A 54439-nucleotide genomic window follows, 5' to 3' on the forward strand; every position below is an offset into this window, starting at 1 on the left:
CGCCGGGACGGTCAGGGAGAGCGGGCCGAGGGCGAACCCGCCGCCGTAGGCGAACCTGAGGTCACGCAGCTCGACGTCCACCCCGGTGCCGCTGGGGAACGGGGCGCCGCCGACCGGCTCCTGCGGCCTGGCCAGCAGGTCGCGCACCCGCTGGAACGTGCCGATCGCCTCCTCGACCCGGGGCAGCAGGCGGCCCAGGACGTCCACCCGCCCGACGAACCCCGTGACGAGCAGCCACAGCGTGACCAGCCGGGCGACATCGAGCGTCCCACCCGTGACCGCCCACACCCCGCCGACGAGGACGGCGCCGACCAGGGCGTCCAGCGGCAGCTCCGTACGCAGCCGCACCCGGGAGAACGCGACCGACCACTCCTCGCGGAGCCGGATCTGGCGGGCGGCCAGCTCGGCGTACCGCCGCAGCACGTACCCCTGCCCGTGGGCGGTGCGCAGGTCGTCCCGAGCAGCTACCGCCTCCTCGAGCTGGGCCATGTGGTCGGAGGCCGCCTCGGAGCTGCGCCGGCTCAGGTCCCGCAGAGGCCGTGCCGAGCGGCGGGCGAAGACCAGCACGAGTGTCGCCACGAGGGGGAACGCCACCCAGGCCGGCCACCACACCAGCCCGGCGGCCACCCACCCGACCACCAGGCTGATCGCTGCCTGCCCCAGCGTGATGCCGATACCGCTGATCGCGCGGGTGAGGCGCTCCGGGTCGCCGTTGACCCGGTCCAGAAGCTCGCCGACCGCCTGCTCCTCCAGCGCGGGCAGCGGCTGGCCGAGGGCGGCCGCGGCGAGGTCGACGCGGAGCGTCGCCTCCGCGCGGGCCACGGCGCGCTGGACGACCAGCCAGGTCACCGCGTCCAGCACGACGACGGCCGCGCTCACCGCCGCGAGCACGATCAGCGTGTCCCGGGCGGGGTCGGCGGCCATCCGTCCGGTCACCACCGCCGCGTACGACGACGCCCCGGCGGCCAGCAGCGCCGCCGGGACCGCGACGGCGGCGACCCGCAGGGCGCGGCGGCGCCACGAGGTGCGGCGCGAGTCGCGGGGCAGGTCGGTTCTGAGGCTCGGACGAGCCGGGACGTGGGGCACGCCTCGACTCTGCCACCGGACACTGACATACGGGCTGACCTGCGAGCCGGCCCGGGCCGCGGGCAGCACGGGACGCGTGCCGGGCGGCGTGGACGGACCTCTCCCGGCGGGTGTCGGTGGGTCCGCGTAGCGTTGTTCGGGTGACCTACCGTGAGTTCGCCCCACCCACCGGCCTGCTACCTGTCGTGGCCTGCCTGTGGGAGCACGAGGTGCCGGCGGGGCACGAGCAGCGGATCATCCCCGACGGGTGCGTGGACCTGGTCCGGCTCGACGGCGAGCTGGTGGTGGTCGGCGCCGACACCGGCCCGGTCGTGTCAGCGCCCCGCGGGGCAGCGGCGTCGCGCACGAGCGGCATCCGGCTCCGGCCCGGGGCGGCGGGCGCCGTCCTCGGCCTCCCCGCGTCGGAGGTGCGCGACCGGCGCGTGCCGCTGGCCGACCTGTGGCCCGACGTCGGTCCGGCGCTCGCCGAGGCGCTCGACGGGGCGGACCCGGCGGGCCGGCTGAACCTGCTCGCGCGCACCGTGCTGCACCGCAGGGCGGAGCGGGACGAGCTCGTCGCGGCAGCCGCGCGGATGCTCGGGGTGCCCGGGGCACGCATCGCCGGCGTCGCCCGGGACCTGGGGGTGAGCGAGCGCCACCTGCACCGCCGCACCGTCACGGCCGTGGGCTACGGGCCCAAGATGCTCGGGCGGGTGGCCCGCCTGCGCCGGCTGATCGGGCTGACCGCCGACCGCGCCCCGCTCGCCGACCGCACCCCGCTCGCCGAGCGTGCCCTGCTCGCCGGGTACGCGAGCCAGGCCCACATGTCGGACGAGGTGCGCCGGCTGACCGGCCGCACACCCGTCCGATTCCTGGAAGACGCCGCACTGACCGCCGCATAACGTCGAGACCATGAGCATCGACCTCGAAGCCGCGAAGCGGTTCCTCTACGACGACGCCCGCCTGCTGGAGCGGCACCGCCTCGCGGTGCTGTTCGACGGCGCGCCGGGCGGACGTGTCCTGGACGCGCTGCGTCCCTACCGGAACGAGGACGGCGGGTGGGGCCACGCCCTGGAACCCGACCTGCGTGGGCCTGACAGCCAGGTCTCGGGTGCCCTCTCGGCGCTCGAGGTGCTGGCCGAGCTCGGCACCGCCGACCCGGCGGTCCTGCCGCTGGCGACCGGGACCGCCGACTGGCTGGCCGGTGTCACCCTGTCCGACGGACGCGTGCCGCACGTGCTACCGACCGCGGCCCGCTACCCCGCGGCGCCGTGGATGCGGCCGAACGACGGCGGCATGCTCACGTTCGCGATCGCCGGGCACCTCTGGGAGCTCGGCGTGGAGCACCCCTGGCTGGAGGAAGCCACCACGTGGTGCTGGGCGCAGCTCGACGGCGAGAACCTGGTGGGCGGCTACACGGTCACGTTCGCCGTCCAGTTCCTCGACGCCGTGCCGGAGCCTGACCGTGCGGCGTCCGCCGTCGAACGGCTGCGACCCGCCCTCGCGGCCGACGGCACGATCGCCGTCGAGGGCGGGCAGGAGGACGAGCGGCTCACGCCCCTGACGATCTCCCCGACGCCGGGGGCGCCCAGCCGGGCCCTGTTCACCGAGGCCCAGATCTCGGCGGAGCTCGACCGGCTGGAGCACGAACAGCTGGACGACGGCGGCTGGGACTTCGACTTCCTGCACTGGTCGCCGGGCCAGACCGTGGACTGGCGCGGCATCGTCACCCTCGGGGCTCTGCGCACGCTCCGCCTGCACGGCCGGCTCTGACCGGCCCGCGTCGCCGTCTACGCTGGTCCCGTGGTCACGATCGGCTATGCCGCGATGCTCGAGCAGTTCGCGCCCCGGACGGCGGTGGAGCTGGCGGCGCACGCGGAGACGCACGGCTTCTCCGGCATCATGGCCGCCGACCACTTCCAGCCATGGACCCCGCACCAGGGCCAGGCGGGCTTCGTCTGGAACGTGCTCGCGGCGGCGGCGGAGCACACGACGGGCGACCTCGGCCCGGTGACGGCGCCGACGTTCCGGTGGCACCCCGCCGTGGTCGCCCAGGCGTCGGCGACGCTCGCGGCGATGAACCCGGGCCGCCACTGGCTCGGCGTCGGCTCGGGGGAAGCGCTCAACGAGCACGTGGTGGGCGGGTACTGGCCCGAGGCCGCCGAGCGGATCAACCGCATGTTCGAGGCCGTCGAGATCATCAGGAAGCTGTTCGCCGGGTCGCTGGCCGGGCGGGACGTCAAGCACTCCGGCACGTACTTCAAGCTGGAGTCGACGCGGCTGTGGACCATGCCCGAGGCGGCACCCGAGATCCTGGTCGCGACGGCGGGTCCCGTCACCGCCCGCCGCGCCGGGCGGACGGCGGACGGGCTCATCACCCAGGCCGCGCCCCTCGAGCGGATGTCATCGCTGCTGACCCGGTTCGCCGACGGTGCTCGCGAGTCGGGCCGCGACCCGGGGCGGATGCCGAAGGCGCTGCAGCTGCACCTCTCCTGGGCGCCCAGCCACGACGAGGCGGTCACCAACGCCCTGACCGAGTGGCCGGTGGGCGGCATGCGGTTCCCCCGGTCGGACATCCGCTCGCCGCACGACTTCGCGCAGCTGGCCCGGATGGTGCGGCCCGAGGACTTCGAGGGCCGGGTGCTGATCTCCGCGGACCCGGACGAGCACCGGGCCTCGATCCAGCGGTACGTGGACCTCGGCTTCGACCGCATCTACCTGCACAACGTGGGGCGCAACCAGCGCGAGTGGATCGAGACCTTCGGCCGAGAGGTGCTGCCCAAGCTGGTGCGGTGACGGTCGGTCAGCGACCGGCCGCCCAGTACCAGCCGGTGCTGTCCTTGTTCTGCACGGCGACCGTGTCCAGCGGCCCGACGTCCGGCAGGGTCACGGTGGCGGTCACGGGCGCCCGGTCGGGCAGGTTGCCGAGGGCCCAGAACGTGTCCTGCGGGCCGGCGTCCTCCGGCGCGCTGCGCTCGACGGTCCCGTCCTGCGCCACCGCGTAGACCCGGAGCCACGCGCTCGGCGTCGGGTGTCCGTACGTGCTCGTGCCGACCTGGTCGCACGACAGCGTCAGCGTGACCTGCCGCCCCTGCACCTGGTCGACACTGACGTGCCAGCACGAGCCGCCGGCCAGCCGCCGTTCCGTGCCCTGCGCCCACGGGCTGCTCTCGCTCCCGTCCGCTGCCGGTCCGGGCTGGTCCGTCACAGGCCCGGCGCTCGGCGCAGCGGGGGCGTTCGAGGCCTCGGCGTCGTACGGCTCCTGCGCCGAGGGCGGGATCGGGGTCTGGTCACGTACCCCGCTGTCCTCCGTGAGCACCGTCCAGGCGCCGAACGCCACGGCGGCCAGCACCGCGGTTCCCGCGGCCACGGACCCGAGCACGACGAAGGGCCTGCCCCGCACCTTCCGGCGGGCGGTGCGCGTGACCTCTCGCACCCGGCCCGGCGGGCCGACCACGAGGGTGGCGCCTGCGGGGTCCTGCACCCCCAGCGAGCGCAGGATCTCCCCGAGGGGCGGCCGTCCGTCCGGATCCCGGACGAGACAGGCGTCGAGGAGCGGCCGCAGGTATTCCGGTGCGTCGCCGTAGGACGGTTCCGCGGAGGAGACGCGGTACAGCACCACCGCCGGGTGGTCGCCCTCGAAGAGGTGGTGGCCTGTGGCGGCGTAGTAGGCCAGCGCCCCCAGCGCCCAGACGTCGGCCGCTGCCGCGGCGCGGCTGCCCGTCGCCTGTTCCGGCGCCATGTACATCGGGGTGCCGACAGGCTGCCCGGTCAGGGTCAGCCGGGTCGCGTCGAGCGAGGCCACCACGCCGAGGTCGATCAGGCGCGGGCCGTCGGGACCGAGGATCACGTTGGCCGGCTTGACGTCGCGGTGCACCAGCCCGGCGCGATGGATCTCGTGCAACGCCTCGGCGACACCGGCCACCAGGTTCAGCACGGCGTCCCGCGACAGCGGTCCCTGTGCGGCCAACGCCTGCGAGAGGGTCGGCCCCTGCACGTACTCGGTGGCGAGCCACGGAATCTCCGCGTCGGGGTCGGCGTCGACGAGGTTCGCGATGAACCGGTTGCGCACCTTGGCCGCCGCACGCACCTCCCGCCGGAACCGTGCGCGGAACTCGTCGTCGTCGAGCTGGGCACCACGGATCAGCTTGATGGCGACCTGCTGGCCACGGCGCCCCGTCCCGAGGTAGACGTCACCCATGCCGCCGCTGCCGAGCCGGCTCCGGATCCGGAACGGTCCGATGGCGCGTGGCTCGCCCGGCCGCAGTGGCGCCGGCTCCGGTACGGGAACCGTCCTCGGAGCGAGCGGATCGTGCAACACCGGATGCTTCCCCCTGTCGATGCCCTGCCGCTTCCATCACGAACCGGACAAACTGCGCGTGGACGCGTGGCACAGTACCGCACCGAGATGGACCGCCGCGGTGTGAGGATGGTCCAGTGGAACACTTGCGCATCTGGGCCCCTGACGGGCTGCCCGAGATCACCTCCGGCGACGACCTCGGCCGGCTGATCGCAGACCTCCTGGCCGCCTCGGACGAGCAGGACCGGCCGCGCGACGGCGACGTCGTCGTCGTGACCTCGAAGATCGTGTCCAAGGCGGAGGGGCGGGTCGTGGCCGCCGACGACCGCGAACAGGCCATCACGGACGAGACCGTCCGCGTGGTCGCCCAGCGCGAGCGTCCCGGCCTGCCGCCGCTGCGGATCGTCGAGAACAAGCTCGGCCTCGTGATGGCCGCCGCGGGGGTGGACGCGAGCAACACGCCGGAGGGCACGGTACTGCTGCTGCCCGTCGACCCCGACGTCTCGGCCCGCACGATCCGCGCCGGCCTTACTCAGCGGCTCGGCCTGCGGCGGATCGGCGTGGTCGTCACCGACACGGTGGGCCGCCCCTGGCGCGACGCCCTCGTCGACATCGCGATCGGCTGTGCGGGGATCAGCCCGACCGACGACCTGCGGGGCAGTACCGACGCACATGGCCGGCCGCTCAACGTGACGGTCACCGCCGTCGTCGACGAGATCGCCTCGGCCTCCGAGCTGGTCCGGGGCAAGTCGACCGGGCGTGCCGTCGCCGTCGTGCGTGGCCTGGGCCACCACGTCACCGACGACGACGGCCCGGGCGCCCGGGTGCTCGTGCGCGCCAGCGCCGACGACCTGTTCCGCGAGGGCTCGGCAGAGGCCTACGCCCGCGGCCTGGCGGACGGCGCACGCTGAGCCGCCAGCCGCCTCGTACGCCCGGTGCTCCGTAGGCCACCGCTCAGAGAGACGGGCGGCGGGACGTCATCCGGGCCACCGGCGGCACATCGTCCCGTTCCTCCGGGGCTACGGTGACCGACCAGTCCGGCTCCGGTGCGGTGTCCGAGGCCGTGTCCGAGGCCGTGTCGGATGCCGCTGTTGAATCCGGTTCCGGAGCGGCCGGAGCGGCCGGAGTGGCCGGAGTGGCCGGAGCAGCCGGAGCGGCCGGAGGCGGCGGCGGCACCGTGGGGAGCCCGCGCGGCGGCGTAGCCGTGCCCGCGTCGGCGGTCGGAGCGGCGGGGGCAAGTGCCGGGGCAGATGTCGCGGGCGCCGGCGTCGCGGGCGCCGCGCCGGTGCCCGCAGCACCGCCCGTCCCACCCCGAGTGGACGAGGGGACCGGGGGGACGTCGGGCAGCGGGGACTCCAGCAGCACCACGTCCACGCGGGACTCCCGCATCTCCCGGCAGGTCGCCAGGCCGATGCCGCCCACGTAGTCCTCGAGCGTCTGCAGCAGCTTGAGCGGCGTGGCGAGGATCATGTGGAACCCGAACGCCGCGAACGTGTCCATCGCGGTGCGGGTGAACGCGGTGTCGGCCTTGTCGAAGGCCTCGTCCAGGAGGATCGAGCCGTAGGCGGGCGTGCCGGAGTCGGACGCCCCGGCGAGCTGGTAACGCAGTGCCGCCGCCAGGCAGAACACGACGAGCTTCTGGCGCTGGCCGCCGGAGAGACCTGCGGACGAGTCGTGCACGGCCAGCGCGATACCGCCCGCGGTGACCTCGACGCCCGTGAAGTGCACGTGTCGTCGCGTGTCCAGGCACAGGGACCGCCAGGCGCGGTCCGCCGGGTCGCTCGACCCGAGCCGGCGCACCAGCCGTTCCAGCACCTCGTACTCGGGCTCGGTGTCACCGGTGAGCGCGTCGAGGGTCGCGAGGAACTCCTCGACGGCCGTGGGACGGCGTTCCTTGACGCGGATCTCCAGGAACCGGTCGGTGTCGAACGGGGAGCGGCGCAGCGAGGCGTTGACCCCGACGATCCGCTCCCGGATGGCCGCTGGCGCCTGCCGGATCTCGGCGGCGAGCTTGCGCAGGGCGCGGCGCGCCTGGTCGGTCAGGAGGTCGGAGAAGCGTGCCTCCTGCTCCGGCAGGCGGGAGGTCCGGATGCGCTCCAGCGCCTCCAGGTACCGCGACCGGTCACCGACCTGCGCCGTCAGGTCGCGGGTGATGGCGGGCCAGCGGCGCCGGAACTCGGCCAGCAGCCCGACGATCTCCCGCTCGGCGGCCCCGGAGGTGCGGAGCCCGGCCTCCCGCTCGGCGTCCAGGGTGCGCGACACGGTCAGCGAGACGTCATCGATCACGTCGTGCGTGACCGTCTGACGGACGGCGGCGTACCGCTTCTCCAGCTCCTCGCGGTGCGCGAGCGGGATGGCGTGGGGCGGGGCGTCGCCCAGCTCCGCGACGACCCGCTCCAGGGAGCGGCGGTGCGCGCGCGCCTCGGCCAGGGCGTCGGCCGCCTTGGCGGCAGCGGCCCGGGCCTGGTCCAGCCGGGTCTCGGCCGCCGCGACGTCCTGCGACGCCTGCAGCAGGTCCATCGTGCCGTCGAGCAGCCGGTCGAACGACGCCTGCGCGTCGGTCAGGTCGGCCTCGGCCGTCTCGATGTCGACCTCGCGCCACTCCCGGCGCGCCACGTGCCGCAGCGTGAGCTGGCGGCGTACGGCCTCGCGCTGCTCCGCCACCGCGTCGGCCACGGCGGCGTCCGCCTCGGCGAGGCGGGCCTGCGTCTCGCGCGCCAGCTCCAGCAGCTGGTCGAGGCGGTCGTCGGCGTCCCAGCCGAGCGCCCAGTCCTCGACACCGGGCAGCAGCGGCTGCTCGATCTCCTCCGGCCCGTGCTTGACGAGACCCTCGCGGGTCACGGCCCGCTCGTGCCGGTCCAGCCCCGACGGGTCGTCCACGCACAGGTAGTCGTACTGTTCCGACAGGCGCCGGTGCAGCCAGCCCGACATGGGGCCGTCCTGCACCTCCACCTTGTGCACCAGCGAGGCGGGGTCGGTCGACCGGGGCGCGTCGTTGCGCACGCCGACCACGCGGTAGCGCAGACCCGGGCCGGCCTCCACCGCGGCGGCGACGGCCGCACGGTGCGCGGGCGCGACGAGCACGAGCGTGGCCAGCGGCCGCAGAACCCCCTCGAGCACGGGGCGCCAGTCGGCGTCCTCCTCCCGGACGCGCAGCAGCTCGGCCGCGAACGGGAGCACGGAGACGTCGAGACCAGCGGCGTCCGCCACCGCCTGCCGCGCGGTGGCGAGCTCGGCGGGCACGTTCGTCTGCGTCTGCCGTACGGCCTGGATCCGTGCGGCGACGCCCTCGTGCCGGTGCGCGACGGCGGAGCGTGCCGCCAGCGCCTCCCGGATCGTCGCGTCGAGCGCCTCGGGCGCGCGCGACCGCCCGACGGTGGCCACGGCGCCCGTGGCGACCGACGGCACGGCCCCCGTCGCCGTCCTCGCGGGGACCGACGGGACCGGACCGGTCGCGACGGCGGACAGCTGACCCGTCGTGACGGCGGGCAATGCTCCCGTCAGGGTCGGTACGGCGCCGGTGGCCAGCGGCTTCGCGCCGCCGAGCTCCCAGCGGGCCTTCTCCTTGAGCGCCGCGAACTCCCCGAACGTCTCCGGCATGTTCATGCCGACCGACTCCAGGTCGGTCGCGAGCTCGCCGCGGCGCGTACGGACCAGGGCGGCGATCTCGCCGGCCCGCTGGAGCCGGTCGGCCTGCGTGGCCAGCGCCTGCCCGCCCCGTGCGCCGAGCACGTTGACCGCCTGCTGGTGCGTGTTCGCCGCGACGTCGACCTCGGTGTCGGCCGCCTGGCGGTGGTGCTGCGCACGCTCCTCGGCCGCCCGCGACTCCGCCAGCGCGCCGTGGGCGAGCTCGAGCTTCCACGCGTCCTTGAACGTCTCCAGCGAGCCCCGCAGGGTCGCGGCACGGACCCCCGCCGCCGAGCCCTCGTCGTACGCCTTGGTCAGGGTCGCCAGTCGGCTCAGGTGCTCGATCTGCCGCCGCGACGTCTCGATGTCGGCGTAGGCGCGCGCCACGTCCGCGAACTGGTGCACGGCCTCGGCCGCCAGCTCGAACGTGCTGGGCTCGTCCAGCATGTGCCCGCGGAACAGGTCGTCCAGGCTGCCCAGGTTCTTCGCCGACTGGGTGCGGTGCAGCAGCACCAGCGCCTGCTCCGAGCCGATCCCCAGCGCCTGGGTGAAGGCGGCCGCGAACGGCCCGTGCCGCTCGCTCACCGTGGCCTCCGGCCACGCGGCGGTCACCCCGGCGGCGTCGGGTCCCGAGCGCACGTACCGCTCGAAGTCCAGCAGGCCCGCGTCGGAGGGCAGCACCACGTGCAGCGTCGCCGGCGTCGACGAGCCGCGCGTCAGGTGGAACAGCCGCACCAGCGTCACGACGCCGTCGGGCCCGTCCCTGCCGTCCGAGTACCGCAGCAGCACACCGGACCACGTGGCCCCGGCGCGCAGGTGGTCGGCCACCACCTCGCCGGTGCTCTCGTCGGTGTGGTGCCGCCACGCGCCACGCACGTACGACACGACGTCCCGGTCGCCCGCCTCACGCTCGGTCGCCCCCGTACCGGCGGCGGCCACGTTGAACCGCAGGTGCTCCGGCGGCGTCAGGACCGCGGCGACGGCGTCCACGAGGGACGACTTGCCCGAACCCGAGTGGCCGGTGAGCAGAAAGCCCTCGCGCGGCACGGGCACCACGTGGTGCCCGGCGAACGTGCCCCAGTTGACCAGCTCGATCCGCGCGAGACGCCACTGTCCGGGGTGGGCCGTGTTCATTCGCTCTCCTTCGCCAGTCGTGCGTACTCGGCGCTCAGGGCCGCTACCTGGTCCGCGCCGAAGACGGTGCGCAGCACCGGCGAGACCACGCACCGGTCCCCGCTGAGCGGCTCCAGCATGCCCGACTCGATCAGCCGGGCCCACGTCGCGTCCAGCTGCCGGGTGAAGTCCATGGGCGAACCACCACCGCGCCGCCGGTACATGCCGAGGTGGTCGGCGGCCTCGTCCCGGCTGATCGCCACCCGCCCGTCCGCCGAGTCCAGGAGCAGGGCGCGCAGGTGCAGCAGCAGCGCGGTGTCCAGGAACGTCAGCGTCAGCTCGCGCACCACCTGGGGCGCATCCGGGGTGGGCACGTCGCGCACGAACGCGACCTCCGCTTCGGCGTCCACGACCAGGTCGAGGTACTGGTCGGCGAGGCGCTCGCGGACGACGTCCTCGTTCGTGAGGAGCGCGCGCCAGGTGTCGGGGTCGGACTCCGCGGCGAGGTAGGGCCCGCGCACCAGCCGGGCCAGGGCGAGGCGGGCGGGCGCCGGCAGCGTGCCGTGGTCGCCGGGCCAGAGGTGACCGCCCGCGCCGGTGTCGGCGCCGCTGCCCGCGGCCGGTGGCGCCGAGGCGGTCCCGCTGCCGGCCGGCCGCCCCGGGCGTGCGCCGCGGAGGTCCGTCGAGCCAGGGCGGGCCGGGCCGGCTCCTGTCGCGTTGGGTTCGGTCACGGGACACGCTCCTCGAACTGGTGCTGGGGGAGTACGGCCCGCCGCGCGACACCGCGCGAGGACCGCCAGTTCACGTCTTCGCGGCTGCCGGTGGCCGCGCCGTTCTGCTCCGCGAGCGTGAGGAGGCCGATCACGCTCGCGGCGCCCTGGGTGGCGGGGTGCGCGGCGAGCACCGACGCGACGGTGGCGCGGCCTACCGCGTCGACGCGTTCGTTCACGTGGCCGCGCAGCTCGTCCACGTCGATCTCGGAGTCGCGGGCCAGGGCGCGCAGCGCCGTGAGCGAGACGGCTCGCGGCGGCAGGGCGGGCGCGGCCGCCGGGGCCTCGGCGTCCTCGCCCCCCGGGTTGTGCGGACGGAATCCGCCCACCGACCGGGGACCGACGGCACCGAGCGGCAGCGTGAGCCGCATCGGGGTGCCCGGGGTCACGTCGGAGGCGGTGGCGACCGCGGCGTCCTGCGCCTGGCCGAGCAGGCGGCGCAGCGTGCGCTCGGCAGGGAGCTCGCCCGAGCGGACCATGCGCTGCAGTGCGCGGCGCAGCACCGCCATGGTGTCGGTGAGCTCGTCGGCGGCGTCCTGCAGGCCGGGTAGCAGACGGCGCAGCGCGGAGGCCTCGGACGGGGCCAGGTGGACGGTGTCGAGCACCCGGCCCACGTCGTCCTGCGCCGCGTGCTCCGCCTGCCGCAGCAGCTCGCGGAACGCGACCAGGCCGCGCCCGGCCTCGGACTCGGCCAGGTGGTCCACGCCGCGGTAGATGTCGTCGAGGAACGTGTCGCGGGAGCCGTCGGACTCCAGGAGCCGTCGGCGCAGCTCGCGGTCCGTGCGTTCGAGCTCCGTGCGGACGCGCGCCAGGTCGGCCGGGATGTCGCCGGCCAGCGCCAGGATCTCGCGGGCGCGCTCGACGGCAGCGTCGGACGAGAGGGGTTCGGAGTCGCCGCGCCGGGCGCGCTCGATCCTGGCGTCGAGGGCCGCGCGCTGCTCGAGCAGGGCGGCCAGGCGGGTCTCCGGGTCCGGGTCGGCGTCGGTGGCCAGCGCGTGCAGGCCGTCGAGCACGGTGCTGAGCCGCGACGGCGTCACGGCGGGGTGCGGCTTGCTGAGGCGGGAGACGAAGCGGATGGCGAGCAGGGCGCCGTCGGACAGCTCGAGGGTCTCGGCGCCCGGCTCACCCGCGGACTGCGCGGTACGGCGCCGCACGAGCACACCCTCGTCGATCCACTCGGAGACGTAGAAGTAGCCGGAGTAGGGCAGCTCGAAGCCCGCGCGGCGCAGCTCGGGCAGATCGTCGTCGATCCTCGTCGCGAGCTGTTCGACGGGCAGCCTGCGGCGGGACGCGCCGAGATTGCGGTCCAGCAGCACCACGGCGGCGGCGGCGTTCCTCGACCGGAGCAGCACCCACGCGGGGTGCTCCTGCAGAAGGGCGCGCACGCCGCGCGCCGCCTGGCCACGCCGAGCCGACCCGTGCCCGGCGGCCTGCCGGGGCACGGTGGCGTCACCCGGTGAGCTCGCAGTACCCATGAGGGCTGAGGGTAGTAGGCCAACGTGTCGGTGTGGCACCCCCGGAGGAAACATGCGACACCCGCCGCGTCGATGAGCCGCGACGGGCATAGACGTATAGAGTCGGCCCCACAGGGCTTGCCGGAAAAATTGATCCTCATTTTTCGGGCGAGCCCTGTCGTGCGTCATGGCACGTTTCGATGGTCGAGCGTCGACGGGAGGGCGCCTTGCTCACGACAGCAGCCCAGATCGTTGTCAGGATCCGAGCCGAGCGAGAGCTCAGCATGAGTTCACTGGCAGTGCTGGCCGGCGTACCCACGTCGACGATCAGCCGCATCGAGTCCGGGCAGATCGAGCCGACCCTCGGCATGATCCGCCGGATCGCGCTGGGTGCCGGCTACCACCTGCACCTGCAGTACTACGACCTGTTCTCGGGCAAGCTCGAGGACGGCCAGGTCGGGGTCGGCGCCGGCGAGCGGACGGGCGCGGGCGACGACGACGACCCTGACCGCCAGGGCGGTGCGTCCCGTCCGTACAGGTTGTGACATTACGCGCGATTGCCGCAGAATCCGGGCGTGCATCTCCACTCAGGTTGTGCCCGCGATTCCCTTGAGCAATATGGTCGTCATATGCCGAACGTCATGATCCCCGCCGAAGCGCGGGAGGACGTAGAGACACTGTGGGCGTTCCACGACCTGCAGCACGAGCCGCGACCGGTCGACGTCTGCATCGGCCTGGGCGGTCACGACCTGGGTGTGGCCGACTACACGGCCGACCTCTACCTCGAAGGTTTGTTCCGGCAGATCGTCTTCACCGGCGCCAACGCGCCCACCACGGTCGACGCGTTCCCCGAGGGGGAGGCCTTCGGTTACCGCGACCACGCGATCGCACGGGGTGTCCCGGCGGACGCCGTGCTCGTCGAGCCGGCGGCGACCAACACCAGCGAGAACCTGGAGTACAGCCGCAAGCTGCTCGCCGAGCGGGAGGTCGAGCCGACGTCCGTGCTGCTCGTCTCCCACCCCTACCAGCAGCGCCGCGCGTTCGCGACGTGCCGGGTCGTGTGGCCGGACGTCGACGTGCTGTGCGTGTCGCGGCCGCTGGACCTCGACGCATACCTCGGGACGATCGGCGACGCCGACCGGGTGGTCGACATGCTCGTCGGCGAGACCCAGCGCCTCACGCTCTACGCCGACCGCGGCTTCATCTCCCACGAGGAGGACGTGCCCGACGAGGTGGTCGGCGCGTTCGACCGGCTCGTGGCCGCGGGCTACACGTCGAGGCTCGTGGAGGACCGTCGCCCGATCGACGTCTGACCGCGGGGTCATGAGTCGGACGTCACGAATCGGACGACTCGAACATCCCTGGCGAGTCGCCACGTTCTCCGTTACGTTCCGGGCATGGGCGAGGAAAGCAAGCGGGGCAAGGATCCCAGGAAGTTCACCTGGCAGGAGATCTTCACGTTCATCGCGGGCGCCGGGTACGTGGCCAGCCCGATCGACCTCCTGTCGGAGAGCGTGCTGGGGCCGCTCGGTCTCGGGGACGACGCGATCGCGATCATCATCGCCGGCGTCACCCTGTACAAGGCGGTCCAGCGGTTCCGGAAGCACCGACCCGCGCCGGGCACGGCAGGGGGCGCGACGTCGGGCGGCGCCGGGAAGGGGACCGCGGGCACGTCGACGCCGGGCGGCGGTACCTCGACGCCGGGCGGTGGCGCCCCGGGCGCCTCGTCGACCGCGACGCCGGGCACGTATGCGACGGACAAGACGATCCCCGGTACCGCGGAGGACGTGACGAACCGCAAGCCCCGGCGCTGACGCAGGCGTCCCCCGTGGCCCGCTCGTCGGAGCCGGTCTAGGGTCGACGGCGTGGCCGGTCACAACGCACCTCGGATCCTCGTCGTCGGCGGTGGTCCCACCGGTGCCACGACGGCGATCGCCCTGCGGCGCGAGATGCAGGATGCCCGCGTGACGCTGGTCGACAAGGCGACGTTCCCGCGGGACAAGACCTGCGGCGACGGCCTCGGCCCGGGTGCCCGCAGGGTGCTCGACGGGCTGGGCCTGGCGGAGCGGCTCGAGCGGTTCCACATGCCGATGTCGGTGGCGATCAGCGGCCCGGGCGGGGTCGAGGCGGTCGCGCGCGGCCCGATCATGCAGGGTCGCGACCTGGCCGGCTACGTCGCGCCGCGGCTCGCCCTGGACGCGCTGCTGCTCGACGCCGCGCGGGAGTCGGGCGTGGAGGTCCGCGAGGGCGTCTCGTTCGACGGGATGGCGCCGGCAGGCCTTGCGCCCGCCGTCCGGGACGGGCCGCCGAGCGCCGGTGAGCAGGTCCGGCTGTCCACCGGTGAGGACACGTTCGACCTCGTGATCGGTGCGGACGGCGCGTACTCGTCGGTCCGGCGGGCGATGGGCGTCGCACGTCCCTCGATGGGGCACACGCACATCGCGATGCGCGCGTACGGGACGGTGACGCACCCGGACAAGCCCGTGAGCGACACGCTCCGGTTCGACTTCCTGGAGACGCTCCTGCCGGTCTACGGCTGGGTCTTCCCGCTGGCGGACGACGGTGCGAACATCGGTGTCGGCATCCCGGTGGACCACCTCAAGAGGCAGACCGCGCGGTACGGCCGCACGCTGCGCGACCTCTTCGACCGGTACGTCGAGGACCTGGAACGGCGTGGGTTCAGCGTCTCCGGGCTCGAGCGGGTCGCTACGCACCAGCTCCCGCACGCCGCGGCCCGGACCCCGATGACGGCACCCGGCCGTTCCGCCGTGCTGCTGGGTGACGCGGCCGCCATGATCAACCCGCTCAGCGGCGAGGGCATCTTCTACGGGATGGCCGGCGGCGTACAGCTCGCCGAGCATCTCGGGGCGCTGGACCGGTCGGGCAGGTCCTGGCGAGGGGCGGATCTCGCCGCGGCGCTGACCGGGTTCGAGGGTGCGCACCGGCGCCGGTTCGGGCGGCACTACCGGGAGTGCTACCTGGCGCAACAGCTCATGCGCTCCCGGCTCTGGGCGGGTGTCGCCACGCGCGCCGTCGCCGCCTCCGACACCGCGATGGCGCACGTGGCGCTCATGCTCTTCGACGAGCAGTCCGCCGGGTCGCGCGGGCTGCTGCGCCTTGTGAGGAGCAGCGTGCGTCCGCTCCTGCGCCCGCCGTGGGCCGCCCGGACACGGCGGTGACCCCTCGGCGTGATCTGTCAGAATGACGCTTCCGCTGTGCGCCCGTGGTTCACCGCCCGTGGTTCACCCTTTCCGCCCTGACTCGAGGACCACGATGTCACGCACCATCCGCCGGGCCGTCGCACGACTGATCTGGGCCGGTACCGGCTACCGGATGGGCTCGGGGTCCGCGCCGACCAGGCCGACGGTCTTCATCGGCGCACCGCACACGTCCAACACGGACTTCTTCCTGATGCTGGCGATCGCGTTCGACCTGGACCTCAAGATCCGGTTCCTCATCAAGGACTCCTGGTTCAAGGGCCCCATGGCCGGAGTCATGCGCGCCCTGGGCGGTATTCCCGTGGACCGGAAGGACCCGGCCAGCATCGTCGACGAGGTGCTCGGGGCCGTCGAGCGGGGCGAGGAGTTCCACCTCGTCGTGACGCCGGAGGGCACCCGGGGCGCCGGCTCCGGCTACTGGAAGTCGGGCTTCTACCGCATCGCGCTCACGACAGGTTTTCCGGTGACGCTCGGTTACGTCGACGGCGTGGCCAAGGTCGCGGGGCTCGGGCCCAGCATCCAGCTCACCGGGGACGTCGGGGCGGACATGGACGTGATCCGCGCCTTCTACGCGGACAAGTCCGGGGTCAACCCGGCCAACCGGGTGGAGCCGCGGCTCCGCTCCGAGGACCAGGACCAGGACCAGGACCGCTGAGTGCCGGCTGTCCGCGGGATCTGAGCTCGGGATCTGAGCTCGGGACCCGCGGAGAGCCGGCACCCAGCAGCGGATCACATGGTCAGGGACGCCACCTCGTCGGGGAGCTCCATCGGGTCCAGCGGGCCATGATGGGTGACCTCGCCCTGGTCGTCGATCAGCACGACGTCGCCGTCGGCGATCACGCCGAAGTGCGAGGCGAGGTCGCCCATGCCGTCCTCGAGCTGGATGACGCCGTCGGCGTCGGCCAGCGGGTCGTCCATGGGGTCGCTCTCCCCGCCGGCGACCGAGAGCAGCTGGACGCCCTCGGCGTCGCCCAGGGCAGCGGCCGTCTCGGCGCACATGTCGCACGACTCGGACCAGAAGAGGACGACGGCGGGGCTGCCGGCGAGCTCCGCACCCTCGAAGGTGCCGCCGCCGGCCGTGGTGGCCGTGAAGTCGAGCGCGTCGGCCATCATCTCGTCGCCCATCGGGCTCTCGGACATCGTGTCCTCGGTCATCTCACCGGCGCCCGGCTCGTCGGCCGAACCGCACGCTGCAAGGGCGAAGGCGCAGGTCAGAACTATCGCGGCGGTAGCGCCGCGGCGCAGTGTTCTCATGCGGTCGACGCTAGGTCCGTGTCGTGGCGAACAACCCTTACGGCCTGCTTACCGGCTCCTTACGCGCCTGGTCTGCCGGCCGCCACGGCCAGCGAGTCGAGCACGCGCGCGAGGCCGAACTCCCAGGCGTGGACCGGGCTCGACGCAGCGTTCATCTCCTGGCCGGCGGCGCTGCCCACCCGCTGGGCGAGCGGGTAGCCGTCGCCGAGGTACTCCGCGAGCCGCCCGGCCCACCGGGCCCAGGTCTGCGGCATCTCGTCCGCACGCGGGTCGCGGCGCCGCGCACGGGCGGCAGCGCGCACGAAGTCGAGCACGAAGGTGAGGGCGGCGTCCCGGGCGACGTCGTCCAGGGGCAGCGGGTCCAGCGCGTGCAGCTCATGGTCGTACTTGGCGATGGTGCCGGGGCCGAACGCCGTGCGCTCGTCGTCGACCTCCAGCAGCCAGGGGTGCTCCAGCAGCAGGGCGAGGTTCGCTTCGGCGACGTGCCGCACGCGGGTGCGCCAGTCCGCGTCGCCGTAGGCGGGCAGCGGCAGGCTCGCGTGGGCGGCGTCAGCCATGAGCACGAGCAGGTCGTCGCGGCCGTTCACGTGCGTGTACACGGACATGGTGGAGATGCCGAGGGCACTGCCGAGGCGCCGGACCGTGACGGCGGCGAGGCCCTCGGCGTCGGCGAGCGTGCCTGCGGCCTCGACCACGGCGCCCGTCGTGACCCGTGTCCGCGGGCCACGCGTTCCGCCCCGCGGTGCGGCCGGGTGGTCGCGCCAGAGCAGGTCGATCAGCTCACGGGGCATGGCTCTCCAGGTTCGGTCTTCCGGAATCGGGGTGACACGCGGGGAACATTCTGCAACCATCTTACGTTGTACGCCGTACAAGGTTATGATCCCGACGCGAGGAGCCCGCTTGAACATCACCGGTACCGCCCTGTCCCTCAACGTGCCCGACGTCACCGCGTCCGCCGAGTTCGCCCAGCAGCACCTCGGGTTCACCGAGGCGATGTCCGACGACGGCTTCGTGTCGCTCAACCACCCCACGGCCGGCGTCAACATCGTGTTCCTCCGCGTAGGCCTCGGCACCTTCAAGCCCGAGCGCATCGCCGGACCGGCAGGCCAGGGGCTGCTGATCGCGTTCGTCGTGGACGACCTCGACACCGAGTTCGCCCGCATCTCCGCCGCCGGCGCGGAGGTCGTCACGCCGCCAGAGACCGAGCCGTGGGGCGAGCGCTACTGCCAGTTCGCCGACCCCAACGGGATCGTCTGGCAGCTCGTCCAGTGGGTCTGACCAGCCCGATCTCCTTCGAGGTCAAAGTTGCTCCGCTTTGAGACCGCTCAAAGCGAAGCAACTTCGGCCTCGAAGGGAAGCGGCAGAGCCCCGGACGGTCGCGCGACCGGCTAACCGTGCGCCCAGCCGGACCACCGGGCGACCCGCACCCTGATCAGCGGGCCGTCCGGCCGGCGCTCGCGGTACTGCGGGTACCGCGCGGCGAGCGCGTCCAGCGCCGCCGCGCGGGGGTTGGCCGTGTCGCCCACGCCTGCTGAGTCGCCCACGTCGGCCGTGTCGTGCTCGACGGTCGCGACGCCGTCGGCGCGGACCCACCAGAGGTGAGCCCAGGCGTCGTCGTACCGGTCCACGAGGAGCGCGACCCGCGGGTTGTCCGCGAGATTGCGCAGGCGCTTCAGGTCGCGTGTGGTCTTGGGCTTGTGGTCGACGGCGACCACCACCTCGTCGTCGGCCGCGCCGCTCGCGCTGCCGCTCGCGGTCGTGACCAGCGCGAACGTCACCGGAACGAGGTGTGGCACCCCGTCGGCGTCGACGGTGGCGAGGTAGGCGTGCCGCGCCGCGGCGAAGCGGGAGCGGCAGGTGTCGTCGTCGAGTCGCACCCCTTCATTGTGCGAGCGGTCACGCCGCACCGCCGGCACGGCATGCGTCCAAGCCGTTGCGTATACGCAACAACTGCGTGCAAGTGGTGCGAAGCCGGGGGGTGTCTGAGACGCTTGCTCCAGAACTAATCAAGGATATTCTTAAGGGGGGAGCTGCCTTGGCATGGGAAATTCTGATCACGGATGCCGTCGAGGTGTTTCTTGACCAGTTGCGAGAATCCGATCGCGAGACGCATCGATTGGTGAACAGTGCGATCCAAGTGCTTGAAGACAACGGACCGATGGAGGGGCGCCCGCTCGTAGACAGCATTGCCGGATCGAAGATCTCCAACCTGAAAGAGCTACGGCCGCCGTCCGCGGGACGCACCGAGATCCGGATGTTGTTCTGTTTCGATCCGTGGCGGTCGGCGATCCTGCTCGTCGCGGGCGACAAGGCGGGGCGGTGGAACCGGTGGTACCAAGATGCGATTCCGACGGCCGAGCAGTTCTATGCCGTATACCTGAGTGAACGTGAAGAGGAGGCTGCACATGGACGGCGTTAAGCGCTGGCGGGACACCCGGCACCGCGATATGGCGGTCGAGACCGCCGGGGGCGAACCGGCATTCAGCGAGGGTGTGCGCAGGCTCCTCGACGAGTCGCGTGGATGGCGGCTCGCCGAGATGCGTCTCAAGCGAGCCATGACGCAGGCCGAAGTCGCATCGCAGATGGGCATCTCGGTCGCACGTGTGTCTCAGATTGAGGCCGGCGACGTGTCGACGCAGGATGTGTTGCGACGCTACATCGCAGCGCTCGGCGGGACGCTGCACCTCGTCGCTGACTTCGGTGACGAACAGCTGAAGGTGGGTTGAGGCGGGAGCCTGTCCCATCACCGATGCTGGAGGCATGGCAGACAACGAACGCCGCCGCAGGGCGCGCGACCTCGGCATCGTCGTGGGCGCGCTGCCCACCGGCCGGCTCAACGCCCTCACCGACGTGCCCGGCGTGCGGGTGGGGCACACCACGATCGTTGACCCGCCGCGGCTCCACACCGGAGTCACGGCGATCGTCCCCGACGCGCTCAGCCCCGAGCGGCGCAGCCTGCCGTGCGGGCTCTTTGTCGGCAACGGATTCGGCAAGCTGGTCGGCGCGACGCAGGTCGCCGAGCTCGGGGCGATCGAGACACCGATCGTCCTGACCGCGACCCTCAGCGCGTTCCGCGCGGCGGACGCCCTGGTCACGCACGTGCTCGCGAGCCCTGGGCACGAGGAGACGCGCACGCTCAACCCGGTGGTGGGGGAGACCAACGACGGTCGCCTGAGCGACATCCGGGCCCGGCCCGTCGCGGAGTCGCACGTGCTCGCCGCGCTCGACGGCGCGACGGCGGGGCTTCCTGACGAGGGCTGCGTCGGTGCGGGGACCGGGACCATGGCCCTGGGGTTCAAGGGTGGCATCGGCACGTCGTCACGCCTCGTCGAGGGCTGGACGGTGGGGGCGCTGGTCCAGTCCAACTTCTCCGGCACGCTGACCGTCCGTGGCGTACCGATCCCGGTCGGTGCCGCGGAGCCTGGGACCGGCCAGCTTGCCGACGGGCCTGCCGATCAGCCGACCGACTGGACGCAGCCCGACGGCAACTCCTGCATGATCGTGGTCGCCACCGACGCGCCGCTGGACGCGCGACAGCTGGGCCGCGTCGCGCGGCGCGCCGTGTTCGCGATGGGGCGGGTGGGGTCGGACTTCGCCGGCGGCAGCGGCGACTACGCCCTGGCGTTCAGTACGCAGGGCGCGCCGTCGTCGGGCGCCGCACCGTCCGACGGTGCGCAGGCCACGGCCAGGGACCGGGTGGACGACGGCGACCTGGACCCGGTCTTCACGGCGACCATGGACGCCGTGGAGGAGGCGCTGCTGAACTCGGTGCTCATGGCGACCACGACGGTGGGGCACCGCGGCACGGCGACGGCGGTACCCCACGACCTGGTGCTCGGGCGGCTGCGTGCCGCCGGCCTGCTGCCTCAGCCCTCGACGGGTGCGCCCGCCTCGTAGTCGGCGGACAGCGTGATCTCGACGTCGATGTCCCGCGGCTGGAGCTCGACGTGCGCGCCGCCGCCGGGCTCGGCCATGGCGCCGGCTCGCATGGCGTACATCGGGGCGTTCCCGCCGCCGTTGCCGCCACCGCGCAGACCTGCCTCGTAGACGGCGACGGGGGCCACCGGACCGAGGCCCAGGGCATCGGCGTACGACTGCGCGCGTACCGCCGTCTCCTCCGCCGCCTCGATCCGGGCCTCGGCGAGGAGCGCCTTGCGCGTCTCGTCGGTCAGGGTCCAGGAGATCCGGTCGACCTCGACGCCGTCGACGTCCATGATGTCCGCGAGCCATGTGGACAGCGCCTCGAAGTCGCTGAACGTGACCGAGAGGCGGGCCGACGCGCGGAACCGCCGGACGCGCTGCTTGCCGCCCGCCTGCGAGCTCTTGACCCGGTCGTCGTAGACGTACGAGTGCACCGACTCCGCGTCCCACTTCTCCGCGGCGCCGGCCGCGACGTGCGCTCTGACCTGCTCCACCAGGACCGTGTGGGTCGCTGCCACCTGCTCCACGACGTCGGTCCGGAGCGTGCCCGAGAATGCGACGTGCAGATTCACGGTGCCGCGTTCCGCGGCGTGCGTGCGCTTGGCCTGGCCTTCGACGGCGATACGAGTCATGGGCGGAGTCTGCCGACTGTGCCGGGGCCTGCGCCACCCCACGGCTGCTACGTCCCGCCGTCAGCCGATCGTGCCCCTGCCCACGGGGCCGCGCGTCAGGACCGGGTCGAGCCCGCAGAACTGCCCGTACCGCGCGACCTCCGCCTCGATCGCCGCCCACACCGCGCGGCTCGGCTCCTCGGTCAGCTCGACCATGAACTGAACGGTCCGCGCCTTCAGGGTCCGGGACCAGCCGCCCGCGATCAACCCGTCCACCGTCACGCTGCCCGCGAAGGACCACCGGTCCGGAGCGCCGCCGGCGGGTACCGGCCACCCCTTCAGGTCATGACAGAAGAACTCGTCGAACACCGACAGCAGCCGCACCGTGCCCCGGGGAGCCGGCTCGGGCAGGTCTCCGTCGGCCCACAGTGTCATGCCGGCCAGCTCGTGGCGGGTGAGCCCGGCGTCGGCCACCGCGGCGCGGGCCGCCGTCCTGGTGAGGGCGCCCCACCACGCGACGTCCTCCGCGCGGCACGGGCCGTGCCCGCGCACGTACGCGCGGGCCAGATGGACCACGGCCTCGTGCTCGCCCCAGGTCCGCTGCTCGGGGAGCAGGCGGTACGTCGCCTGCTTGCCCCGCATCGGTCCGCTCGCCACGAGCAGGTCGAGCTCGGCATGCATCATGACCTGGCCCAGGTGCCACGTGTCCAGGGGCGCGCCCTCGGACTCGGCGAGCACGGCACCGATCTCCTTGCGGGTTAGCGGCCCCTGCGCCAGCGCCTCGGCGAGCACAGCGTGCCGCCGGGGCAGCAGCGCATGGTCGAAGCCGCGCGGCTTCTCCGCCGAGAGCATCGCCCGGCGCACCCGCGGCGCGGTGGCGGTCATGAGCGGCGCCAGGTCACCTGGCACCACGTAGTGCCAGGTGGGGCGCAGGACGTGCGTGCGGAGAATCGTGCCCTCGGCCAGCGCGGCCTGCACCTCGGCGAGGGTGGCGGGTCGCGGCAGGCGCTGCGCCACGCTCCAGGCAGACGAGTGCAGCTCCTGCGACTGGACTGCCCCCAGCCGGGCGACGACGCCGGCCACACCGCCGCCGTCGGCCGCCCGGAGATCGCCCAGGCCCACCGAGGCGAGCCGGGCGCGCTGGACCGCGCGCACGTCAGACGTAGTACGCATCCCCTTCGCCGGCGGTACCCGCCGCCCGGGCACGACGATGCTTCAGCAAGCTCCGGATCAGCAGGATCACACCGATCACGAACAGGATCATCACCGGGATGATCGCGAGCGGTGCGAGGACCGACAGGAACCCGAGCCCGACGCTCGTCACGTCCTCCGCCGCACTCACCACAGGGGCGGCGGTGCCGCCGGAGACGGTGTTGGCGACGACACGTCCACCCGCCTTCGCGGCATGCGTGCCGAGTGCGAGGACGATGCCCGCGACGATCGGGATCCACTGCCCGGACTGCACGAACGTGCTCGGGTCGGTGACCGTCGTGGTCTCCGACATGGACCCGGCACCGAACGCGATGCCGCCCGCGGTGGGCCGGACGACGGTCTGCACCACGTCGTTCACGGAGTCCAGCACCGGGATCTTGTCCGCGGCGAACTCCAGCACGAGGAGCACGGTCAGGATGGCGAGGACCCAGCCGTTCTCCAGCCATGCCCAGGTGCCCGGCAGCTCCACGAGGTCCGTGAAGCGCGAGAGCACGCCGAGAAAGATGAGCGGGATCCAGGCGTTGAGGCCCGCCGACAGGGCGAGTCCGGTTCCGGTGGCAAGTTCGAGCATGACTCGAAGTGTTCCACGGCACACCGACACTCCGGGTGGCGAAACTGTCCGGTGTGCCCGATCTGTTATCAGAGCGGCGCGAGTGTGCTGGTACACGACATCGTTGATGGACGAGTCGGGACGCCGTTCGGATCGGTGGTTCGAGGTGAGCGGCGGCGCGGCCGGGCGGCGAGGTCTGGCGTCGAGGTCTGGCGTCGAGCCGCAGGTTGTGGGTCGATCGGATGACGTGGCCAGTGCCGAACCGCACGATGATCGTGGTCCCGCATGCCGAGCCGAAAGAAGCACGTCGCTCAGCGCCCGGATCGACGCGTGACCTGCGGTTCGCGCAGGACCCGGACCGCAACTTGCGGTTCGAGGCCGACCCGGGCCCCGTCCCGCGTCGTCACATCGGAGCGGCGCGAGCGAGCGAACCCACAGGCAGGGGACTCCCCGGGCTGCCCGGCGAAACGCTCCCCGAAACGCTGTCAATGACACAGCCCTGTAACGCTGCCCGTGACACCTGGAACCGACGCGTCGCACGTGCAAGAGTTGCTGCCGTTCATCACACTGCTGCGCCGCTGCGCCGACCGGGAGGCTCCGATGGTCTGGACGATCTTCGCCGTGGCATCCGTCGTGCTGCTGGGGCTGTCGGCCGGGGTCTTCTACGGGTTCTCGTCGTTCGTGATGAGCGGCCTCGCACGCGCCTCCGACGAATCGGCGGGCGCCGCGATGAGCGGCATCAACGAGACCGCACCGCTGCCCCCGTTCATGTCGGTCTTCTTCGGCGCGCTCCTCGTCCCGGCGGGTACCGGCATCTGGGGCCTCGTCGAGGGGCACGCCGGCGGCGCGTGGGTCCTGTCCGCCGCGGCGGTCTACCTGATCGGGACCTTCGGCGTGACCGCCGCCCTCAACGTGCCGCTCAACAACCGGCTTCTCGCCGCCCACGACAAGGCCGCCGGATGGCGCGCCTACCGGCGCCCCTGGACCGCGTGGAACCACGTGCGCACGGTCGCAGGGGTCGTGGCGACGGCGCTCGCGGCGGTCGGCCTGCTCTGACCCGGACGAGGCGTCGCTGCAGCGTCCCCGGACGGTCAGGCAAGCCCACGTCAGCTAGGCGCAGGCGTTATCGCGCCTGGTAGGCCCGCAAGAACGCGCGCACACCTTCGACGATGATCGGCCCGACCCGGGGATCCTCCGCCGCGTTCGCCGAGCCGAATCTGCTGAGCGCCACCCCGAAGGTCAGTGCGATGAAGTGCTCGGCCGCGATCCTGGGGTCGGGGACGTCGAGCAGCCCGGCCTTGGCCAGCGTCGCGAACCGCTCACCGATGGCTTCTTCGGGTGCGTCGGTCAGGGCGCGGTCGTCCGGCAGCGGCAGGTGCTCGAACCCGGTCCGGCCCAGGCGTCGCAGCGCGGCGTACTCCGCCGAGTCGAGCATCCCGGTTGCGATCTGCGTCGAGAACGTCACGAGGGCCGGCTCCAGCTCGGCCGCATCGGTCAGGTCGCGCAGTGTGTCGTCGATCGTTCGCCGGATCGTGGCGAGCAACGTTTGGCCCACCGCGTCGAAGGTGGCTTGAAAGAGGGCCTGCTTGTCGCCGAAGTAGTCGTAGACCGTCCGTTTGGACACGCCCGCGCGGGCAGCGACCGCGTCGACGCTCGACCGGTCGAACCCATCGGTGAGGAACAGCTCGCGAGCCGCCGACAGGATGGCGGTCCGCTTCTCTGCGGACCCTGCGCGCAGCGTCTTCTTGGTCGGCATGACTTGATCGTAGTCGAACTACACTGCACGGTGTAGTGTAGTTTCTGGAAGATCGCGCGATGCAGACAGAGCGCGCCTCGGCCCGGTGCGCGTCCAAGCTCAGAACCCCTCGTGAGAGAGGCATCTATGTCCGAAGTCTTGGTTCCTGTGGCACGCCTCGGGCGGCCGGCGATCGGAGCGCTCGGCACCCTGGCGCTCGCCCTCGGCACTCTCCAGTCAGTGGTGGATCCCGCGCGGCCCCTGCTGGAACGCGAGCTGGGCATCGGCCCGGCCGAAGGGGCGCTGATCACCAACACGGTTTTCATCACCGGAGCGGTCGTCGCGCCTGTTGCCGGCAAGCTCGGCGACCGGTACGGCGGAAAACGAGTCCTGATGCTGCTGATGGCACTGGTCTCGGCCGGTGGATTGCTGTCCAGTCTGGCGCCGGTCCTACCCGTGCTGCTGGTCGGCCAGGTGCTGCAGGGCGCGATGGTCGGGGCACTGCCCCTGTCGTTCATCCTTGTCCGCAAGCACCTCCCGCCTGGACGGACCCAGGTCGCGATCGGAGTCGTCAGCGCGCTGTTCACCGCCGGCGGCATCGTCGGGACGCTCGTCGCCGGCCCACTGGCGGAAGGATTGTCCTGGCACTGGATCTTCGCGGTGCCGACGATCGTGATCATCGCGGCGACGCTGATCGTGTACCAGCTCATGCCGGTCGATTCGCCGGAACGGTCGGACACCACCATCGACTGGCCGGGGGTGGCGCTGCTGAGCGTCACCCTGCTCGCGCTCATGCTCGGGCTGGTGCTGGTGACCGGTGGGAGCATGCCGCCGGTCGCGGTCGTCGGCGCCGTCGTGGTCGTGGCGGGCCTTGCCGCGGCCTGGGTAGCCGTCGAACGCCGGGCCGTCTCACCGATGGTCGACCTGCGCATGCTGGCCGCCCCCGTCATGTGGAGCGCGAGCGTGCTCACCATGGTGTTCGCCGCCGTCGGCGGGATGCTGCTCGTGCTCATCCCCAAGCTGTTCGACGTCTCCGGCGACGGCTACGGCTTCGGGGCCGGCACCACCGACATCGGGCTGCTCATGCTGCCCGGGACCATCGCCGGAGTGATGGCCGGCGCGATCGGCGGGTTCGCCGTGCGGCGCTACGGCGTACGGCGGCTGGTCGTCGCGGGCGCCGTCGTCACCGCGGTCACGTCGACCGCCCTGGCGATCATGCACGCGGAAGCCTGGCAGGTCGCCCTCGCGAAGGTGCTGGTCGCGGTTGCCGCGGGCCTGGCCACCACGGCCCTGCTCGCGAGCACCGCGACCGCCGTCGACGCCAAGGACACCGGTATCGCCACCAGCCTGCTCGTGGTGACTCGTGTGATCGGGACCGCCCTTGGTGCACAGGTCGCCGGCTCGATCCTCGCCGCCGGGGTCACCCCGGCATCCGGCCAGCCGGCCGAATCGGCCTTCGTCACAGGCTTTGTCGTCGCGGGTCTCCTTGCGGCGCTGTCACTCCTCGTCGTGCAGTTCATGAAGAAGGGAATCCGGGCATGACACCCACAGTTCGTCCGACAGGTTCGAGCCACCGGCCGCAGCGCACCGTATTGATCTCCGGAGCCAGCATCGCCGGGACCACGCTGGCGTACTGGCTGCACCGCTACGGCTTCGCGGTCACCGTGGTGGAGAAGGCGAGCAGCCCGCGGGGCGGCGGATACCCGATCGACCTCCGCGGCACCGCGATCGAGGTGGTCCGACGAATGGGCGTCCTGCCCCAGCTGCAGGAAGCCGATCTTGCCTCCCCCCGCATCACCTTCCTCGGCGCCGACGGCGGCGAGATCGCCTCGCTCGACGCGACCACCGTCGCCGGGAGCGTCGAGGGGCACGACCTCGAGGTGCGGCGCGGGGACCTGACCGGGATCCTCTACGCCGCCGTCCGGGACGACGTCGAGTTCCTGTTCGACGACTCCGTCAGCGCGCTCGACCAGACCGCAGACGGGGTGGATGTCACCTTCCGCAGGGGCGCTCGGCGCACGTTCGACCTCGTGCTCGGAGCCGATGGGATCCACTCCCGTACCCGGGCACTTGCGTTCGGCCCCGAGGAGCAGTTCGAGCGCTACCTCGGCTACTGCGTCGCGGTGTTCACCGTGCCCAACACGGCCGGGCTCGCCCGCGAGCTCCAGCTCTGGAACACCCCGGGCAGCGCCGCGGCGCTCTACGCCGCCGGCGACGGCCGTGAGCTGTACGCCTTCCTGACCTTCCACGAGCCCGGACGGCCGCTCGTCGCGCTGCGGGACCCCGCAGCGCGGTGGGACCTGGTCACCAGGACGTTCGCCGGTGCGGGCTGGCAGGTCCCGCACCTTGTCACCGCGCTGCGGGACGCCGACGACCTGTTCTTCGACCTCGTCAGCCAGATCCGCATGCCCCGCTGGTCGAACGGCCGGGTGGCGCTCGCGGGCGACGCTGCGTACGCGCCGTCGTTCCTGACCGGACAGGGCTCCAGCCTCGCTCTGGTCGGCTCGTACATGCTGGCCGACGCGCTGGCCAGGCACGAGGACCACGCCGAGGCGTTCGCCGCGTACGAGCGCGGCACGCGGGAGTTCGTCACCATGAACCAGTCGCTGGTGGACGAGGGCGGGGCCACGCTCTTCCCCCGGACCCCCGAGGCGCTGGAGCAGCGCAACACCATGCTGCGTGACCTCGTGGCCCTGCCGGAGCCGACCCCGCGGCCGGCCCACTCCGCCCTGACGCTGCCCGATCCCGTCCCGACGGTCCCGGCCGCCTAGGGTTCGGCGCCGGGCGGCCCTTTGCGCCAGTCCCCGTGTGCCGGGCGGTCCGCCCGGTGCACGGGGTCGTGCCGGTCAGGGACAATCGACCACATGCCCGCCATCGACTTTCACCGCACCCTGCCCGGATACGAGCGGACGCCGTTGCGCGACCTGCCAGGGCTCGCCACGGAGCTCGGGGTCGGACGGGTGCTGGTCAAGGAGGAGTCGAGCCGGCTCGGGCTGCCCGCCTTCAAGGTGCTCGGCGCGTCCTACGCGACGGCGCGGGCGCTCGAGGAGCGGTTCGGGCTCCCCGGGCTGACGCTCGGCGCCCTCCGGGACGCGGTCCGGGGCCACGACGTCCGCCTGTACGCGGCCACGGACGGGAACCACGGCCGCGCCGTCGCGCACATGGCCGGCCTCATCGGTGCCACCGCGACGATCTACTACCCCCAGGACGTCACGGAGGCCGCGAAGAAGGCGATAGCCACCGAGGGAGCGCGCGCGGTGGAGGTCGACGGCACCTACGACGACGCCGTGGCCCGCGCGGCGTCCGAGGCGGCCGCCGACCCGTCGTCCGTCCTGGTGCAGGACACGTCCTGGGCCGGGTACACCGACGTACCGCAGTGGATCGTCGACGGCTACGCCACGCTGTGCCTCGAGACCGACGAACAGCTCTCTGCCCTGGGCCTTCGTGCTCCGGACCTCGTGGTGGTGCCGGTCGGGGTCGGCTCGCTGGCGCAGGCCGTGGTGAGCCACTACCGCGGCACGGGGTCCGACGGCGGGACCCTGCTCGCCGTCGAGCCCGACCGCGCCGCCGGCCTGGTCGCGTCGCTGCGCGCGGGCAAGCCGGTCACGGTCCCGACCGGCGAGACGATCATGACGGGGCTCAGCTGCGGCACCGTCTCGCCCCTCGCATGGCCGGTGTTGCGGGACGGGCTGGACGGCGCCGTCACCGTCTCCGACGACCAGGCGGCCACCGCGGTCGAGGACCTGGCGCGGCTCGGCGTCGACTCGGGGCCGTGCGGTGCGGCGACCCTCGCGGCGGCGCGTCTGGTGCTGGGGCAGTCCGGCTGGCGGGAGGCGATCGGCCTGCGGCCCGACGCCGTCGTCCTGCTCCTGTCGACCGAGGGCCGGGCGGCCAACCCGGTCCCGGAGGACCGGGTCTGAGGTTCCGCTCAACCACCGCTGCCAGGAGTGTGCTCGTGCCCGTTTCCCTGCCCACCGCCCTCGACCCGATCCTGCCGTTGCTGCGCTGTCCGTCGTGCGGCGAGGAGCTCTCGCCCGGTGACGGTGCGCTGCGCTGCCCGCGCCGCCACAGCTTCGACGTCGCCCGCCACGGGTACGTCAGTCTGCTGACCGGGGCCCGGGCGACCAGCGGCGACGACGGGCCGATGGCCCGCGCCCGGCGCGACTTCCTGGCGGCCGGCAGGTACGCGCCCGTCCGTGCGGCGGTCGCGGAACTCGCCGGTCGGCCGCCCCGGGCGACCGGCCCGGCCACCGTGGTCGACGTCGGCTGCGGCACCGGGTACTACCTCGCAGGAGTGCTCGACGCGCTGCCCGGCGCCGTCGGCCTGGGCCTGGACACCTCGGCGCACGCGCTGCGCGTGGCGGCCAAGGCGCACGAGCGGGCTGCCGCCGCGACCTGGGACGTGTTCCGGCCGTTCCCCCTCCGGTCCGAGCAGGTGGACGTGGTGCTGGACGTGTTCGCCCCGCGCAACCCGGCCGAGTTCCACCGGGTGCTCCGGCCGGGCGGGACCCTCGTGGTGGTGCGGCCGTTCGGCGGGCACCTGGCCGAGCTGCGCCGCCAGGTCACGCAGATGGTGGCCGTCGACCCGGACAAGGAGCGGCGCCTGCACCAGGCCCTCGACCCGTACTTCGAGAGCGTGCGCACGGAGCGGGTCGAGTACACGACGCCGCTGACCCGGCAGGAGGCCGTCGACCTGGTGCTGATGACGCCCAGCGCGCGCCACGTCACCGAGGTGGAGCTGTCCGACGACGGCGAGCTACCCGCAGAGGTGACGGTGTCGGTGCTGGTGACGGCCTACGGGAGGCGGTGACCGCTCGCTCGTGGCGCTGTATTCCTCTTTCGGATCACCGGAGCGACCGTCCATGGCTCACGGGGTCACGTCGGCCGTGCTCGCGGCCGGCCCTCTCGATGGTGAGGGCGACGGTTCGGTCTCGCACGCCCGCTCCGACAGCGGCACGTCGACCGGCCGCTCGCCAGGCCGCGGGGTCGGCAGGGAGGCCTGCCGCGGTGGCATCGACGCGCACTCCTGCGGGTCGTCGGACGGCGAGTCGCTGGGGGCGCTGGACGGCAGACCGGGTGTGGGGGACGGCGACGCGGGGGACGGTGCGCCAGGGACCGTCTCGCTCGGCTCCGGCCACAGCACGGCTGTCCCCAGCCCGGCCCCGCCGAGCAGCGCCACGGTAGCGACCAGCGCCCACACCGCGGTGCGGCGGCGGGGGAGCGACGGCAGCTGTCCGTACGGGACGATCTCCACGCCGGAACCTGTCGCGTCGTCCGCGTCCGGCCGGGCCTCCGGAGCGGTGTCGGCGCGCGTGAGCGCGACCGAGCGGGCCTGACCGAGGTCCAGCTCGGCGTCGACCTGGCTCAGGGCCTGCCTCGCGCGGGCCAGGGCATCGTTGTTCCTTCTCATGTCAGGTCTCCTGACCTTCGGTCACGGTGCGGTAGGCGGCACGCAGCCGACGTCGCGCGCGGTAGACGCGCGTGGCCGCCGACGCCGTGGTGCAGCCGAGCACGCCGGCCACCTCCGCTGTGCTGAGCTCGGCCGCCGCCAGCAGCTCGACCACCTCGCGGTCAGCGGGCCGCAGCAGCGCCAGCGCCCGGTGCAGCACGTCGAGCTCGTCCACCAGACGGGCGTCGTCCGGACCCGGCGCCGTCGGGTGGCGCAGCGTCCGCTCCGCCAGGGCGGTGCGCCGCCGCTCCGCCCGGACCTGGTTGGCCAGCACCCGGCGGGCGATGGCGAACAGCCAGGCCCGCGGCTCGTCGGGCACCTCGCCCTTGCGCCAGGCGATCGCGAACACCTCCGCCACGACGTCCTCGGCCTCGGCGGCCGTGAGCCGGGTGCGCGCGTACCGGTGCACCGCATGCGCGTGATCGGTGAACAGCGACTCGGTCTGCGCCGGTGTGAGCGTGCCAGCCTCGAGGTCGCGTGACTCGGTGTGGGCGGACAGGGCGGTCTCCAGGGAACGGGGATGGGCGTGGGCCTGCTGAAAGGTTCTGTGTCCGGCACCGCACCGCGCATGACACCTCGTGCGCGTCGGCCTCGTCACATCTCGGAACTGTCATGGGAGGCGTCCCGTCGCACACTGACCAGCATGTGACTATCAACCGATCGAATTCTCTCCTGTCCAGCAACCCGGTTCGCCGTCGGATCACGTGGGGTGCCACCGCTCGCGGTGCCGCGGCAGCGGGCGGCGCCCTCGCCGTCGCGCTGCTGGCCACCGCCTGCACGACGGCCAGCGCCGCCGAGCCGGCCGTCGCACCGTCGGCAGTCTCCGACGCGACGACGGTGTCCGGCGACTCAGCCGAGCAGTCCCCGGCACCCGACGCCGGTGAGCCGTCGGCCGCCCCCGCCGAGTCGTCCAGGTCGGACAAGCCCTCGGACGCTCGCGCCGAAGCGCGGCCGGTGCCCAGCGCTCCTGCTGAGGAGCGGAGGCCGGAGCCCAGCGCTGCCGCCGAGCCGGCGCAGGAGCGTGCCGGTGAGCCGACGCCGGAGCCTGCCGCGCCCCGTGAGCAGTCGCCGGCCCCGTCCGCCGCCCCCTCGGAGGGCCTGTACACCACCGGCTGAGCAGCGGCCGTCCCGCTGTCCCGCCGGTGCACGCCGGCGGGGCAGCAGGACTGTCCGGGCCGACCGGGCCGACCGGGAGGTCAGCCGGCGTTCTTGGCGGCTGCCTTCTGCGCCTTCTTGAACGCGCGGACCTCCAGCAGCGCCTCAGCGCTCGTGACGTCGGCGATCGACCGGTGGGAGCCCTCCTCGCCGAACTCGCCGGCGGTCTCGCGCCAACCCTCCGGCCGGACGTCGCGCTGCTTGCCGAGCAGGGCGAGAAAGATCTTGGCCTTGCGCTCCCCGTAACCGGGCAGGGCGTTGAGCCGCTTCAGCACCTCCCGGCCGGTCGGGGCGCCGCCGTCGGAACCCGGTGCGGTCCAGACCTTGGCGGCGTCACCGTCGTACTCGTCGACGACCGTCCGGGCCAGGTCCTGCACGCGGCCGGCCATGGACCGCCCGTAGCGGTGGATCGCCGGGGGAGTGGTCGCCATGGTGACGAACTCGTCCGGATCGGCGTCCGCGATGGCGTGCACGTCGAACGAGCCCATGCGGTCGCGGATCTTTCGCGGGCCCGCGAAGGCATGTTCCATCGGGTACTGCTGGTCCAGCAGCATGCCGACGAGGAGCGCGAACGGGTCGTCGCTCAGCAGCTTGTCCGTGTCGGGGTCGCCGGTGATCCAGAGCTCGGTAGCCATGAGCCCATTGTGACCCACCCACCCCGGAGCGCACTCAGGGGATCAGCCGGTCCACCAGCTCCAGCGTGTCCGAGACGAAGTGCCCGTCGTCCCGCACCACCAGCGTCCCGCCCAGGCGGTCGAACATCGCACGGCCCTGTTCCGCGTCGCAGCCGAACTCATCGGTCACCGAGTTGACGAACACCAGCTCGCGGGCGTGGGAACGGATGGCGTCCCAGTCGTAGGCGTCCTGCAGCACCGGTTCGGGGTCGTCGTTCGGCGGCGTCGCGTAGCCGGCGACGAGCACCGCCTGCGCCACGGTGACGTCGAGGTGCTCCAGCAGCGCCAGCAGCAGGGCGGCCCCGCCCGAGTGCCCCACCAGCACGGTGTCCGCGTCGAAGGAGTGCGCGGCGAGCACCTTCGGCAGAAACGTCGCGACCGGCTCGGTGTTGGTCCCGGGGTGGTGCGGCGTCTCGACGTCGTACCCGCGCTCGCGCAGCCGTTCCGCGAGCCAGGGGTACCAGATCCAGCCAGGTTCGGCGCCGGTGCCGTGGAAGACGATCGCGTTGCGGGCCATCAGCCGCGGTCTCCCGCGGGCTCCGCCGCGGAGCTCGGTGCCGCTGCCACCGCGGGCTCCACGACCAGGTTGACCTGGTCGAGCACCGGCTCGAACCCGATCGACGCGTACACCCGGTTCGAGACCGGGTTGTTCCGGTCGGTGTACAGGCAGACCCGGTGGCCGGCGTCGAGCACCTGCTGCGCCACCTCGGCGACGAGGGCGCGGGCGTACCCGCGCCCGCGGTGTTCGGCGGGCGTGTAGACGGGGCCGATCCGGACCACCCCGAACGACGGCGGCCGTGCGCCGGTCAGGTGCACCACCTCGCCGTCGACGTCCCACAGCCAGACGCCGCCCTCGCCGATCCAGCGGGGCGCGCCCTCGATGCGCAGCGGCTCGGCGTCCGGCGTCCGCCCCGCCTGGGCGTCGGCCTCCGTGTGGAACACGCCGAACCACGCGGTGACCAGATCCAGGTCGTCGAGCGTGGCGCGTCGGGCGCGGCCCGGCGGCGCGGGGTCCGGCCGCGTGATGCCGCGTGCCTCCCACAGCCGGTCGGGGACACCCTCACGGACGGTCCCGCCGGTGCTCCGCAGCACCTCGTCCATGAACGCGTGGACGGCGGGGACCGGGCCGTTGCCGGCGCTCAGCGGCGCGTCGCCGGCACGCGCGGTGCGGTCGAGGGCCGCCCGGGCCAGCAGCCGAGCGGCGTCGTCGGGCAGGGCGGGTACCCAGACGGTGTGCGGAGGGTGCGGCATCGTGCGCATCGACACCCCGACGACGGTTCCGGCCGGGTCGCGCACCACCGCCCACCACATCGGGTGCTCCGGACGCGGCCCGCCGGGGGCGAACGACCGCGCCGCGTGGTGCGTCACCGACGCGACGACGCTCCAGGCGACCGGGTCGGCGGCCAGCAGGTCGCCGGCCACCTCGAGCACGGCCGCAGGATCGTCGACGAGCTCGACGCTGTGTGCGGTGGTCATGCGCAGATCCTGGCACGCGGGGCCCGCATGATCGAGCGGATTCCGCCGGGCCGGTCCCGGGCGGTCGAATGGTCGGCAGAACGTCAGGTGATCGGCTCCTTGAGCAGCCGATCACCTGACGTACTACCGACCACGCGGAGCCGGGCCCGGCCCCACGCCCGCGCCCGGCCCCACGCCCGCGCCCGGCCCCCGGCCCGCGTCCGGCCCGGGGCCGGTCAGCGCACCAGCCGGACCTCGAGCACGTTCGTGTCCGGGTCGGTCGCCGTCACGCCGTCGGGCAGAAAGCCCGCACGCTGGAAGAACTTGCGCGCGCGGGGGTTGGACGCGGGCGTCCAGATCTGGGCGGCGGTGCCGGGCGGCAGGGCGTTCTCCAGCAGGGCGTGGCCCACGTTGGTGCCGTGGAAGTTCGGGTCCACGTACAGCTCGTGCAGCTCCACGGCCCGGACCGGCGGATGGCCCAGGTGCGGTCCTGACGGGTTCTTCATCGCGAAGCCCACGATCTTGTCGCCCACCTCGGCGACCAGGGCCTTGTTGCCGGCGGCCAGGATGCGCATCCAGCCCTCCGTGCGGGTGCCGAGCGTCTCGGTTTCCCAGTGCTCGGGCGGCAGCAGCTCGCCGAAGACCGCACGCCGGGTGGTCCAGTGCACCGCCGCGACGCCCACGGCGTCGTCCGGTGTCGAGGCGCGGATGTGGAAGTCAGACATGAGTGGAACCGTAACCCGACTATCTGACCATCCGTACCTCGGCGAGGTCCGCCGTGCTCGCGTCCACGATCCGGGTGCCCTCCGTGACGAACCCGTTGCGCTCGTAGAACCGGCGGGCACGCGGGTTGTCCTCGGCGACCCACAGCTGCGCGCCGGTTCCCGGCGGCACCACGGCGTCCAGCAGCGCCTGGCCGACGCCGGTCCCGTGGTGCGCCGCCAGGACGTACAGGAGGTACAGCTGGCGCCCGCGGATCGGCACCACGTCGTCCTGTTCCACGGCGTCGCCGGACATCGCGATGCCGACCACTTCGTCGGCGACCTCCGCGACGAGGGGCGCCGCGCCGTTCGCCAGCCACCGTTCCCAGGTCGACGTGCGGCGTTCGAGCGTGGCCGTGGCCCAGAACTCGGGCGGGAGGATCTTTCCGTAGGTCGTCACCCAGGTCGTGTGGTGCACCCGGGCGACCGCGGCGGCATCAGACAGTGTGGCTGTGCGCAGGTTCACGACGCGAAACATACTCCCGCGCCGGACCCCTCGATGACACTCTGCCGACCGGCGGCGTCAGGCCGGGTGCAGCGTCCCGACCAGGCACTCCTCGACACCGGCGGCGGACAGGAGCTTCGACGGCACGGAGGCGAGCCAGCCGGTCGCCTCGTAGGCAGGGACGAGCCGCACGTCCTTCACCACGAACTCGGTACCCGCCCGCGTCAGCCGTGCCGTGCCGGAGCTCATCGTGTTGCGGGCCCAGTCGGTACCCGAGCCCCACGGCAGCGGCAGCACGGCAAGGACCTCCTGCTCGGGCCGGGCCGCGAACGCGACCAGGGGGGTGGTGTAGGGCTTGCCGGACCTGCGTCCCACGTGGTGCAGCACCACCCACGGCGGCACGCGCCCCGCGACGCGGAGCACCCACGGGTTGAGAACCTTGCCTGCTTTGACGACGAGATCTGGAGCGGCCATGGATCCCATCATGGTTCAGGTCCGTGGATCCGTCAGCCCGGGAGACGCCCCGGGACCTCAGCCGCGCTCGAAGGCGAGCACCGGGCGCCCCGTGCGGGGATGCGTCAGCACGTCGACCCGCACGCCGTAGACCGGCTCCAGGACCGCCGGGACGAGCACCTCGTCGACAGGGCCGGCCGCGACCACGCGCCCCCCGTCCAGCAGCACCAGGTGGTCACAGGTCGAGGCCGCGAGATTCAGGTCGTGGAGGGCGGCGACGACGGTCACGCCGTCCGCGGCGAGGTCGCGCAGCACCCGCATGGCATGGAGCTGCGCCGCGACGTCCAGGTGGTTGGTCGGCTCGTCGAGCAGGATCAGGCGGGGCTGCTGCGCCAGCGCACGCGCCATGTGCACGCGCTGGCGCTCACCGCCCGAGAGGGTACCGACCTCACGGTCCGCCAGGTCGGTGGCGCCGGCCGCGTCGAGGGCGGCGTGCGCGGCGGTCCGGTCGGCGTCGGAGTCGCCCGCCAGCAGGGACCGGTGGGGTATGCGGCCCAGCAGCACGGCGTCAAGGACCGAAAGCGGCAGGTCGGTGCCGGCGTCCTGCTCCACCAGGGCAAGTGTCCGGGCGCGCTCACGCCGGGGCAGCGCACCCAGGTCGGCGCCGTCGAACGTCGTCGCCGGGTCCGGGGCCGACGACGCGGCGCGCCCTGCCTGCTGTACCCCTGCCAGAACCCGCAGCAGCGTGGACTTGCCCGATCCGTTCGGGCCGAGCAGCCCGGTGACGGCGCCGGCCGGGGCAAGCACCCCGACGTCGTCGAGTATCAGCCGCCCGCTGATCTCCCAGGAAACCCGCTCGCCCGCCAGCCCCACTCGTTGAGTGCTGGATGTTCGCCCGGTCGAGGGCGTCCGAGTGGGCGAAAATCCAGCACTCAACGGTGGGTTCCCTTCCAGAGGAGGAATGCGAAGACCGGGGCGCCGATGGCCGCTGTCACGATGCCTACCGGGAGCTCGCGCGGCTCGAACACGGTGCGGGCCAGCGTGTCGGCCCAGACCAGGAAGGACGCCCCGGCCAGCGCCGACAGCGGCAGCAGCAGCCGGTGGCGTGCGCCGGTGAACAGCCGCACGGCGTGCGGCAGGATCAGCCCGACGAAACCGATGGACCCGCTCTGCGACACGAGCGCCCCGGTCAGCAGGGCGACGCCGATCAGCAGGATCCAGCGCGCCCGGTTGACGGGCACCCCCAGGGCGGCGGCCGCCGTGTCCCCGAACGTGAACGCGTCGAGCACCGAACCGGTCAGCGCCAGCAGCGTGCCGAGCACCAGGACGGCGCCACCCGCGACCGCCACCGAGGTCCACGTCGCCGACGCGACCGAGCCCATCAGCCACGACAGCACCTCGCGGAACGCGTCGCCCTTGGCCGACCAGAAGATCACGAACGACACGGCGGCGGCGCAGAGCTGGCTGATCGCGAGCCCCGCCAGCACGGTGCGCGTGGGCGTGATCGTGCCGAGCGCCCCCGCCAGGGAGAGCGCGAGCGCGAGCGCGCCGACGGCCCCGACGAACGCCGCGACCGGGAGCAGGAGCGGGACGCCCGCGAGCAGCACGAGCACCGCGCCGAGCGACGCACCCGACGACAGGCCCAGCAGGTACGGGTCGGCGAGCGGGTTGCGCGTGAGCGACTGCATCACCGCGCCGCACAGCGCCAGCCCCGCGCCGACGGCGGCGGCCGTGAGGATGCGCGGCATCCGGAGCTGCCAGACCATGCCGTCGCGCAGGGCCGGCAGCGGCTCCAGCCCGAAGAGCCCGCCGAGCCCGAGGTGCGTCGCGACGGACCGGCCGACCTCTGGCAGGGCGAGGTCCGCCGGCCCGATGGTCACCGCCACACCGATGCTGAGCAGCAGCACCAGGGCGGCCGTGGGCAGGGCGAGCCAGGCCCGTGACCCGCCCGGCCCGCGGACGACCCCGCGCGACGTCCGGCTCACAGGTCCAGGTCGGCCAGCTGGTCCACCACCGAGGCCACGGCGTCGACGTTGCGCACGCCCGCCTCGGTGGCGGGGAACGGCACGACCACGTAGCGCTCCTCCTTGACCGCCGTCATCTCGCGGGTGGCCGGGTTCGACCCCAGCGTCTCGATCTTCGTGTCCGCGGGGTTCCACGCGGCGTCGACCAGCACGAGGACGTCCGGGTCCGCCTCGACCACGTTCTCCCAGCCGAGCGACGTCCAGGTGTCGTGGACGTCGGCCGAGACGTTGGACAGGCCGGCCGCCGTCATGATCATCTGCGGGGCGCCGATGCCTGCGCCCACGTACGGGGTGTCGTCGCCGGACGACCACCAGAGGGCCGTCAGGCCACGGTCGTCGGGCTCCACGGCGTCGAGCGCCGCCCGCTGCTCGTCCACCAGCCGCGCGGCGGCGTCCTCGGCGTCGAACAGGGCGCCCACCTCCTTGATCTCCGCGAACACGGTGTCGAAGGTGAGCGGGTCCGGCATGTACCCGTCCGCCTTGCAGGCCGCCGGGGAGACGTACGTGGCGACGCCGAGGCCGGCGAGGGTCGCCCGGTCGCCGGCCGTCTCCGCCGTCAGGTTGGACTCCCAGCCCGCGTAGACGAGGTCGGGCTCCAGGGCGAGCGTGGCCTCGGAGCCGGGCGCCTCGGAGGCGAACGGCTCCTCGACGGCCGGCACGGTCTCCAGCGAGTCGGGTACGGGGCCGTCGAGGAACGCCGAACCGACGATCCGGTCGCCCAGGCCGAGCGCCAGCAGCATCTCCGTGGTCGACGACTTGATGGTCACCACGCGCTCCGGCGGAGCCTCCACCGTGGTCTCGAACCCGCAGTTGTCCAGGGTGAGGGGAAAGCTGCCGGACGCCGGTGTCGCACCAGCGCCGTCGGACCCGCCGGAGGCGGTGGCCGAGCAGGCGGCGAGGGCGAGGGCCGCGACGGCGGCCAGGGCAGGCAGCGCGAACGCGCGAGCAGGACGGACGCGGTGGGGGTACACGCGATGGCTCCAAGGGTCGGCGAACAGCCCACGGCCACGAACGGCCACGGGGTGAGCAACGACGCGCCATCTCGCGTCCGGTGGGAGGCGGCTCACAGCGAGAGCCACATCGGCGAGCCAGGACAGGCCCGCGACCCGGTCGTCACGATACACCGGCCACCAGGGGCGATCCCGGTGGATTTCGCTCTCGGCGTCGCGCGCGAAGCGGCCTGCCGCGCGGGCCGGCGCGCGACTGGGATCGGGCCTGTCTACGGTGGAGACGACCCGCGACGGCACGGGAGGTCCGCCATGACGAACGACCCGCAGCACCCGGCAGCGCACAACCCCGACCCGGAACCCGACGGCCGCACGATGCCACCGAGCGGCAACGTACAGCCGGGCGAGACGCCGCCGGCGTCCGACCAGGTGAGCGCACCGCAGGGCCACGAGGAGCACGGCCCGCCGCGCTGGGCGCCGTGGGTGTGGATCGTCGCGATCCTCGTGGTCGTCGGGCTCGTCGTCGCCCTCTTCGGCGGGTACGTCGCCGGCCTGCTCCGCTGAGGGGCGAAGCACTACAGTGCGGCCATGAGCGACAGCACCGCCCCCCGCACCGACGCCGAGACCACGCCGAACCGCCGCGCCCTGGTGACCGGGGCGTCGTCGGGCATCGGAGCCGCGACCGTACGCCGGCTGCGTGCCGACGGCTGGGACGTCGTGGCCGCCGCCCGCCGCGCCGACCGCCTGGACGCGCTCGCCGCCGAGACGGGCTGCGAGGTGTACGTCATCGACCTGACCGACGACGTCGCCGTGACCACCCTCGCGACCCACCTCACCGACACCGGCGGGCTCGACGCCGTGGTGAACAACGCCGGCGGAGCGTTCGGCCTGGACCGCGTCGAGGACGCCGACGTCGACGGCTGGCGCCGCATGTACGAGATCAACGTGCTCGGCACGCTGCGCGTCGTCAAGGCGGTACTGCCGCTGCTGCGCGAGGCCGGTGCGGCCAAGGGCGTCGCCGACGTCGTGAACGTGACCTCGACCGCCGCGCAGGGCGCCTACGAGGGTGGCGCCGGATACACCGGCGCCAAGCACGCGGAGCACATGCTGTCCCAGACGCTGCGCTGGGAGATCGCCGGCGAACCCGTGCGCGTCATCGAGGTCGCCCCCGGCGCCGTCGCCACCGAGGAGTTCTCGCTGGTCCGGTTCGGCGGCGACGCCGAGAAGGCCGCCGCCGTCTACGAGGGCTACACACCGCTGACGGCCGACGACATCGCCGACACGATCGCCTGGACCCTGTCCCGGCCGGACCACGTCAACATCGACCTCGTGACGGTCCGGCCGCGGGCGCAGGCGCACAACTCGAAGATCGTGCGCGGCACGGGGGTGTGAGCGGGTGCGGCCGGGGCTGGGCTGCTGGTGAGCTGAGGGCCGTGACTTCGGTCGGTTGGTGGGCTCCGGACATGACTTCGGTCGGTTGGTATGAGATCGGTCAGTTAACCGACCGATCTCACACCAACCGACCGAACTCACAGCCGGGCGTGAGCAACCGACCGAACTCACCCCAGAGCACTCCAGAGCCCAGCCGCCCACCTGTCCTTACAGGCTCATGACGGTCAGCTCCCGGACGCCGTCGAACCCGCCCCCGCATGCCAGGCTGGGCGTATGACCCAGGCAACCGAGAGCCCCGCGACCCAGCGTGCGGACAGCTCCGCGCGCGACACCTGGTGGGCCGCCCTGGCCGGTGTCCTCGCGGGCGCCGCCGGGCTCGCTGTCGCGGAGCTCGTCGCCGCTCTCGTCGCCCCCGGCGCGAGCACCCTGTTCGCCGGCGGCGCCGCCGTGATCGACGCCGTGCCCCCGTGGCTCAAGGACTTCGCCGTCGAGACCTTCGGCACCAACGACAAGGCGGTGCTGCTCGCGACGATGGGCGTGGTGCTGGCTCTCGGCGCGGCGCTCGCGGGCCGGCTGGAGCTGCGTCGCCCGCCGTCGGGGGCCCTGCTGATCGCCGCCGTCGGCGTGGTCGGGGCCATCGTCGCGATGCTGCGCCCCGACGCGACCCCGCTGTGGGCGCTGCCCAGCATCGTGGGGATCGGCGGTGCCATGGTGCTGCTGCGGCAGGCCGTCGCGCGGCTGCGACCGGTCGCCGACCTGCGCTCCGGTTCGGGCAGCACCGTCGACCGGCGCGGGTTCCTGGTCGTCAGCGGGATCGCGGCGGGCGTGACCGTGCTGGCCCTGGCCGGCTCCCGCGTCGTGTCGGCGGGTGCCGCGGCCGTGAGCGTCGTGCGCGAGAAGATCCGGCTTCCCGCCGCGCGCAGGGCCGCCCCGGCAGTGCCCGCCGGGGCCGACCTGGAGCTCGACGGCCTGGTCCCGTACATCACCCCGAACCCGGAGTTCTACCGCATCGACACGGCCCTGCGGGTGCCGCAGCTCGACCCGGCCCAGTGGTCCCTCGAGGTGCACGGCATGGTCGAGGAGCCGTTCACGATCACCTGGGAGGAGCTGCTCGCGCTACCGCTCGAGGAGCACCACGTGACCCTCTCCTGCGTGAGCAACCCGGTGGGCGGCGACCTCATCGGCAACGCCCTGTGGCTCGGTTACCCCATCAGGGCGCTGCTGGAGCGCGCCCGGCCGCAGGCCGGGGCCGACATGGTGCTCTCCCGCAGCGACGACGGCTTCACCGCGGGGACGCCGCTGGACGTGCTGCAGGACCCGGACCGGACCAGCCTGCTCGCGGTCGGCATGAACGGCGAACCGCTGCCCGTCGACCACGGATTCCCCGCACGCCTCGTGGTGCCCGGGCTGTACGGGTACGTCTCGGCCACCAAATGGGTCACCTCGCTCAAGGTGACCACCTTCGACGCCGACCAGGGCTACTGGACGCCGCGCGGCTGGTCTGCGCTGGGCCCCGTCAAGGTGCAGTCGCGCATCGAGGTGCCGCGCGGGCCGGTGGCGGCAGGCGCGGTGACGGTGGCCGGTGTCGCGTGGGCTCCCCACACCGGTATCGCCGCGGTGGAGGTCCGGGCCGACGACGGCGCCTGGGTCCCCGCGGAGCTCGCCGAGACCGTCGGTCCGGACACGTGGCGCCAGTGGCACGTGTCCCTCGACCTCGAGGCGGGCGAGCACACGCTGGCCGTCCGCGCCACGGACGCCGACGGTCTGGTCCAGACCGACGCCGAGGCCCCGCCCGCACCGGACGGGGCCACCGGCTGGCACACCGTGGGCGTCAGTGTGGGCTGACCTTCAGGTGCGTACGGCCGTGAACAGCAGGTAGTCCCAGCTCATGGCACCGTCGTCGGCCTGGTAGCGGGCGGCGAGGTCCAGCAGGGCGGCGTCGAGGGCGGCGGTGCGCTCCGCGTCGCCGGCCAGGTTGCGGTACACCGCGATGGTGGGGCCGTAGGTGGCCTTGAAGAAGTCGCGGAACTCCACGCCGGTGGCGAACCTGTCGACCAGCAGGGAGCGCACCTCGGCACGCACGTCGGTGACGTCGCTGCCGAGCAGGGCGCGCACGTGCTCCTCGTCGCCCCACAGCGGTGGCGGCTCGGCGCCGGGCGGCGGTGCGGGTGCGTAGGGCTTCATGGTGGCGAACATCTGGCCGATGAACCCTTCGGGCGTCCACGCGATGAGCCCGATCGTGCCGCCGGGTCGCGTGACACGGAGCAGCTCGGCCGCGGCGGTCCGGTGGAACGGGGCGAACATGACCCCGACACACGACAGCACCGTGTCGAACGCCCCGTCGCCGAAGGGAAGCTCGTGGGCGTCGGCCTCCTCCCACGTGAGCCGGACACCGCGGGCCGCTGCGGCGGCTCGCCCGGCCTCGAAGAGTTCCGGCGTGAGATCGGAGGCGACGACGTGGGCGCCGGCGAGAGCCGCGGGGATGGCGGCGTTGCCGGAGCCCGCCCCGACGTCGAGCACATGGTCGCCTGGCCGCACTGCCGCGGCCTCGACCAGGGTGGCGCCGAGGGTGGGGATCACCTCGGCGGCGACCGCCGGGTAGTCGCCGAGCGCCCACAGGGCGCGATGCTTGGTCCGGATGGTGGTGAGTACGTCGGGCGGGACGACGGCCGTGTCGACCATGGCAGTGCTCCTCGTCGTGGATCGATGGGACCTTCACTGTCCGCCGAGGGCGTGCGCCGATCCAGTGCCGAATCTGTACCGGGTGAGGTTCACGGTCTGTAGTGGTGCCGGCCCCGGTCCGGGCGTTGACTGGAGGTGCGGGGGCTCGGCAAGGAGGTGCCATGACGACATATGGCCAGTTCTGCCCCGTGGCCAAGGCCATGGAGGTGCTCGACGAGCGATGGACCCTCCTGGTGGTCCGCGAGCTGCTGGCGGGCAGCACCCGGTTCAACGAGCTGCGGCGTGGCAACCCCAAGATGTCCCCGGCGCTGCTCGCCAAGCGGCTGCGCAGCCTGGAGCGTGCGGGAGTGGTGCTGCGGCACGAGACGGACGGCCACGTGGGGTACCGGCTCACGCAGGCGGGCGAGGAGCTACGCCCGCTCGTCGAGGGTCTCGGCGCCTGGGGCACGCGATGGGTCGGTGGCCTCGGTGAGGCGGACCTCGACCCGCACCTGCTCATGTGGGACATGCGGCGTACGGTGCCCGTGTCGGCCTGGCCGCGTGAGCGCACCGTGGTCGCGTTCCGGTTCGACGGCGTGCCGCCACCGGTCGCGCGCTGGTGGCTCGTGGTGCGGGACGGCGAGGTCGACGTCTGCGACTACGACCCGGGGTTCGAGCCGACGGTGACGGTGTCGGCCGCGCTGCGCACCCTGGTGCGGGTGTGGCGTGGCGACCTGTCGTGGCAGGGTGCGCTGCGTGCGCAGGACGTGACCCTGGAGGGGCCCGCCGAGGCGCGCAGGGAGCTGCCGGGGTGGCTGGGGCAGTCGACCCTGGCCGTCGTCCCGCGACCGTGACGGCCGCCGCCGGATTTCGCCTCGGGCGTCGGGCAGAGCGGCGCCGGGGTCAGCAGAGCGACGTCGGCGCGGACGACGTGGCGGCGGCGAGCAGCTCGTGGAGCTCGGCGCGCTGTCGCGGCGTGAGCGCTTCGAAGACCTCGTCCTCGACCGCGGTCAACGCGGACTCCGCCCTGCAGAGCAGGCTCACGCCGTCGTCCGTCAGGGAGACGACATGCCGGCGCCGGTCCTCCGCCGAGCGGCGCCGCTCGACCAGACCCCTGCTCTCCAGCTCGTTGAGCAGGCCGACGACGTTGGTGCCGTCCAGCACGAGGGCGGAGGCCAGGTCGCGCTGGGTGATGTCGCGGCGCTCGCGGAGCACGGTGAGCGCGACGAGATGCCTGGTGCGCAGCCCGAGCGGGGCCAGCGCCGACTCCGACCGTCGGCGGAGGTGGCGTGCGAGATAGTCGATGAGCGCGCCCGAACGACGTACTGGCTGCTCCAGGACCGGCAGCTCGTCCACGGCAGCTCCCTTCGTCGACACGACCCCGCGCTCCAACACTACGGGAGCGCGAGGCCGTGACGTGGGGAATTACGCGCTGAGCACGTGCTCGGTGGTCAGGCCCGGTGCTCAGGCCCGGTGCCCAGGCCCGGTGCTCAGGCGAGCGCGGGGGCGGCTGCCCAGAGGTTGTCGACCGCGGCCTCGGCCTGCCGACGGCTCTCCTGCGCCTGCGGCACCAGCCCGGCCATCGCGGGGTTGACGTGGGCGAGCGTCAGCTCGGCGGTGATGAACCGCGGCTCGAGCCCGACCATCGCCACGCCGTGGGGGAGCCAGGCGGTCGCGTGGTCCCAGCCGTGGCGCGGGGCGTCCTCGGCGTAACCGCCGCCCCGTGAGACGAGGACGACGAAGTCCCGGCCGCCCAGCAGCCCTTTCCCGGACGCGGGGTCGAAGGAGAGGCCCGGCGCCATCAGATGGTCAACCCAGGCCTTGACGCTGCTCGGGGCGCCGTAGTTGTAGATCGGCAGGCCCAGCAGCACCGTGTCGGCGGCGGCGACCTCGCCGACGAGCTGTGAGATCCGCGCCCACGCCTCGGCCTGGGCGGGGGTGTGCTGCTCCGGGGGAAGCTGGCGGCAGATGTTGGCCGTGCTGTCGAAGTGGGGCACGGGCTCGGCGCCGAGGTCGCGGTAGGTCACCGTCCCGTCGGGGTGCGCGGCGCGCCAGGCATCGGCGGCGCGCGCGGTCAGCTGCCTGCTGACGGAGCTCTCGCCCTGGATGCTCGCGTCGATGTGCAGCAGTGTGGCCATGGTCGGGTCCTCCTGGAGGTCGTGGATCGGACCCTTCTCACAATCATTGCCGAACCACAAATCATCCCCACACCACCTGTGATCTACGCCACTGCCAGCCGCCCGCCCGGCTGACCTGCCGGCCGCCCGGCTTCGTTGACCACAGCACGTTCTGCCGTTCCCCGCGTCGATCCGGCAGCAGGTGCTGTGGTCAACCCCCGGAGGGTGAAGGAGGGGCGGGGAGCCAGTGTTCTCTCGACAGGATGGTGGTCACCTCCTTGACCAGGGTGCCGTTGTAGATGTCCGGCGAGAAATAGCGGAGGACGATGTTCCGCCCGTCGCTGACCAGCCCGTTCTGACGGGCCGCGTCGTGTCGCACCTGGCGCTCCGTGCCGTGGAACTCCTGGGAGTCGATCTCGACGATCAGCCAGCGGCCGTCGCCCAGGCGCCAGGCCAGGTCGGCCCGGCCGAGGAACGTCCCGCGCGAGTCGAAGAACTCATGCTGCAGATCGTCCGGCCCGATCCCCGCGTCGCGGAGCCGCAGTCTCGCATGGCTCTCCGGCGGGGACTCGGCTCGTGCGTCGGTGCACGGCAGCCAGGCCCGCACCTTCGCCGAGCCCCGGCGCCGCCGCAACAGTCGCTCGACGGTGGCCAGCTCTTCCGTGCGGATCAGCCCTTGGTTCAGCGCGCTGTCGAGGCACGCGACCGCCTCGTCGCGGCTCAGCCGGGGCAGGGCCTGGGCCAGAGCGCGCGGTACGTCGGCGACCTCGCGGCCCTGTACCACGACAGTCTCGGACCTCGTCAGGTACTGCCGCACGATGATCCCGTCCCGCGTCCTTCCCGCCGCGCCCCGGGGGAGGGCGACCTCGGGGGTGAGGCGACGGGGCAACCCCTGCACGCCGTGCAGGACCAGTGCGCACGCACCGACGGCGATCGCGCGTCGGCGAGCGAGAAGGGCGCACCAGGCGGACCGCAGCCGATCCACGTCATGAGGGTGTCGGTGTGCCGGCACGGCGCCCGTGTCGTAGACACCCCTGGCCGTCCGCCGCCACGAGCCCCGGCCGACCAGGCTCCGTCGCTGTGACGGGCCGACGCCGGCCGCCCCGCACTGAGCGGCCGACACGAGACCACCCTGTCGGAGGGCCAGGCTCAGCAGCTCCTCCGGGACGGGCGGTGTTCTCGGCATGCCGCCATTACACCGAAAGAAAGCGCTTGGTGTTCGTTGCTATCCACAGGTGTCGATGTTGACCACAGTGTTTGCTGCCGGAAATGGGCATGAGCCGGCAGCAAACGCTGTGGTCAACGCCAGGGCGAATTAGCCAGGGGTCAGCTCAGGGTCAGTGATTCGATGAACTGGGGGAGCATGGTCTGGTGGCTCTTCGGCAGGGTCATCGTGATCACGTACCTGCCGGGGTCGTCGGCGCGGTGGACGAGAATCCGGACGGGCGTGACCGCCGCCTCGGCCTCCGGGTTGATGCCCGCGGCGGCGGACAGGTCCGCCGTCCCTTCCTCGACGGAGGCCAGGCTCGACCCGGGCAGGTCGAACGACGTGGCCTCCGAGCCTGGCTCCTGGGTCAGGCCACCGGCCTCCGAGTCGTAGAACTCGTACTCCGGGGTGACATGGGCGACCCGGAGGAACGGCGGTGCGTCCGGGTCCTCGCCGCTGCGCCACATGTCGGACGTCGAGCCGGGCTCGTCCTGGACCCGGCCGCTGCTCACGATCTCGGGTGGCAAGGCGTAGGTGAGTCCCTCCAGCTCGTGCACGGTCCAGCCGTCGGGCACCGACCCCGGCGTGGCCTTCCGCGGCTCCTCCGCAGCGGCCGGCCTCTCGGTGTCCGACGCCGACGGCGAACCACCCGGGAGCAGCATGCCCTGCGTCGCCGGACCGCCGAGGGCGAGCGCGGCCCCGGCGACGGCGGCCACCGTCAGCAGCCCGCCGCCGGCGGACAGGGCGGCGCGGCGGTTCCGCGTCCGCCGGATCGCGACCCGGGACATGGCGTGCGGGTTCGCGGACGTGGGTGGCACGACGCCGGTGCTGAGCTCGCGCAGGTGCGCCACCCAGCTCTCGTCGGGTCCGGTCGTGGACTGCTTGGTCGTGGTCATGCGTCCTGTCCTTCCGAAAGTAGCTCGCGCAGGCGGGCGAGGCCGCGTGCGCCCTGGGACTTCACGTTTCCGATGCTCACGCCGAGCTCCTCGGCGACGTCGGCCTCGGACCGGTCGAGCAGGTGGCGCAGCACCACAACGCGCCGCTGGCTCGGGCCGAGCCGGCGCAGCGCCCGCACCAGGCGTTCCCGCTCGGCGACCTGTGTCTCGTCGACGACGGCGGGGGAACCGCTCGCCTCCTGCACCACCACGACGTCCTCCGGCGAGCGCAGGACCTCGCGGCGGGTGCGGCGCCAGCCGTCGATCCGTGCCGTGGCCAGCACCCGCCGGGCGTAGGCGAACGGGTGACCGTCCTTGATCCGGGACCAGTGCCGGTAGGTCCGTTCCAGCGCGATCTGCGTGAGGTCGTGCGCCCGGTGGTCGTCGCCGCACAGCAGGTAGGCGATGCGGTGCAGGGCTGCCGTGCTCTCGACGGCGAAGAGCCGGAACTGCTCCTCCGCGGACACCCCGGTGCGGACCACGGAGAACTCGGGCTCGGGAACCGGTCTGCCGACCGCCGCGCCCGCCGGCGGGTCCGTCGCTTGGCTGATTGCGTTCATGACAACTGGACGCACCCGGAGCGGGAGAAGGTTGCACGGCGGATCTTTCCGGTTGCCGTCGCCCGCTACGATTGCCCTACAGGCATCGACCCGGCCATCACCGGTGAGCCTCCGGAAGAACAGGTCACTCCGTCGCCGTCGGGCAGCGGGTACCCCAGTAGAACCGGACGGGTAGGCCCGTCACAGCCGTCAACGAGCGGCCGCGCGTGAAGGCGTGCGGCAAGCGGGGTGGTACCGCGGCGCACCTTGGTGCGGCGTCCTCGCAGCAGAAGCACCACAGAAGTCCACCTGCTGCCGAACGCCGAACCGCCAGGAGCCAGAAGAGACCATGGCCTACCCGCTGCACCGTCCCAGCGACGCCGAGGGCACCGTGCCCGCGTCGCCCAGCCTGCCCGATCTCGAGCGCGACGTCCTCGCGTACTGGGAGAAGGACGACACGTTCCGCGCGTCCGTCGAGGCCCGTCCGGCCGGCGAGAACGGCAGCAACGAGTTCGTCTTCTACGACGGCCCGCCGTTCGCGAACGGCCTTCCGCACTACGGTCACCTGCTGACCGGGTACGCGAAGGACGTGGTGCCGCGCTACCGGACGATGCGCGGCCAGCGCGTCGAGCGCCGCTTCGGCTGGGACACGCACGGCCTGCCCGCAGAGCTGGAGGCCATGAGCCAGCTCGGGATCAAGACCAAGGACGAGATCGTCGAGCTCGGCATCGACAAGTTCAACGAGGCGTGCCGCTCCAGCGTGCTCAAGTACACCGACGAGTGGCGTACGTACGTGACGCGCCAGGCCCGCTGGGTGGACTTCGAAGGTGACTACAAGACGCTCGACCCCACCTTCATGGAGAGCGTGGTCTGGGCCTTCAAGTCGCTGTTCGACAAGGGGCTCATCTACGAGGGCTTCCGCGTGCTGCCCTACTGCTGGAACGACCAGACGCCGCTGAGCAACCACGAGCTGCGCATGGACGACGACGTGTACCAGCAGCGCCAGGACCCGGCGGTGACGGTCGGGTTCGCCGTGACCGAGGTCCCGGAGGGTGCGGACACGCTCCGGACGGGCGACCACCTGCTGATCTGGACCACCACGCCGTGGACCCTGCCCTCCAACCTGCTCGTCATGGTGGGTCCGGACGTCGACTACGCGATCGTCGAGTCGTCCTTCACCGGCACCCCGCAGCGGTACGTGCTCGCGGAGGCCCGCGTGGACGCGTACGCGCGCGAGCTGACGGACGACGGTGCCGAGGCGCCGAACGTCGTCGGGCGGCTCAAGGGGAGCGACCTGCTGGGCGCCGCCTACGCCCCGCCGTTCTCGTACTTCGCGGGACACGAGGGTGCGCACCGCGTGGTCGAGGCCGACTTCGTCACCACCACCGACGGCACGGGCCTCGTGCACAACGCCGGAGCCTTCGGTGAGGAGGACAAGCAGGTCAGCGACCGCGAGGGCGTGGAGCCCGTCATCCCTGTGGGGGCGGACGGCCGTTTCACCTTCCCCGTCGAGGAGTACGCGGGGCTGCAGGTCTTCGACGCGAACGCGCCGATCATCGACCACCTCAAGGCCCGCACGCGCGGCACGGCCGACGACGAGTCGGGGCGCACGTCGTCGGGCACGGTGCTGCTGCGCCGCGAGCAGTACGCCCACTCCTACCCGCACTGCTGGCGCTGCCGCCAGCCGCTGATCTACATGGGGGTGTCCTCGTGGTTCGTCGAGGTCACCAAGATCAAGGACCGCATGGGCAAGCTGAACCAGGAGATCACCTGGGTGCCCGAGCACACCAAGGACGGCCAGTTCGGCAAGTGGCTGGAGAACGCGCGTGACTGGTCGATCACGCGGAACCGGTTCTGGGGCTCGCCGGTGCCGGTGTGGAAGAGCGACAACCCCGAGTACCCACGCGTCGACGTGTACGGGTCGTTCGCGGAGCTGGAGCGAGACTTCGGCCGGCTGCCGCTCGACAAGGACGGCAAGCCGAACCTGCACCGCCCGTTCGTCGACGACCTCACGCGCCCCAACCCGGACGACCCGACCGGGCAGTCCACGATGCGCCGCGTCGAGGACGTGCTGGACGTCTGGTTCGACTCCGGCTCGATGCCCTACGGCCAGGTGCACTACCCGTTCGAGAACTCGGACTGGTTCGAGCACCACTTCCCCGGTGACTTCATCGTGGAGTACATCGGTCAGACGCGCGGCTGGTTCTACATGATGCACGTGCTCTCCACGGCGCTGTTCGACCGGCCGGCCTTCAAGGCGGCGGTGTCGCACGGCATCGTGCTCGGCTCGGACGGCCGCAAGATGAGCAAGTCGCTCAAGAACTACCCGGACGTCAACGAGGTCTTCGACCGCGACGGCTCCGACGCGATGCGCTGGTTCCTGATGGCCTCGCCGATCCTGCGCGGAGGCAACCTGGTGGTCACCGAGGAGGGCATCCGTGACGCGGTGCGCCAGGTGCTGCTGCCGCTGTGGAGCACGTACTACTTCTTCACGCTGTACGCCAACGCCGCCGGGGACGGTGGGGGCTACGCGGCGCAGCCGCTGACCGCCGAGCGGGTCGCCGGACTGCCCGTCATGGACCGGTACCTGCTGGCGCGCACGCGCGGGCTGGTCGCCGACGTGACCGAGCAGCTCGACACCTACGACATCGCGGGCGCCTGCGACACCGTGCGCCACTACCTCGACGCCCTGACCAACTGGTACGTGCGCACGCAACGGGACCGGTTCTGGGCGGAGGACGCCGACGCCTTCGACACCCTGTCGACCGCGCTCGAGGTGCTGTGCCGGGTCATGGCGCCGCTCGCGCCGCTGCTCACGGAGGAGGTCTGGCGGGGCCTGACCGGCGAGCGCTCCGTGCACCTCGCGGACTGGCCGGCGCTCGCGGCCGGCTCGCGCGAGGACGCGGTGCTCCTGGCCGACGACGCCCTCGTGGCCGCAGTCGAGTCCGCCCGCGCCGTGGTGTCCCAGACGCTGGCGCTGCGCAAGGCGAACAAGCTGCGCGTGCGGCAGCCGCTGCGGTCGCTCGTCGTCGCGGTGGGCGACCCGGACGGCGTGGCGCCGTTCACCGGGCTGCTGGAGACCGAGCTGAACGTCAAGGAGGTGCGCCTGGTCGCGTTCTCGCCCGAGGTGGCCGCCGAGTTCGGCATCATGGAGCGGCTCGCGGTCAACGCCAGGGCCGCGGGCCCGCGCCTCGGACGCGGGGTGCAGGCCGTGATCAAGGCGGCGAAGTCGGGCGCCTGGTCGGTCTCCGACTCCGGCGCGGTAGTGGTCGCGACGGCCGACGGCGACGTCGAGCTGCTCGAGACGGAGTACGAGCTGACGACCGTGGTGGGCGGCGAGTCGGCGGAGTCGGCAGAGGTCGCGGCCGCCGTGCTGTCGGGTGGCGGCTTCGTGGTGCTCGACCTCGCGCTCGACGACGCGCTGCGCGCCGAGGGCTACGCCCGCGACGTGGTGCGCGACGTGCAGGACGCGCGCAAGGCCGCCGGCCTGCAGGTCGCCGACCGCATCGCGCTCGACCTGACCGTGCCGGCCGAGTGGGTCGCCGCCGTCGAGGAGCACCGCGAGCTGGTGTCGCGCGAGACACTGGCGACGTCGTTGACGGTGACCGCGGGCGCATCGGGCGCCGAACGCGCGGTCAAGGTAACGAAGGCCTGACCCGCCGCCTCCGGCGAGTGCTGGCTATCTGTTGGGAAGTCCCGGTTCGGGCAACAGATAGCCGGCACTCGACGCCGTTGTCGTCCGTCAGGTGTCGATGCGGGCGTTCCAGCGGTCCAGGATGTCGACCATCGGGATGCCGTAGACGTAGGAGAAGCACTGGGTCGACACGGACGTCGATTCGCAGCTGCGGCGGTTCGAACCCCCGTCGATCATCCCGCGGGCGTGCGCCTTGCCGTCGATGACCGTGTACATCGGCCCGCCGCTGTCACCTCCGCCCACCACGACGCCGTCGTCGTCGCGGCTGGCCCGGAACCCGTGGCAGGTCTCCTGACCGCAGGTCCACGCGATCTCCGTGGCGCGGATCGTCGCGCAGTGCTCCCCGGTGACGGCGCCGGAGCTGCAGATCTCCTGCCCGACGGCCGGGCGCTGTACCGAGGCGACCGGGAACAGGTGGCGCTCGTGCGTGCTGGTCGCGTTCCACGGGCCACCCAGGACGGCGCCCGCGGTCTCGGGGCCGCCGACCGGGTCGATGAGCTGGGCGTCGACCTCCGGGGCCCGGTCGGTGACCGTGCCCAGCCGCTGCCCGGCGCCGTTGCGGACCACGTCTCCCACCCGCTTGTTGCAGTGGGCGGCGGTGACGATGCGGTGGTCGCCCGCCCCGGTCACGATCGAGAAGCCCGTCGTGCAGTAGTCGGTCCCGTCCTTGGTCGCGATCGCCCCGCCGGCGTGCCACGGCGCCGCGTCGTCGCGGCGGTCGCCGGCGGTGGACTCGACCTGGTGGTGGATCGTCCGGACCTGCACCGGCACTCCGGCCAGGCGTTCCAGCCGCCGGTCCAGCGCGTCCGCGCCCGGGGCACCAGGGCCACCGCTGACCTCGACGACGAGACCCGTGTAGTCCTCCGCGGGCAGCACGGTCAGTACGCTGACGGGCGCTGGAGCCGCGCGCTGGGCGTCCAGCAGGCGGGTGCTGGCGGCATGCAGGTCGGCACCGCTGAGGGCCGTCCGCCGCACCTCGACCAGTACGTCGTCGGAGACCCGCTCGGCGAGGGCGCCGACCGCCGCCGGCGCGGCACCCTTCCAGGAGACGGTCACTGTCGCGGACTCGTAGTCGACGGACACGCCTGCGTAGCCAGGCACCTCGGAGAGCGCGGTGGCGGCGCCTGCGGCCCGGTCGACGGCGGCCTGGGTGGCTGTGCGGAACATCGCGGCGTTCTGCCCGGTATTGTTCGACGCCTGCTGGTTGGTGGACGGCTGGCCGATGGCGGTGACGCCCACGGTCGCCGGAACGGTGGTGGCCGTTGCCGCCGGAACGGTGAATGCCGCGGTCAACGCCATGGTCCCGACGAGCACCGCACGCTGGACCCTGCTGTTTCGCCTCATACTGCCGCTTCCCCACGACGAACCCGGAGCACCGCCTGCTGACGCTGCGGTGTCATCGTTCTGCAGGGGGTGAAATCGCGCAACACGGTGTGTGATGTGCGGAATGCGGGGCGAGCAGTCCGCCGTCCGTCGGGGCGATTGCCTGGCGGGTGGCTCTGGGGGCAGTTGCATATGCGGACAGCATTAGTACTATATGTAATGCGATGGGCAGTAGCCCTGAGAAGTGAACCCGGGAGCCTGCCCGATTAGGCGGGTGGCCCGGGTTTCGCGCTGTCTACGGCCTGCCGGGCAGCACACTCTGGGCGTCCACGTGCTGAGCGATCAGCGGTGTCGCCCGCTGTCTCCAAGGTTCGCCGTGCTGCCAGCACCAGGCGACAGCGTCCGCGGCCCAGAGCAACGGATCCTCGTGCCTGTCGCGATGCTCGTAGCGGACGCTGGTCTTGTTCAGTTCCTCGAACAGCCAGCGCCGATCTTTCCCTTCGATCGTCTGGTCCCGTTCGAGCACGAGAAGTGCCACTTCAAGCTGGACCGCCTGTCGGGCAAGCGCGCGGATCGATGCCTCGCGCGGTGGTGTCCTCGGGTGGGTCCGATTGGTGATGATCATCGCACTGACCCCGTATGTCACCAGTGCATCGACGACTGCGGCCCGCTGGGCATTGTTCGCCTTGTGAAAATGGATGCTTCGACTGCCTGCAGCCCGCAGGCCGCGCAGTGCTGCGCGCAGCGTGTGGACGTCGCGCGGCGGCACGAAGACGACGGCGAGCACGTAGCCCCGCGCCTTCGTCTCGTCGACGTAGGCGTTGCAGCCCAGCGGAATACTGCTCGCCTCGGTGTGCGCGGGCTTGGCCACGGTCCAGTCCTCGAAGTGGTGTGAGATGGCAAAAGAAGGCGAGCCCCAGCGTCAGGGGTCTCGCCTTCTCGTAGGTCTGAGAGCAGATTACAGAGGGACAGAGGAGTTGTCGCGGCGGGTTCGGGGCAAGGGCGGAGCGAACGCCCTCTCGGTCTCCGCGTTCACCACATCCAGGGCGATTCCGACGTACGACTGGGTCCCGATCATCAAGCACCCGCCGCCCTGGGCGCGGGCAGTCTCCACACCAAGGGTGAGCGCGGTTCGTGCATCCAGCACCTCGTCGTGCAGGGCCTCCGTCTTGGCGAACGTCAGATAGTCATCAGCCCGCGCCGCGATCACCCGTCCGAACCCGCGCAGTTCGGCGAAGCACGCCTCGGCGTCCTTGGAATCGGGAAAGCTGGCCACAACGGTGTCCAGGCTGCCGTGCCACCGGAGGTACTCGGCGACGCTTGCTGCCACGCCTTCGGGAGAGATCGCACCGTCAACCATGACCGGGACCTCGCCGACATGGTGCCGGCTCAGCCGGCCGGGCACCCGCACGCTGGCCAGCGTTGCACTTGCCAGGTTGTCATCGACCCGCCACCCGAGAACCGAAGCCAGGGCACGGCCCGCCGCTTCTCCGGCGGCGGCGTTGAGCAGCGTGATCGGGGCGAGACCGGCCGGAAGCGTCGTCGATCGGTCCGGGGCCACGGTCACCAGCCGTGTCCCGAACTTCGCGGCAGTCTCCTTGACGATCGCTGTCACCTCAGCGTCCTGCGGCACGGTCACGATCGTGCGGGTGTCCGGTCCCACAACCCCGAGCAGGTCCCGCGCCACGTCGTCGAGCGTGGGGCCGAGCTGCTCACCGTGCTCGTAGAAGATCTTCGTCACCGCGACTACCTGCGGATCGAACAGACTCACTTCGTCGGACCGTCCGCCGAGCCCTTCCTCGAGGACGAGGACGTCGGCGCCCCGACCGGCGAGCCAGGCGGCGCCGGTGATCGTGTACGCCCCGGTGGGGGAGAGGTATCCGGCGCTCTCTGCCGGGACGGCGGCTCGTGCCCGGGTGAGTGCCTCGGCGACCTGTTCGTACTCGTCGGGCGAGATGGCAAGGCCATCGAACCTCATCCGTTCGCGGTTGGTCTGCAGGCCGGGCGAGGTCACGAGCCCGACGTGCGCTGGGTTGCCGTCGGCGACAAGAGCAGCCGACAGCGTGGCAGCCGCATGGACAGCCGTCGTCCCCTTGCCCTTGGACCCCACGACGACGAGTACCGGCGGCGTGCGTGTCCAGGTGCCGAGGGTCGCACCCACGGCCCGCGCGCGGGGTAGGGAGCGGCGTGTGCCGGGCTGCCGGCTGTTCCACTCCTCGAAGAAGGATGCGTCTCCGGGAAGGTGCTGGGCGGTCACCTGCCTACCTTCTCACCGCCCCGACCGGCGTCCGCGCCGGGAGCGTCGACAGCACCGGGCATCTGATCGACCCAGGCCTCGTCCACGCGTGCACGGCTCCGCGGTTGCGGGATGCGTAGAC

Annotated in this window: 57 protein-coding genes and 1 pseudogene (2 of these 58 only partly in view); 24 read left to right on the forward strand and 34 right to left on the reverse strand. The window is 72.7% G+C overall.

Features of this window, described 5'->3' with window-relative positions; all coding sequences use genetic code 11:
• Positions 1 to 1086: the beginning of an ATP-binding cassette domain-containing protein gene (locus ACYVK7_RS21680; protein WP_460889795.1), read on the reverse strand. The gene continues 2577 nt to the left of window position 1, outside the view; only the first 1086 of its 3663 coding nucleotides appear in the window; its start codon is at positions 1084 to 1086; its stop codon lies off the left edge, out of view.
• Between the two features lie 140 nt (positions 1087 to 1226).
• Here ACYVK7_RS21680 and ACYVK7_RS21685 point away from each other — a divergent pair, with 140 nt between their 5' ends.
• The 3 genes from ACYVK7_RS21685 to ACYVK7_RS21695 are packed head-to-tail and all read left to right on the forward strand — an operon-like array spanning position 1227 to position 3861.
• Positions 1227 to 1967, forward strand: coding sequence for a DUF6597 domain-containing transcriptional factor (locus ACYVK7_RS21685; protein ID WP_460889796.1), 741 nt, complete (start codon positions 1227 to 1229; stop codon positions 1965 to 1967).
• Positions 1968 to 1977: 10 nt separating this feature from the next.
• Positions 1978 to 2838, forward strand: coding sequence for a hypothetical protein (locus ACYVK7_RS21690; RefSeq protein WP_460889797.1), 861 nt, complete (start codon positions 1978 to 1980; stop codon positions 2836 to 2838).
• A 30-nt stretch (positions 2839 to 2868) separates the two neighbouring features.
• Complete coding sequence (locus ACYVK7_RS21695) at positions 2869 to 3861, forward strand: TIGR03557 family F420-dependent LLM class oxidoreductase (RefSeq protein ID WP_460889798.1); 993 nt, start codon at positions 2869 to 2871, stop codon at positions 3859 to 3861.
• A gap of 7 nt (positions 3862 to 3868) precedes the next feature.
• Here the strand turns inward: ACYVK7_RS21695 and ACYVK7_RS21700 are convergent, their stop codons facing one another.
• Positions 3869 to 5386, reverse strand: coding sequence for a serine/threonine-protein kinase (locus ACYVK7_RS21700; protein WP_460889799.1), 1518 nt, complete (start codon positions 5384 to 5386; stop codon positions 3869 to 3871).
• A gap of 116 nt (positions 5387 to 5502) precedes the next feature.
• Here ACYVK7_RS21700 and cofE point away from each other — a divergent pair, with 116 nt between their 5' ends.
• Positions 5503 to 6276: a coenzyme F420-0:L-glutamate ligase gene (cofE, locus tag ACYVK7_RS21705; protein WP_460889800.1), complete on the forward strand. Its 774-nt coding sequence runs from the start codon at positions 5503 to 5505 to the stop codon at positions 6274 to 6276.
• A gap of 43 nt (positions 6277 to 6319) precedes the next feature.
• On the opposite strand, the gene ACYVK7_RS21710 is transcribed toward cofE, so the two are convergent.
• Genes ACYVK7_RS21710 through ACYVK7_RS21720 form a run of 3 tightly spaced genes read right to left on the reverse strand, consistent with a single transcriptional unit; the run spans position 6320 to position 12350 of the window.
• Positions 6320 to 10126, reverse strand: a complete 3807-nt coding sequence (locus ACYVK7_RS21710; RefSeq protein WP_460889801.1) for an ATP-binding protein — start codon at positions 10124 to 10126, stop codon at positions 6320 to 6322.
• Entirely contained in the window at positions 10123 to 10836 is a 714-nt protein-coding gene (locus tag ACYVK7_RS21715; RefSeq protein WP_460889802.1) for a DUF4194 domain-containing protein, read from the reverse strand. The genes ACYVK7_RS21710 and ACYVK7_RS21715 overlap by 4 nt, the downstream gene beginning before the upstream one ends.
• Positions 10833 to 12350, reverse strand: a complete 1518-nt coding sequence (locus ACYVK7_RS21720) for a DUF3375 domain-containing protein (RefSeq protein WP_460889803.1) — start codon at positions 12348 to 12350, stop codon at positions 10833 to 10835. The genes ACYVK7_RS21715 and ACYVK7_RS21720 overlap by 4 nt, the downstream gene beginning before the upstream one ends.
• Positions 12351 to 12529: 179 nt before the next feature.
• On the opposite strand from ACYVK7_RS21720, the gene ACYVK7_RS21725 reads away from it, so the two are divergent.
• The 5 genes from ACYVK7_RS21725 (at position 12530) to ACYVK7_RS21745 (ending at position 16202) form a co-directional block, all read left to right on the forward strand.
• Positions 12530 to 12874 carry a helix-turn-helix domain-containing protein gene (locus tag ACYVK7_RS21725; RefSeq protein ID WP_460889804.1) on the forward strand — a complete coding sequence of 115 codons (345 nt, stop codon included), beginning with the start codon at positions 12530 to 12532 and terminating at the stop codon, positions 12872 to 12874.
• Between the two features lie 84 nt (positions 12875 to 12958).
• Positions 12959 to 13642 carry a YdcF family protein gene (locus tag ACYVK7_RS21730; RefSeq protein WP_460889805.1) on the forward strand — a complete coding sequence of 228 codons (684 nt, stop codon included), beginning with the start codon at positions 12959 to 12961 and terminating at the stop codon, positions 13640 to 13642.
• 84 nt (positions 13643 to 13726) lie between these two features.
• Positions 13727 to 14143 (forward strand): DUF1232 domain-containing protein, encoded by a 417-nt coding sequence (locus ACYVK7_RS21735; protein ID WP_460889806.1) that lies wholly within the window; start codon positions 13727 to 13729, stop codon positions 14141 to 14143.
• A 51-nt stretch (positions 14144 to 14194) separates the two neighbouring features.
• A complete protein-coding gene (locus ACYVK7_RS21740) occupies positions 14195 to 15508 on the forward strand; it encodes an FAD-dependent monooxygenase (RefSeq protein ID WP_460889807.1) in 1314 nt (437 codons plus the stop codon).
• 94 nt (positions 15509 to 15602) lie between these two features.
• Positions 15603 to 16202 (forward strand): 1-acyl-sn-glycerol-3-phosphate acyltransferase, encoded by a 600-nt coding sequence (locus ACYVK7_RS21745; protein WP_460889808.1) that lies wholly within the window; start codon positions 15603 to 15605, stop codon positions 16200 to 16202.
• 74 nt (positions 16203 to 16276) lie between these two features.
• Here the strand turns inward: ACYVK7_RS21745 and ACYVK7_RS21750 are convergent, their stop codons facing one another.
• Positions 16277 to 16801: a redoxin domain-containing protein gene (locus tag ACYVK7_RS21750; protein WP_460889809.1), complete on the reverse strand. Its 525-nt coding sequence runs from the start codon at positions 16799 to 16801 to the stop codon at positions 16277 to 16279.
• A gap of 59 nt (positions 16802 to 16860) precedes the next feature.
• Positions 16861 to 17592 (reverse strand): TetR/AcrR family transcriptional regulator, encoded by a 732-nt coding sequence (locus ACYVK7_RS21755; protein ID WP_460889810.1) that lies wholly within the window; start codon positions 17590 to 17592, stop codon positions 16861 to 16863.
• A gap of 109 nt (positions 17593 to 17701) precedes the next feature.
• Here ACYVK7_RS21755 and ACYVK7_RS21760 point away from each other — a divergent pair, with 109 nt between their 5' ends.
• On the forward strand, positions 17702 to 18079 hold the full coding sequence (locus tag ACYVK7_RS21760; protein ID WP_460889811.1) for a VOC family protein: 378 nt from the start codon (positions 17702 to 17704) through the stop codon (positions 18077 to 18079).
• Between the two features lie 110 nt (positions 18080 to 18189).
• Here the strand turns inward: ACYVK7_RS21760 and ACYVK7_RS21765 are convergent, their stop codons facing one another.
• Positions 18190 to 18678, reverse strand: a complete 489-nt coding sequence (locus ACYVK7_RS21765) for a TIGR03668 family PPOX class F420-dependent oxidoreductase (RefSeq protein ID WP_460889812.1) — start codon at positions 18676 to 18678, stop codon at positions 18190 to 18192.
• 101 nt (positions 18679 to 18779) lie between these two features.
• Here ACYVK7_RS21765 and ACYVK7_RS21770 point away from each other — a divergent pair, with 101 nt between their 5' ends.
• From ACYVK7_RS21770 to ACYVK7_RS21780, 3 genes are read left to right on the forward strand one after another with little or no spacing between them, the layout of a single operon-like run.
• The gene (locus tag ACYVK7_RS21770) at positions 18780 to 19220 is read left to right on the forward strand and encodes a type II toxin-antitoxin system RelE/ParE family toxin (protein ID WP_460889813.1); all 441 of its coding nucleotides are present in this window, start codon (positions 18780 to 18782) and stop codon (positions 19218 to 19220) included.
• Positions 19207 to 19527: a helix-turn-helix domain-containing protein gene (locus ACYVK7_RS21775; protein WP_460889814.1), complete on the forward strand. Its 321-nt coding sequence runs from the start codon at positions 19207 to 19209 to the stop codon at positions 19525 to 19527. Before ACYVK7_RS21770 ends, ACYVK7_RS21775 begins: the two co-directional genes overlap by 14 nt.
• Before the next feature lie 34 nt (positions 19528 to 19561).
• Complete coding sequence (locus tag ACYVK7_RS21780; protein ID WP_460889815.1) at positions 19562 to 20698, forward strand: P1 family peptidase; 1137 nt, start codon at positions 19562 to 19564, stop codon at positions 20696 to 20698.
• Here ACYVK7_RS21780 and ACYVK7_RS21785 read toward each other — a convergent pair.
• The 3 genes from ACYVK7_RS21785 to ACYVK7_RS21795 are packed head-to-tail and all read right to left on the reverse strand — an operon-like array spanning position 20668 to position 23116.
• A complete protein-coding gene (locus ACYVK7_RS21785) occupies positions 20668 to 21354 on the reverse strand; it encodes an SIMPL domain-containing protein (RefSeq protein WP_460889816.1) in 687 nt (228 codons plus the stop codon). The genes ACYVK7_RS21780 and ACYVK7_RS21785 overlap by 31 nt on opposite strands.
• A 60-nt stretch (positions 21355 to 21414) precedes the next feature.
• Positions 21415 to 22506: a winged helix DNA-binding domain-containing protein gene (locus ACYVK7_RS21790; RefSeq protein ID WP_460889817.1), complete on the reverse strand. Its 1092-nt coding sequence runs from the start codon at positions 22504 to 22506 to the stop codon at positions 21415 to 21417.
• Complete coding sequence (locus tag ACYVK7_RS21795) at positions 22490 to 23116, reverse strand: DUF4126 domain-containing protein (protein ID WP_460889818.1); 627 nt, start codon at positions 23114 to 23116, stop codon at positions 22490 to 22492. The genes ACYVK7_RS21790 and ACYVK7_RS21795 overlap by 17 nt, the downstream gene beginning before the upstream one ends.
• A gap of 519 nt (positions 23117 to 23635) precedes the next feature.
• Here ACYVK7_RS21795 and ACYVK7_RS21800 point away from each other — a divergent pair.
• Positions 23636 to 24151, forward strand: a complete 516-nt coding sequence (locus ACYVK7_RS21800; RefSeq protein ID WP_460889819.1) for an anthrone oxygenase family protein — start codon at positions 23636 to 23638, stop codon at positions 24149 to 24151.
• A 67-nt stretch (positions 24152 to 24218) separates the two neighbouring features.
• On the opposite strand, the gene ACYVK7_RS21805 is transcribed toward ACYVK7_RS21800, so the two are convergent.
• The gene (locus ACYVK7_RS21805; RefSeq protein WP_460889820.1) at positions 24219 to 24851 is read right to left on the reverse strand and encodes a TetR/AcrR family transcriptional regulator; all 633 of its coding nucleotides are present in this window, start codon (positions 24849 to 24851) and stop codon (positions 24219 to 24221) included.
• Between the two features lie 126 nt (positions 24852 to 24977).
• On the opposite strand from ACYVK7_RS21805, the gene ACYVK7_RS21810 reads away from it, so the two are divergent.
• The 4 genes from ACYVK7_RS21810 to ACYVK7_RS21825 all read left to right on the forward strand — a co-directional run bounded on the left by ACYVK7_RS21810 (position 24978) and on the right by ACYVK7_RS21825 (position 29640).
• Positions 24978 to 26372, forward strand: a complete 1395-nt coding sequence (locus ACYVK7_RS21810) for an MFS transporter (protein ID WP_460889821.1) — start codon at positions 24978 to 24980, stop codon at positions 26370 to 26372.
• On the forward strand, positions 26369 to 27601 hold the full coding sequence (locus ACYVK7_RS21815) for an FAD-dependent monooxygenase (RefSeq protein WP_460889822.1): 1233 nt from the start codon (positions 26369 to 26371) through the stop codon (positions 27599 to 27601). The genes ACYVK7_RS21810 and ACYVK7_RS21815 overlap by 4 nt, the downstream gene beginning before the upstream one ends.
• 93 nt (positions 27602 to 27694) lie before the next feature.
• The gene (locus tag ACYVK7_RS21820) at positions 27695 to 28750 is read left to right on the forward strand and encodes a diaminopropionate ammonia-lyase (protein ID WP_460889823.1); all 1056 of its coding nucleotides are present in this window, start codon (positions 27695 to 27697) and stop codon (positions 28748 to 28750) included.
• Between the two features lie 35 nt (positions 28751 to 28785).
• Positions 28786 to 29640 carry a methyltransferase domain-containing protein gene (locus ACYVK7_RS21825; protein WP_460889824.1) on the forward strand — a complete coding sequence of 285 codons (855 nt, stop codon included), beginning with the start codon at positions 28786 to 28788 and terminating at the stop codon, positions 29638 to 29640.
• A gap of 57 nt (positions 29641 to 29697) precedes the next feature.
• On the opposite strand, the gene ACYVK7_RS21830 is transcribed toward ACYVK7_RS21825, so the two are convergent.
• The gene (locus ACYVK7_RS21830; protein ID WP_460889825.1) at positions 29698 to 30240 is read right to left on the reverse strand and encodes a hypothetical protein; all 543 of its coding nucleotides are present in this window, start codon (positions 30238 to 30240) and stop codon (positions 29698 to 29700) included.
• A gap of 1 nt (position 30241) precedes the next feature.
• A complete protein-coding gene (locus ACYVK7_RS21835) occupies positions 30242 to 30688 on the reverse strand; it encodes an RNA polymerase sigma factor (protein ID WP_460889826.1) in 447 nt (148 codons plus the stop codon).
• 236 nt (positions 30689 to 30924) lie between these two features.
• On the opposite strand from ACYVK7_RS21835, the gene ACYVK7_RS21840 reads away from it, so the two are divergent.
• Positions 30925 to 31395, forward strand: a complete 471-nt coding sequence (locus ACYVK7_RS21840) for a hypothetical protein (protein WP_460889827.1) — start codon at positions 30925 to 30927, stop codon at positions 31393 to 31395.
• A gap of 80 nt (positions 31396 to 31475) precedes the next feature.
• On the opposite strand, the gene ACYVK7_RS21845 is transcribed toward ACYVK7_RS21840, so the two are convergent.
• From ACYVK7_RS21845 to ACYVK7_RS21885, 9 genes are all read right to left on the reverse strand, one after another.
• The gene (locus ACYVK7_RS21845) at positions 31476 to 32069 is read right to left on the reverse strand and encodes an HhH-GPD-type base excision DNA repair protein (protein ID WP_460889828.1); all 594 of its coding nucleotides are present in this window, start codon (positions 32067 to 32069) and stop codon (positions 31476 to 31478) included.
• Between the two features lie 34 nt (positions 32070 to 32103).
• Entirely contained in the window at positions 32104 to 32625 is a 522-nt protein-coding gene (locus ACYVK7_RS21850) for an alpha/beta fold hydrolase (protein WP_460889829.1), read from the reverse strand.
• Positions 32625 to 33584: a GNAT family N-acetyltransferase gene (locus ACYVK7_RS21855; protein ID WP_460889830.1), complete on the reverse strand. Its 960-nt coding sequence runs from the start codon at positions 33582 to 33584 to the stop codon at positions 32625 to 32627. The genes ACYVK7_RS21850 and ACYVK7_RS21855 overlap by 1 nt, the downstream gene beginning before the upstream one ends.
• Positions 33585 to 33799: 215 nt before the next feature.
• Positions 33800 to 34288 (reverse strand): GNAT family N-acetyltransferase, encoded by a 489-nt coding sequence (locus ACYVK7_RS21860; RefSeq protein WP_460889831.1) that lies wholly within the window; start codon positions 34286 to 34288, stop codon positions 33800 to 33802.
• 19 nt (positions 34289 to 34307) lie between these two features.
• The gene (locus ACYVK7_RS21865; protein ID WP_460889832.1) at positions 34308 to 34790 is read right to left on the reverse strand and encodes a GNAT family N-acetyltransferase; all 483 of its coding nucleotides are present in this window, start codon (positions 34788 to 34790) and stop codon (positions 34308 to 34310) included.
• 57 nt (positions 34791 to 34847) lie between these two features.
• The gene (locus tag ACYVK7_RS21870; RefSeq protein ID WP_460889833.1) at positions 34848 to 35243 is read right to left on the reverse strand and encodes a nitroreductase family deazaflavin-dependent oxidoreductase; all 396 of its coding nucleotides are present in this window, start codon (positions 35241 to 35243) and stop codon (positions 34848 to 34850) included.
• Positions 35244 to 35300: 57 nt separating this feature from the next.
• On the reverse strand, positions 35301 to 36095 hold the full coding sequence (locus ACYVK7_RS21875) for an ATP-binding cassette domain-containing protein (protein ID WP_460889834.1): 795 nt from the start codon (positions 36093 to 36095) through the stop codon (positions 35301 to 35303).
• A gap of 59 nt (positions 36096 to 36154) precedes the next feature.
• Positions 36155 to 37207, reverse strand: coding sequence for a putative F420-0 ABC transporter permease subunit (locus tag ACYVK7_RS21880; protein WP_460889835.1), 1053 nt, complete (start codon positions 37205 to 37207; stop codon positions 36155 to 36157).
• Positions 37204 to 38217, reverse strand: coding sequence for a putative F420-0 ABC transporter substrate-binding protein (locus ACYVK7_RS21885; RefSeq protein ID WP_460889836.1), 1014 nt, complete (start codon positions 38215 to 38217; stop codon positions 37204 to 37206). Before ACYVK7_RS21885 ends, ACYVK7_RS21880 begins: the two co-directional genes overlap by 4 nt.
• Before the next feature lie 288 nt (positions 38218 to 38505).
• Between ACYVK7_RS21885 and ACYVK7_RS21890 the strand changes: the two genes are divergently transcribed.
• From ACYVK7_RS21890 to ACYVK7_RS21900, 3 genes are all read left to right on the forward strand, one after another.
• Complete coding sequence (locus tag ACYVK7_RS21890; RefSeq protein ID WP_460889837.1) at positions 38506 to 38757, forward strand: DUF6480 family protein; 252 nt, start codon at positions 38506 to 38508, stop codon at positions 38755 to 38757.
• Positions 38758 to 38781: 24 nt separating this feature from the next.
• Positions 38782 to 39585, forward strand: coding sequence for an SDR family oxidoreductase (locus tag ACYVK7_RS21895; protein ID WP_460889838.1), 804 nt, complete (start codon positions 38782 to 38784; stop codon positions 39583 to 39585).
• Positions 39586 to 39858: 273 nt separating this feature from the next.
• Entirely contained in the window at positions 39859 to 41430 is a 1572-nt protein-coding gene (locus tag ACYVK7_RS21900) for a molybdopterin-dependent oxidoreductase (protein WP_460889839.1), read from the forward strand.
• Between the two features lie 3 nt (positions 41431 to 41433).
• Here ACYVK7_RS21900 and ACYVK7_RS21905 read toward each other — a convergent pair whose 3' ends face one another.
• Positions 41434 to 42267 (reverse strand): class I SAM-dependent methyltransferase, encoded by an 834-nt coding sequence (locus ACYVK7_RS21905; RefSeq protein ID WP_460889840.1) that lies wholly within the window; start codon positions 42265 to 42267, stop codon positions 41434 to 41436.
• Positions 42268 to 42428: 161 nt separating this feature from the next.
• Between ACYVK7_RS21905 and ACYVK7_RS21910 the strand changes: the two genes are divergently transcribed.
• Positions 42429 to 43100 (forward strand): winged helix-turn-helix transcriptional regulator, encoded by a 672-nt coding sequence (locus ACYVK7_RS21910; RefSeq protein WP_460889841.1) that lies wholly within the window; start codon positions 42429 to 42431, stop codon positions 43098 to 43100.
• A gap of 49 nt (positions 43101 to 43149) precedes the next feature.
• Here the strand turns inward: ACYVK7_RS21910 and ACYVK7_RS21915 are convergent, their stop codons facing one another.
• The 6 genes and pseudogenes from ACYVK7_RS21915 to ACYVK7_RS21940 all read right to left on the reverse strand — a co-directional run bounded on the left by ACYVK7_RS21915 (position 43150) and on the right by ACYVK7_RS21940 (position 47065).
• Positions 43150 to 43602: a MarR family winged helix-turn-helix transcriptional regulator gene (locus ACYVK7_RS21915; RefSeq protein ID WP_460889842.1), complete on the reverse strand. Its 453-nt coding sequence runs from the start codon at positions 43600 to 43602 to the stop codon at positions 43150 to 43152.
• Positions 43603 to 43736: 134 nt separating this feature from the next.
• Positions 43737 to 44384, reverse strand: a complete 648-nt coding sequence (locus tag ACYVK7_RS21920) for an FMN-dependent NADH-azoreductase (protein WP_460889843.1) — start codon at positions 44382 to 44384, stop codon at positions 43737 to 43739.
• Between the two features lie 190 nt (positions 44385 to 44574).
• Positions 44575 to 45348: a type IV toxin-antitoxin system AbiEi family antitoxin domain-containing protein gene (locus tag ACYVK7_RS21925; RefSeq protein WP_460889859.1), complete on the reverse strand. Its 774-nt coding sequence runs from the start codon at positions 45346 to 45348 to the stop codon at positions 44575 to 44577.
• Positions 45349 to 45399: 51 nt separating this feature from the next.
• Positions 45400 to 45549: pseudogene (locus ACYVK7_RS21930) on the reverse strand (type IV toxin-antitoxin system AbiEi family antitoxin domain-containing protein); the annotation flags it as partial.
• Positions 45550 to 45689: 140 nt separating this feature from the next.
• A complete protein-coding gene (locus tag ACYVK7_RS21935; RefSeq protein WP_460889844.1) occupies positions 45690 to 46466 on the reverse strand; it encodes a hypothetical protein in 777 nt (258 codons plus the stop codon).
• Positions 46463 to 47065, reverse strand: a complete 603-nt coding sequence (locus tag ACYVK7_RS21940) for a SigE family RNA polymerase sigma factor (RefSeq protein ID WP_460889845.1) — start codon at positions 47063 to 47065, stop codon at positions 46463 to 46465. Before ACYVK7_RS21940 ends, ACYVK7_RS21935 begins: the two co-directional genes overlap by 4 nt.
• Positions 47066 to 47393: 328 nt before the next feature.
• Here ACYVK7_RS21940 and ileS point away from each other — a divergent pair, with 328 nt between their 5' ends.
• On the forward strand, positions 47394 to 50699 hold the full coding sequence (ileS, locus tag ACYVK7_RS21945; RefSeq protein WP_460889846.1) for an isoleucine--tRNA ligase: 3306 nt from the start codon (positions 47394 to 47396) through the stop codon (positions 50697 to 50699).
• Positions 50700 to 50786: 87 nt separating this feature from the next.
• Here ileS and ACYVK7_RS21950 read toward each other — a convergent pair whose 3' ends face one another.
• From ACYVK7_RS21950 to ACYVK7_RS21965, 4 genes are all read right to left on the reverse strand, one after another.
• The gene (locus ACYVK7_RS21950; protein ID WP_460889847.1) at positions 50787 to 52082 is read right to left on the reverse strand and encodes a chymotrypsin family serine protease; all 1296 of its coding nucleotides are present in this window, start codon (positions 52080 to 52082) and stop codon (positions 50787 to 50789) included.
• A gap of 274 nt (positions 52083 to 52356) precedes the next feature.
• Positions 52357 to 52932: a hypothetical protein gene (locus ACYVK7_RS21955; protein WP_460889848.1), complete on the reverse strand. Its 576-nt coding sequence runs from the start codon at positions 52930 to 52932 to the stop codon at positions 52357 to 52359.
• An 87-nt stretch (positions 52933 to 53019) separates the two neighbouring features.
• Positions 53020 to 54318, reverse strand: coding sequence for a folylpolyglutamate synthase/dihydrofolate synthase family protein (locus ACYVK7_RS21960; protein WP_460889849.1), 1299 nt, complete (start codon positions 54316 to 54318; stop codon positions 53020 to 53022).
• A protein-coding gene (locus ACYVK7_RS21965; RefSeq protein WP_460889850.1) for a hypothetical protein crosses the window boundary here: on the reverse strand, positions 54315 to 54439 show its 3' portion. 1762 nt of this gene lie beyond the right edge of the window; only the last 125 of its 1887 coding nucleotides appear in the window; its start codon lies off the right edge, out of view — the gene reads right to left on this strand; its stop codon occupies positions 54315 to 54317. Before ACYVK7_RS21965 ends, ACYVK7_RS21960 begins: the two co-directional genes overlap by 4 nt.

Source organism: Promicromonospora xylanilytica, assembly GCF_054782895.1.

Excerpts from the sequence above, each read along its gene's own strand:
- ACYVK7_RS21690 (WP_460889797.1), top strand. The coding sequence starts at position 1,978 with ATGAGCATCGACCTCGAAGCCGCGAAGCGGTTCCTCTACGACGACGCC.
- ACYVK7_RS21710 (WP_460889801.1), bottom strand. The coding sequence starts at position 10,126 with ATGAACACGGCCCACCCCGGACAGTGGCGTCTCGCGCGGATCGAGCTG.
- ACYVK7_RS21720 (WP_460889803.1), bottom strand. The coding sequence starts at position 12,350 with ATGGGTACTGCGAGCTCACCGGGTGACGCCACCGTGCCCCGGCAGGCC.
- ACYVK7_RS21725 (WP_460889804.1), top strand. The coding sequence starts at position 12,530 with ATGGTCGAGCGTCGACGGGAGGGCGCCTTGCTCACGACAGCAGCCCAG.
- ACYVK7_RS21730 (WP_460889805.1), top strand. The coding sequence starts at position 12,959 with ATGCCGAACGTCATGATCCCCGCCGAAGCGCGGGAGGACGTAGAGACA.
- ACYVK7_RS21735 (WP_460889806.1), top strand. The coding sequence starts at position 13,727 with ATGGGCGAGGAAAGCAAGCGGGGCAAGGATCCCAGGAAGTTCACCTGG.
- ACYVK7_RS21745 (WP_460889808.1), top strand. The coding sequence starts at position 15,603 with ATGTCACGCACCATCCGCCGGGCCGTCGCACGACTGATCTGGGCCGGT.
- ACYVK7_RS21750 (WP_460889809.1), bottom strand. The coding sequence starts at position 16,801 with ATGAGAACACTGCGCCGCGGCGCTACCGCCGCGATAGTTCTGACCTGC.
- ACYVK7_RS21755 (WP_460889810.1), bottom strand. The coding sequence starts at position 17,592 with ATGCCCCGTGAGCTGATCGACCTGCTCTGGCGCGACCACCCGGCCGCA.
- ACYVK7_RS21775 (WP_460889814.1), top strand. The coding sequence starts at position 19,207 with ATGGACGGCGTTAAGCGCTGGCGGGACACCCGGCACCGCGATATGGCG.
- ACYVK7_RS21780 (WP_460889815.1), top strand. The coding sequence starts at position 19,562 with ATGGCAGACAACGAACGCCGCCGCAGGGCGCGCGACCTCGGCATCGTC.
- ACYVK7_RS21785 (WP_460889816.1), bottom strand. The coding sequence starts at position 21,354 with ATGACTCGTATCGCCGTCGAAGGCCAGGCCAAGCGCACGCACGCCGCG.
- ACYVK7_RS21790 (WP_460889817.1), bottom strand. The coding sequence starts at position 22,506 with ATGCGTACTACGTCTGACGTGCGCGCGGTCCAGCGCGCCCGGCTCGCC.
- ACYVK7_RS21795 (WP_460889818.1), bottom strand. The coding sequence starts at position 23,116 with ATGCTCGAACTTGCCACCGGAACCGGACTCGCCCTGTCGGCGGGCCTC.
- ACYVK7_RS21805 (WP_460889820.1), bottom strand. The coding sequence starts at position 24,851 with ATGCCGACCAAGAAGACGCTGCGCGCAGGGTCCGCAGAGAAGCGGACC.
- ACYVK7_RS21810 (WP_460889821.1), top strand. The coding sequence starts at position 24,978 with ATGTCCGAAGTCTTGGTTCCTGTGGCACGCCTCGGGCGGCCGGCGATC.
- ACYVK7_RS21815 (WP_460889822.1), top strand. The coding sequence starts at position 26,369 with ATGACACCCACAGTTCGTCCGACAGGTTCGAGCCACCGGCCGCAGCGC.
- ACYVK7_RS21820 (WP_460889823.1), top strand. The coding sequence starts at position 27,695 with ATGCCCGCCATCGACTTTCACCGCACCCTGCCCGGATACGAGCGGACG.
- ACYVK7_RS21830 (WP_460889825.1), bottom strand. The coding sequence starts at position 30,240 with ATGAGAAGGAACAACGATGCCCTGGCCCGCGCGAGGCAGGCCCTGAGC.
- ACYVK7_RS21845 (WP_460889828.1), bottom strand. The coding sequence starts at position 32,069 with ATGGCTACCGAGCTCTGGATCACCGGCGACCCCGACACGGACAAGCTG.
- ACYVK7_RS21850 (WP_460889829.1), bottom strand. The coding sequence starts at position 32,625 with ATGGCCCGCAACGCGATCGTCTTCCACGGCACCGGCGCCGAACCTGGC.
- ACYVK7_RS21855 (WP_460889830.1), bottom strand. The coding sequence starts at position 33,584 with ATGACCACCGCACACAGCGTCGAGCTCGTCGACGATCCTGCGGCCGTG.
- ACYVK7_RS21860 (WP_460889831.1), bottom strand. The coding sequence starts at position 34,288 with ATGTCTGACTTCCACATCCGCGCCTCGACACCGGACGACGCCGTGGGC.
- ACYVK7_RS21870 (WP_460889833.1), bottom strand. The coding sequence starts at position 35,243 with ATGGCCGCTCCAGATCTCGTCGTCAAAGCAGGCAAGGTTCTCAACCCG.
- ACYVK7_RS21890 (WP_460889837.1), top strand. The coding sequence starts at position 38,506 with ATGACGAACGACCCGCAGCACCCGGCAGCGCACAACCCCGACCCGGAA.
- ACYVK7_RS21895 (WP_460889838.1), top strand. The coding sequence starts at position 38,782 with ATGAGCGACAGCACCGCCCCCCGCACCGACGCCGAGACCACGCCGAAC.
- ACYVK7_RS21900 (WP_460889839.1), top strand. The coding sequence starts at position 39,859 with ATGACCCAGGCAACCGAGAGCCCCGCGACCCAGCGTGCGGACAGCTCC.
- ACYVK7_RS21905 (WP_460889840.1), bottom strand. The coding sequence starts at position 42,267 with ATGGTCGACACGGCCGTCGTCCCGCCCGACGTACTCACCACCATCCGG.
- ACYVK7_RS21910 (WP_460889841.1), top strand. The coding sequence starts at position 42,429 with ATGACGACATATGGCCAGTTCTGCCCCGTGGCCAAGGCCATGGAGGTG.
- ACYVK7_RS21920 (WP_460889843.1), bottom strand. The coding sequence starts at position 44,384 with ATGGCCACACTGCTGCACATCGACGCGAGCATCCAGGGCGAGAGCTCC.
- ACYVK7_RS21935 (WP_460889844.1), bottom strand. The coding sequence starts at position 46,466 with ATGACCACGACCAAGCAGTCCACGACCGGACCCGACGAGAGCTGGGTG.
- ACYVK7_RS21940 (WP_460889845.1), bottom strand. The coding sequence starts at position 47,065 with ATGAACGCAATCAGCCAAGCGACGGACCCGCCGGCGGGCGCGGCGGTC.
- ileS (WP_460889846.1), top strand. The coding sequence starts at position 47,394 with ATGGCCTACCCGCTGCACCGTCCCAGCGACGCCGAGGGCACCGTGCCC.
- ACYVK7_RS21950 (WP_460889847.1), bottom strand. The coding sequence starts at position 52,082 with ATGAGGCGAAACAGCAGGGTCCAGCGTGCGGTGCTCGTCGGGACCATG.